Here is a 55,590-nt window from a genome sequence, read left to right as displayed (position 1 = left end):
GCGATGGGGGCGATCGCGGGACCGTTCGACTCCTGGCTGGTGATGCGGGGCATCAAGACGCTGGGGGTGCGCATGGACCGGCACGGGGAGAACGCGGCCCGCCTCGTGCAGCTGCTGACGGCGCACCCGGAGGTGACCGAGGTCTTCTACCCGGGGCTGCCCTCTCATCCGGGGCACGAGATCGCCGCGAAGCAGATGCGGGGCTTCGGCGGCATGGTGTCCTTCCGCGTGACGGGCGGCGAGGAGGCGGCCGTGCGGGTGTGCGACCGGACTCGGCTGTTCACCCTGGGTGAGTCCCTCGGCGGTGTCGAGTCCCTGATCGAGCACCCGGGCCGGATGACCCACGCCTCCGTCGCGGGCTCGGCCCTGGAGGTGCCCGCCGACCTGGTGCGGCTGTCGGTCGGCATCGAGTCCGCCGACGACCTGCTGGCCGATCTGACCCAGGCACTGGGCTGAGCGAACGGGTACCAGTACCTCGTTCCTTCCCGTCCCTCCGGGTGGGGGGACGGGCCTCGCTTTTTCCCGTCCCTCCGCGCGGGATTCTTGCCGTCCCTCCGCGTGGGAAGGGAGGGCCGGGCCTCGTTCCTTCCCCTCCCTCCCGCGCGGAGGGAGGGGAAGGTGTCACCACCCCGCGGTGGGAGACGTCGTCGTGGGGGGCGTTGCCGTCCAGGGGCCGAGGGCGAGGGCCCACACCAGCAGGGCGGCGAGACCGACCAGCGCCCCGGCCCACAGAGCCGTCCGCAGGGCCCGGCGCCGCCCCAGCAACCGCTCCCCTTCCGTGCGCGCCCGCTCGGCGAGGTCCGGGGGCACGGACTCCGCGGTGCGCTGTTCCAGCAGCCGCCGCACCTCCGCCTCCTTGCGGTCAGGCAGGCTCATGCGCCGCTCCCTGGTCCGGTGGCCGGCTGAGCACCGTCGCCAGGGCCCGCGTGTGCAGTGTCCGTATCCGCTCGACGGGCAGTCCGAGCCCGGCGGCGACCTGTTCCTCGGCGACGCCCTCGTACAGCCGCAGCACCAGGACGAGCCGTTCCGCGGGGGTGAGTGCCCCCAACAGGCCGCCGCGGGAGCGGCGGTGGCGCAGGCCGGTGCGGGCGAAGTGCGCGGCCAGCTCCTGGCGCGTGCGTTCGTAGGGGTCCTCGCCGCGCATCCGGTACCAGTCGGCGCGGGTGCGGGCCAGCGCCCGTACGAGGAGCCGCTCGGCCGCGGGCGCGCTGCCGGGGGGTTCGGCGGTCAGCAGGGTGGCGGCGTGCAGCAGCCTGCCGCCGGCCCCCGCGACGAACGCCTCGAACTCGCGCGCGCTCAGGCGCTCCGTCTGTGCCTGACGCTCTCGCACGCCGCCTCCCGCGCGCGTTCCGCGCGACGCTCCCCCGGCCTCCTGTGCCGCTATAGGACGGCAGGCGGCCAGATCAAATCAAGAGGCGCGTCGGGAGCTTCGCCGGAGCGCGTCGCGCGGGGCCGCTCCCCGGTGGTCGGGGCCACGGTTTCGACGGGCGCGCGGCCGGTGGTGTCCCCGTGGGGCGGCTCAGGAGCCTGACCTGGGCGGCTGGCCGAGGCCGCCGGGGTGCAGGTCGAGCATCGCCCCGTTGAAGCGGGTGAGCAGCTTGCAGAAGGTGCCGCGTTCCTCTTCCGTCCACTCCTGCGTGATGAGCTGCATCAGGTTGCGCCGCGAGGAGCGGACCTCTTCCAGCCTGGCCTCGCCGCGCGGGGAGAGCTGGAGCACGACCGCGCGGCCGTCCTCCGGGTGGGAGGTCCGCTTGACCAGCCCGGACTCGACGAGGGGCGCGACCTGCCGGGTCACGGTGGAGGAGTCGATCCCCATGCCGGCTGCGAGCGCCTTGACGCCCATGGGGCCCTCCTGGTCGAGCCGGTTGAGCAGGAGGTAGGCGGCACGGTCCATGGAGTTGCGGGCCTGTCCGAGCCCGCCGAGCCGGGTCTGTTCCGCGCGGCGCGCGTACACCGCCAGCTGGTGCTGCATGGCGTCCAGCACGGCTGTGGAGGAAGGGGCACCGCTGTCGGCAGGCACCGCGGGTTCGTCCTGGAGTCGTCCCGGGGTGTCTGAGGTGTCTGTCGTCATGTCCGGGTGCGTGGGCATGGCACGTGCGCTCACTTCGTCAGTCTGCGGGAGTTTTTGAGGAATTTTGACGGTTTAGGGATGGTTTGTTGGTCGGGATGACCTGAGCATGTGCCGACAGAGTACGCGGCAGTGGCCCAGGGTGTACCTCCGCTGCACGAACCAGTGACGCGGACCACCCCGGGCGACCGCGCTCAGGCCGTACCGGCGGACTGCCAGACTGGCGGCATGGCCTCCAGTGCACCGCCCCGCGCCACCCACGGGTTTGACCTGCCCGTCTGTCTCGACGACGTGCGCCGCGCGCACAAAACACTCTCCGGGATCGCCCGTACCACCGCCGTGGAGGGAAGCCGGCACCTCTCCTCGCTCGTCGGCGCACCGGTCCACCTCAAGTGCGAGAACCTCCAGCGCACCGGCTCCTTCAAGCTGCGCGGCGCCTACGTGCGCATCGCCGGACTCTCCGCGCGGGAGCGGCGGCGCGGCGTCGTGGCGGCGAGCGCCGGCAACCACGCGCAGGGCGTCGCCCTCGCGGCCTCGCTGCTGGGCGTGGCCTCCACCGTTTTCATGCCGGTCGGCGCCCCTCTGCCGAAGGTGGCGGCCACCCGCGAGTACGGGGCGCGGGTGCGCATGCACGGTTCTGTGGTGGACGAGACTCTGGAGGCGGCCAAGGAGTACGCGCACGCCACCGGCGCCGTCTTCATCCACCCTTTCGACCACCCGGACGTGGTGGCGGGCCAGGGCACGCTCGGCCTGGAACTGCTCGAACAGTGCCCCGAGGTGCGCACCGTGGTGGTCGGTGTCGGCGGAGGCGGGCTGCTCGCCGGCATGGCGGTGGCCATCAAGGCGCTCCGTCCCGACGTGCGGCTCGTGGGGGTGCAGGCCGAGGGTGCGGCCGCCTACCCCCCGTCGCTGGCGGCCGGGCGGCCGACGGCGCTGGAGTCGGCCTCGACCATGGCCGACGGCATCAAGGTCGGCAAACCGGGAGACGTCCCGTTCCGCATCATCGACACGCTGGTGGACGAAATCCGCACCGTCTCCGAAGACGCCCTCTCCAGCGCGCTGTTGCTCTGCCTCGAAAGGGCGAAACTGGTGGTCGAGCCCGCGGGAGCCAGCTCGGTCGCGGCGCTGCTGTCGGCCCCCGACGGCTTCGAGGGCCCCGTCGCCGCGGTGCTCTCTGGCGGCAACGTCGACCCCCTCGTCCTCCAGCGCACGCTGCGGCACGGCATGGCGGCGGCCGGCCGCTACCTGTCGCTGCGGCTGCGCCTGTCCGACAGGCCCGGCGCCCTGGCCGCGCTGATGAGCGAGCTGTCCACGGCCGACGCCAACGTGCTCGACGTCAGCCACGTCCGCACCGACCCGCGGCTCGGACTCGACGAGGTGGAGGTGGAGCTGCACCTGGAGACGAAGGGCCCCGAGCACTGCGTCGAGGTGGCGTCCGGGCTGCGCGCGGCGGGCTACACGGTCGTCAGCTGAGGGGCGGCTCGACTGGGCGCTGTCAGCGCTGAGCACGGAACGTGGGCGTGCGGGGCCGGGGACGCGGGGGCACGGCACACGGGCACGGCGGCACACGGATGCGGAACCAGGACACGGCGAACTCACGGACCATCAACTCCCGGACCATCAACTCACGGGCCATCAACTCACGGACTATCGCGAAATGCGGTTGACGCGATACATCGCGTCGGCTCATACTGCTGTCGCCGGGCCGGAACCCGCCGCACGTCCGTGTATGCACGCCGGAACTTTCGGACGGATCTAGCATTTTTCGTAGAGCCACGCGCTCCACACCCCGGGAGACCATCCATGCCAGGTGCCATTTACGCCGAGGGGCTGGTGAAAGCCTTCGGCGACGTGAAGGCGCTGGACGGCGTCGACCTCGACGTCCCCGAATCCACCGTGCTCGGCCTGCTCGGACCCAACGGCGCGGGCAAGACCACCGCGGTCCGGGTCCTGACCACCCTGCTGAGGCCCGACGCGGGCAAAGCCGTCGTCGCGGGCACCGACGTGCTCAAGAACCCCACGGCGGTGCGCCGTTCGATCGGCCTGTCAGGGCAGTTCGCCGCCGTCGACGAATACCTGACAGGCCGTGAGAACCTGCAGATGGTCGGCCAGCTCTACCAGATGTCCGGTCGCGACGCGAAGAAGCGTGCGAAGGAGCTGCTGGAGCGGTTCAACCTCGCCGACGCCGCAGACCGCACCGCCAAGACCTACTCGGGCGGCATGCGCCGCCGGCTCGACCTCGCCGCCGCGCTGGTGGTCAGCCCGCCCGTGATGTTCATGGACGAGCCCACCACCGGGCTCGACCCCCGCAACAGGCAGCAACTGTGGGAGGTCATCGAGGAGCTCGTCGCCGGCGGTACGACGGTGCTGCTGACCACGCAGTATCTCGACGAGGCCGACAGGCTCGCGCACGACATCGCCGTCGTCGACCACGGCAGAGTCATCGCGCGCGGCACCTCCGACCAGCTCAAGGCCCAGACCGGCGGCGAGCGCGTCGAAGTCGTCGTCCACGAGCGCGAGGAGATCCCCACCGCGCGGGAGATCCTCGAAGGCCACGCGCTGCGCGGCGCCGCCGGGCGGGAGAGCTGCACCGTCGAGGAACACACCCGCAAGCTGACGGTGCCCGTCACCGGAGGCGCCAAGCTCCTCGCCGAGGTCATCCGGGAGCTGGACACCCGCGGCGTCGAGATCGACGACATCGGCCTGCGCCGCCCCACCCTCGACGACGTCTTCATCTCCCTGACGGGCCACGCCGCCGAGGGCGAGCCGGAGCAGGGGAAGGACACCGACAACCAGCCGGACACCGACACCGACGCGTCCCCGAACGCGGCGCAGCGCAAGGAGGCCACCAAGTGAGTGCCACCGCCCAGGCGGCGCCCGCCGGAACCGCGCCGAAGGGGCGCGGCGGAATCGTCCAGTCCGTCACCGACTCCCTGGTGATGGCCAAGCGCAACCTCATCCGCATGGTGCGCATCCCCGAGGTCGTCATCTTCGGACTGATCCAGCCGATCATGTTCGTGGTGCTCTTCAGCTACGTCTTCGGCGGCTCTATCAAGGTCCCCGGGTCCGGCACGGACGCCGCTTCCTACCGCGAGTTCCTGATGGCGGGCATCTTCGCGCAGACCGTCACCTTCGCGACGGCGGGCGCGGGAGCCGGCATAGCGGAGGACATGCACAAGGGCCTCATCGACCGCTTCCGTTCGCTGCCCATGGCACGCGGCGCCGTACTGACCGGGCGCACCCTGGCCGACCTCGTCCAGACGGCGCTGACCCTCGTCGTCCTCGCCGTCGTCGCCGCCCTCGTGGGGTGGAGCGCCCACGACGGCATCCCCAAGGCACTGGCGGGATTCGGGCTGCTGTTGCTGCTGGGCTACGCGTTCACCTGGATCGGCGCACTGATCGGCCTCTCGGTGCGGACACCGGAGGCCGCCACCTCGGGCGGGCTGGTGTGGCTGTTCCCGCTGACGTTCATCTCCGTCGCGTTCGTGCCCTCCCAGAACATGCCGGGCTTCCTCCAGCACCTCGCCGAGTGGAACCCGTTCAGCGCCACCGTCGTCGCCGCACGGGAGCTGTTCGGCAACCTGCCGCCCGGCTATCCGGTACCGGACGCCTGGCCCATGCAGCACCCGGTCTGGGCCTCGCTGATCTGGTCGGCCGCCATCATCGTGGTCTTCCGCACCCTGGCGGTCCGCAAGTACCGCAACGCCACGGCCTGACGAGCCCGGCAGCCCGGAGCCCGGCAGCCCCAACGGGCGGAAAACGGCGGGCGGCCCGCGCACAACACGCGCGGGCCGCCCGCCGTCAGCACCCGTGGGCCGGTTCGCCGCCCCTCAGCCCTGGTAGGGCTTCGCCTCCAGGATCCGGACGGAGGCCATCTTGCCGTTCGGCAGCTCGTACTCGGCGTCCTCGCCCACCTTCTTGCCGTTCACACCGGTGCCCAGCGGCGACTGCGGGGAGTACGTCTCGATGTCCGTGCTGGCGTACTCGCGGGACGCCAGCAGGAAGGTGATGGTGTCGTCCTCGTCGCCGTCGAAGGCGATCTTCACCACCATGCCGGGCTCGACCACACCGTCGTCCGCCGGAGCCTCACCGACCTTCGCGTTCTCCAGGAGTTGCTGGAGCTGGCGGATCCGCAGCTCCTGCTTGCCCTGCTCCTCCTTGGCCGCGTGGTACCCGCCGTTCTCGCGGAGGTCGCCCTCCTCGCGAGCCGCCTCGATCTTCTTCGAGATCTCGGTACGTGCAGGACCCGACAGGTACTCCAGCTCGGCCTTGAGCTGGGAGTACGCCTCCTGGGTCAGCCAGGTGACGTTGTCGCTGGTCTGGGTCACAGGTGCTCCTCGTCGGTACTGGGATGTCAGCTGATGCAGCAATCGCCCTACCAGACAGGCTGCGCCTTCACTGGTGGGCGAAACCACGAGCTTAACAATTTCGGCGGAAAAGGGAAGAAGGCCGTGGCTCCGCCGCAGGTCACAGCCGCAAGAGCACACCACACGAGCAGGCCGCGCGCGTCACCGGGGCCAGGGACGCCCCGCGCCGCGTGGGGCGGTCACCTCGCGCGGGCCAGCGCGTCCAGCAGCGCGGGCACCCGCTTCCCGGCCGCCTCGGGCCCACCCGAGGTGAGCGCGGACCCCAGACCGCAGGCCACGGCTCCCGCCGCGATCCACTCCGGTGCGGTCTCGACGGTCACCCCGCCGGTGGGGATGAGCGGCGCCTGGGGCAGCGCCGCCCGCACGTCCCGGACCCACGAGGGCGCGACGGCGGAGGCGGGGAAGAGCTTGAGCGCGTCCGCGCCGTCCTCCAGGGCGCGGACGATCTCCGTGGGCGAGGCGACGCCCGGGAACACCGGCACCCCGTACCGGTGACCGGTGCGCAGCACCTCCCGGTGGAGGCTCGGCGAGACGAGGAAGCGCGCGCCCGCTTCGATCGCCGCGCGTGCCGCGGTCTCGTCGAGGACGGATCCCGCGCCGATGAGAGCTGTCGGACGCGCCGCGGTCAGCTCGTCGAGGGCGCGGAGCGCCTGCGGGGTGGTGAGGGCCACCTCCACCGCGTCGAGCCCCGCGTCGAGCACGGTGCCCGCCGCTGTGACGGCTTCGCCCGGTGTGGCCGTGCGGACGATGCCGAACGCGCGCTGGGCGGTGATGGCCTGGGTGGCTTCGTGGCGGTACATGCGGGTCGCTCTGCTCCTGGTCGCGCTGGTGCTGCCGCCACGACCCCTGCCCCTGATCCGCGAACCGACTCCCTTTTCCCCTCGGAAGGACGGCATTCTCTCCGGAGGACACTTCCCTCGCGGCATTCCCTCGCGAGGCCGGCATTCCCTCAAGGGCTCCACGGGTTTTCCTCGGGAGGACGACCCCGAAAGCGGCGGGCACGGCCGGGGAAGGGGCGAGAACCGCCGGAAGTGACCGGCGCGCGGCCGCCTACCTCTTCTCGCAGCCCAGCAGCTCCGCACTGGTGGCGCGGGAGGTGGTCCGCACGGTGACGACCTTGTCGACGCGCGCGGTACCCGCGTCGAACGCCGCGGACCTGCGTCCGACCTCGGAACCGTTCTCCGCGCGGGAGCGCAGCGTGCACACGCCTTCGGCGCTCTGGTCCTTGCGCACCTCCAGGTGCACTTCCACCGCGCTGTCGGAGACGACCTTGAACTTGATCACTTCGCCGCTGACGTCCTGCCCGGAGACGTAGGAGGCGCCGATCCAGCCGATGAGCGCCAGAAACAGGACTCCCAGCACACCACCGGTGATCTTCAGCCGGCGGTCCGTGCGCGCATCCGTGCGGCCCACACCCGCGCCGGAGCTCCCTGTGGTACGCCCGTAGCGCCCTTCCGGGGCCTTCTGGCGCAGATCGGCCATGGCGCGGGTTCCTCTCGGCGGCGCGGGGGATCGTACCGGGAATACATCACGGTCCTCGTTCGGTCACTATAGAAGCCGCCCGCGATACCGCTGAAGGCGGGCCGATGGCCGACTTACGAGGATTGAGTTGTGACTGAGCAACTGCGACTGATGGCCGTGCACGCGCACCCCGACGACGAGTCGAGCAAGGGCGCGGCCACCATGGCGAAGTACGTCGACGAGGGGGTGGACGTGCTGGTCGCGACGTGTACCGGGGGAGAGCGTGGCTCCATCCTCAACCCGAAGCTCCAGGGCGACACCTACGTCGAGGCGAACATCCACGAGGTGCGCAGGAAGGAGATGGACGAGGCCAGGGAGATCCTGGGGGTGAAGCAGGCGTGGCTCGGCTTCGTCGACTCGGGGCTGCCCGAGGGCGACCCGCTGCCGCCGCTGCCGGAGGGCTGCTTCGCTCTGGTCGAGGTGGACGAGGCGGCCGGCGCGCTGGTGCGGCTGATCCGCGAGTTCCGCCCGCAGGTGATCACCACCTACGACGAGAACGGCGGCTACCCGCACCCCGACCACATCATGACGCACAAGATCACCATGGTCGCGTTCGAGCACGCCGCGGACACGGAGAAGTATCCGGAGGCGGAGTTCGGGGCGCCCTGGCAGCCGCTGAAGGTCTACTACAACCAGGGCTTCAACCGGCAGCGCACCCTGGCGATGCACCACGCGATGATCGAGCGCGGGCTGGAGTCGCCGTACACGGAGTGGCTGGAGCGCTGGGAGAAGATGAAGGTAAAGGAGCGCGAGCTCACCACCTTCGTGCCCTGCGGCGACTTCTTCGAGATCCGTGACAAGGCGCTCATCGCGCACGCCACGCAGATCGACCCGGACGGGGGATGGTTCCGCGTCCCGATGGACATCCAGCGGGAGGTCTGGCCGACCGAGGAGTACGAGCTGGCGAAGTCCCTCGTGGAGACCTCCCTCCCCGAGGACGACCTCTTCGCGGGGATCCGCGAGAATTGATGGTATGAGCCCGACGCAGACAACGCTCGTCCAGGTCCTTCCGCTGGCCAAGGACCTGGACGAGAACAAGGTGACTCCCGGCGTGCTCGGCTTCGTCGTCTTCGCGGTCATCGGCCTGGCCGTGTGGCTGCTGATGAAGTCGATGAACAAGCACATGAACCGGGTGGACTTCGAGGAGCAGCCGGCGGCCGGGGGCGGCAGCGCCCCCGTCGGCGGACCGGACGGGGCCGGGGACGGCGGCACGCCCGGGGGGACGTCCAAGGACGTCGCCGAGCCGGACGAGTCCACCGAGGCAGACGCGGGGGCTGAGGCAGACGCGGCGGCTGAGGCCGCTGGGGCGGGCGAGAGCACGAAGACCACGGCGGGGGAGAAGAAGACCGAGGTCACGGCCGGAGCGGCCGCCACGTCCTCGGCGCCCTCGGCAGCCGCAGCGCCCTCGGCGGCCTCGTCGTCCTCCTCGCCCTCCTCGTCCGCGAAGTCGCAGGGCTGACGACCGCACCGGCCCCACACCGGCCACACGCCGCCTCCGCCACCCCGGACACGGCCCTCCGACTCCCCCCATCACTCCGACTTCCGTCTGGAGAAGCACATGCTGTTCGGCAGGTTCAAGAACCGCGTTCCCACCCCGGAGGAGGCCCTGCAAGGCCGCCCGGAGCCGGAGTTCGCCGTGCCCGAGCGTCACACCGTGCTCGGCACGGCGTTGCAGGGCCCGTATCCGGAGGGCCTGGAGGTGGCCGACTTCGGCATGGGCTGCTTCTGGGGCGCCGAGCGGGTCTTCTGGACGACGGACGGCGTCTGGACGACTCTCGTCGGCTACCAGGGCGGGTCCACCCCGCACCCCACGTACGAGGAGGTCTGCTCGGGCCTCACAGGACACGCCGAGGTCGTCCGCGTCGTCTTCGACCCGGCGAAGGTCTCCTACGGGACGCTCCTCAAGCGCTTCTGGGAGGCGCACGACCCGACCCAGGGCTTCCGCCAGGGCAACGACACGGGCACCCAGTACCGCTCGGCGGTCTACACCCACTCCGAGGCGCAGGCGAGCACGGCGGAGGCGTCCAGGGCCGCCTACCAGCAGGTCCTCACCGCCTCAGGCCACGGAGAGATCACCACGGAGATCGTCCCCGCCGAGGACCGCCCCTTCTACCCGGCCGAGGGCTACCACCAGCAGTATCTCGACAAGAACCCGGCGGGTTACTGCGGTATCGGCGGTACCGGCGTGAGCTGCCCTGTGGGGCCGGCCTCGTAAGGAGAGCTGAGCACGCCTGACGAGGCCGTCGGCCCCGTGGCGCACCCGCCGCCCCCGCTCGGTTGCGAGCGGGGGCGTTCGTCGTCGCCTCCGGAGGCCAGGAAGCAGGCGCACAACACTTCCGCATTGCGGAGGTGCAATTTCGGCCATCGAAACGTACTGCGCGGAGGACGCACGGCCGGAAGGCGCCGGTTCGCTGCCGTACACGGCGGCGAGGGGCTCGACCGGCGCGTACGGCCACGTGGTTCGCCACGCGGTAAGGGGTGGCGGGCAGTTCTGTCGCACCGCCCCGACCGGCGGGGAGCGGCGCCATGTAGGTGTATGACGGAAATCCACTTCCGCATGGCGGACCGGTTCACGTCTGCCCGAGAGGGGCTCGGCGGCGATAGAACACCGCAATGACTGATCGGAACACCGAACCTGACGCGAACGCCGACCGGAACGCGGGAAGCACCCAGCACGCGACCCACCGGGACGCGCCGCACCGGAACGCGACCAACCGGAACACGAACAGGCTGCGCCGTCGCAGCGTGCTCGTCGGCATGGGGAGTGTGCCACTGGCGGCCGGGGCGGCCTCCGCTTCCGCGCCCTCCGGCCGGCCTGCCGCCGCCTTCGCGAGAGCCGCGGAGAAGGAGGGAGGAGCGCGCCGCACCACGCTCCTGAAGAACGCCTCGCTCGTGCTGACCATGGACCGTCGGCAGGGCGCCGGGGAACTGGGCTCCGTCGAGCACGGTGACGTGCTGCTGCGGGACGGGAAGATCGCGGCGGTGGGGCGGCGGCTGCGGGCCCCCGACGGGGCTCGCGTACGGGACGTGACGGGCAAGCTGCTGATGCCGGGGTTCGTGGACATACACAACCACCTGTGGCAGTCCAGCATCCGCGGTGGCTGCTCCGACCAGGACCTGGTCGGCTGGCTCGCGTCCTGCAACCGCCCGGCGCTGCCGAAGATCGACGCCGCGGACATGTACCGCTTCGTCCATCTGGCGGCGCTCGACGCGCTGCGTACCGGCGTGACGACGGTCGTCGACTGGGTGCACGCGATCCCGTACGCGACGAGCGAGCATTACGTGCGGGCGCTCGACGACGCCGGGCTGCGGTTCGTGTACGCGATGGCCACGGCCTCCGGCGACGAGGGCGCGGTGCGGAAGGTGAAGAGGGAGCTGCTGGATCCGCTGCCGCTCGCCTCCGCGCAGGTGTCCGTGCACGCGGGCATGGAGGGCGTCGAGGAGCTGCGGGCCTCCTGGCGGGTGGCCCGCGACCTGGGGCTCATGGTCAACTCGCATGTGCTGGAGCACAGGAGCGACCGCGAGGCGGGGCAGATTCGGGCGCTGCGTGAGGTCGGCGCTTTCGGGCCTGCGTTGCTGATGAACCACGCGATCCACCTGACCCGCGAGGAGATCGCCCTCACCGGGGACCGCGGGGTGCGGGTGGCGCACTGCCCGCTCAGCAACATGCGGCTCGCCTCAGGTGTCATGCCCCTGCCAAAACTGCACCGCCACGGCGTCACCGCGGGGCTCGGCCACGACGGCGGCACCAACGACACCTCCGACATGTTCGCCGTGATGAAGACCGCCGTCGGGCTCCAGCGCGCCGTCCACGAGGACGCCGAGGTGTACCCCTCACTCCCCGCCGTCCTGCGCATGGCCACCCTCGGCGGCGCGGAGGCCATCGGCATGGCGGACCAGGTCGGCTCCCTCACCCCCGGCAAACGCGCCGACCTGCTGATCCTCGCCCCCGGCACCCTCAACTTCGCCCCCCGCATCGACTGGACCAGTCAACTCGTTCTCAACGGCCAACCGCCGAACGTCACCGACATCTACGTCGACGGCCGCCTGCGCAAGACCCGTGGCACGCTCGTGGGCGTGGACGAGGCCGAAGTCGTCCACCAGGCCGAACTCGCCGCCACCCACCTGAAGCACGCCGACTGAAGCACCCGGCCGAAGCGCACTGGCACAAGCACGCCGCCGTGCCTCGCCCCTACCGTTGCGGCCGCGGGCCCGTGCCGGCCGGGGGAGGGCCTCTCAGCTGTCTCCCACCCCGCCCGCCCGGGCCCTCGGCCGTGTAGGACTGGTCGGCCACGAAGGACCCGTCGGCCGTGTAAGGCCCATCGGCCCGTGGAGGGTGTCGGCGCGGGGTGGGAAGGCGACGCGCCAGCCGGGGTTGTAGGTGCGGGGCACCGGGTGGAGGTGCCAGTCGGCTGCCGCGGCCCAGGCGGGCAGCGGAGCCTCGCGGAGCACGAGGGCGTCGGGCGTGCCCGCACGGGCGGGGTGGCAGCCGGCCGTGTGGGCCACCGGAACGGTGGAGCTGTTGCCGCCGAGGACGCAGGGAGGGCGTACGCCGTGGGCGCGCAGCACTTCCTCGACGCGCTGCCAGTCGTGGCGGACCGCCGTCTGGATGCCGGAGTGGATGCCCAACTGCTGGAGCTGGAGTGCCAGGTGGAGGGCGGCGAGGGCGCCACCGCCCAGCGGGACGCATACGCGTGCGCGCCGTGTTCCGCGAGCGCGGGCCCACCGTGCGGCCCGCAGGGCTCCGAGCGCGGCGACGGGGGCGAGCAGCGCGTAGGCGGGCAGCAGGAAGCGGGGGGCGGCGTACTCCATGAACAACAGGTACGGGAGGGCGACGGCGGCTGCGGCCGTCAGCGGAAGCGCCGCCGAAGCGGTGCGCCCCTGCTGACGGGCCGCACGGAGGCCGAGCAGCAGCAGCGGGGGGATCAGCAGCCACCATCCGGCGTTCGACCACTCGAGGGTCGCCCCGTCGCACGGACGGCACAGCAGGGGCCCGTCCAGCGCGGCGGCGTGTGCCTTCAGGGCGTCGAGGGTGAGGCGTGGGCTCATCCCGCCCTGGACCTCGCTCGCGGCGCGCACCCGCCGCAGCACGCCGCCGAAGCGGAGCGAGGCCTCCACGGCCCAGGGCAGCAGCCCGGCCGCGAGACCGCAGGTGACGGCGAGCGCGGTCCGCGTCCGGGCGCGGAGAGGCAGCCGGCGTGCGCCCAGCGCGGCGGCGAGGAGTACCAGCGCGGGCCACACCGCGTCGTTGGGCCGCATCAGGGCGGCGAGGGCGAGCGCGGCAGCCGCGCCCGCGCGGGTCCGTCCCGTGGCGGGGCTGCGCAGGAAGCAGCCGACGGCGGCCACCAGGCCCGTGGCCACGTAGTGGTTGGGCATCGCCGCGCCCGCGTAGAAGAGCGCGATCCACACGCTGCCGTAGAGCGCGGCGGCGAGCGGCACGGTCCCGCGCCGGGAGAACCTGCCCACCCAGGGCAGGTAGCCGAGGAAGAGGGAGAGCGCAGCGGTCAGCGTCAGGTAGCAGCGCAGCAGGACCACCGAGTCGCTGAACGCCGCGACGGGTGCGATGAGCGCGGGTACGCCGCGGGTGCGGGGGGCGCTGAAGGGCGTTTCGGGCCCGTGGGGCGAAAAGCGGCTCGCGTAGACGAGCTCGTCCCAGCCGAGCGGCAGTCCGGGGTGGACGAGGGTGAGCGAGAGCAGCCCGAAGGCGCCGCAGACCCCGGCGAGCCACCAGCGTTCGTCCCGCCGCCACGGGTGCCGCTCGGCGGCTCGCTGCACGTGCCCGGCGGCCGTGGGGTGCTCGGCGACCGGTGTGGGGTGTGCGGCAACCGAGGCGGGGTGCCCGGTGGCCGGTGCGGGGTGCCCGGTGGCCGGTGCCGCGTATCCGGGCGCCCGTGCGGCCCGCCCCGCGCTCCGTGCAGAAGATGACATACGCGGCATCCTGGCGCCGTGCGGCGGAAACCCCGTGGAGGTCGGCGCCTGCCGCGCGCCGGGCCGCACAGCAGAGCCTTGTGGTCGCGGTCGCAAACGGGCCCGGCTGGACGAGCGTCTCAGGCGGTGGCCTTGACCCAGTCGCCGCAGTAGGTCAGCTTGTCGTGCCGGCCGTTCTGGTCGCACACCTTGAAGTAGACGGTGGAGCCTTCCCGCCGGCGCCGTGGCCGACACGCCGCAGGCCGTGGCCCGCGCGAACGCGGACTTCCTCGCACTCGGGCTGCCCCTCGGCGTGCGCCCCCGGCACACCTACGTCGCCGACGGGGCGGCGCTGCTGGTCGTCGACTGGGAGATCGACGGCACCGGGCCTGACGGCGCCCGCGTGCACCTGACGGGGACGGCCACCGACGTCGCCCGGCGCGGCGCCGACGGCCACGCCGCGGCCTGCCGGGACCGGAATCCCCGAGCCGCCCCGCCGGGCCGCCGGATAGCGTGACCGGTGTCGCCGCGCCGCCCGCCGCGGGCGCGCATCCGACGGGCGGGGCGGTGGCGACGTATCCGCCCGCGAGACGGAGGAGACCGTGTCACAAGAACAGCCCGTAGCCGATCCGTTCGCCGTCCCGGTGACGGTACGGGGCTACGAGACCGACACCCAGGGACATGTGAACCAAGCCGTGTACCTCCAGTACAGCGAGCACGCGCGCTGGTCGGCGCTGAGAGCGGCCGGTATCGAACAGGCCGCCATGGCGGCCCGGGGTGTCGGGCCCGTCGTGCTGGAGCAGACGGTGCGGTATCTGCGGGAGTTGCACGCGGGTGACGAGGTGACCGTCAGCTGTGCCTTCGAGTGGGGCGAGGGCAAGACCTTCCGCGTGCGCCAGCTCATCCGCACGGCCGGCGGCACACTCGCCGCGGAGCTGACCGGCGTCAGCGGGGTGATGGACCTGCGGGCCCGCCGCCTGGTGACCGACCCCGGCGCGGCGCTGCGCGAGCTGGCGACGGACCCGAAGGTACTGGGCCTGGCGTGACGACGCCTCCCTCGGCCTCCTGCGCCTCTTCGCTCTCCTGACCTTCCGGGTCCGCCCGCCTCTGCTGCCCGTGGGCGCCGGAGACAGGGGTCTCCATACGGCGACGAGGGTGGCCCCCTGCCGGGGGCCACCCTCGTGGGTGCCGAAGCTCAGCCGGCGCGGTCCGCACCGCCGGCCGGCAGCGTCACAGTGCGGAGCCGGCCTTCCACTCCGCCCAGTCCATGTTCCAGCCGTTGAGGCCGTTGTCGGGCTGGACGGTCTTGTCGGGCGAGCCCTTGACCTCGACGATGTCGCCGATCATCGAGTTCTCGTAGAACCAGGCGCCGTCGGTGCCGGACTTGTTCGCCCCCTGGGAGTCCTTCAGGCCGACGCAGCCGTGGCTGGTGTTGCCGGAGCCGAAGGGAGCGCCCCAGTAGTTGCCGTGGATGAAGGTGCCGGAGGTGGACAGGCGCATCGCGTGCGGCACGTCGGGGATGTCGTAGCCCTCGGCCCCCTTGCGGCCGAACCCGACGGTGTCCCCGTCCATGCGGGTCTCCTTGTGCTTCTCGGAGATCACCATCTTGCCGTTGTAGGTCGGGTTGCCGGCGCTGCCCGCGGAGATCGGGATGCTCTTGATCGTCTTGCCGTCCCTGACGACCTTCATCTGGTAGTTCTTCACGTCGACCGTGCTGACCTGCTCGCGGCCGATGTTGAAGGTGACCTTCTTGTCCTGGACGCCGACGTTGCCGTTGCCCGCGTTCACGCCGTCGAGGCCGAGGTCGAGGGTGACCTTGGAGTTGGGCTTCCAGTACTCCTCGGGGCGGAAGTCGAGCCGGCCGTTGCCGAACCAGTGGCCGACGACCTCCTGGCCGCTGGTCGAGTTGACCTTGATCGCGGACTCGACGGCCTTCTTGTTCTGGATCTGCTTGTCGAAGGTGATGGAGACCGGCATGCCGACACCGACGGTGGCGCCGTCCTCACCCGCGTAGGTGCCGATGAAGCTGTTCTCGGGCGAGACGGTGGTGAACGCGGAGTTCTCCACGGCCTTGCGGCCCTCGCTGTCCTTCGCCGTCGCGGTGACCTCGTACTTGGTGGCCCGCTCCAGCTGCTTCCCGGGCTTCCAGGACGTACCGTCGGCGGAGAGGGAGCCTTCGACCTCGGTGCCGCTCTGGGCGGCCTTCATGCTCACCTTGGTGAGCTTGCCGCTCTTGACCGAGACGTTGCCGCCGCTGTTGATGCTCGCGTTGGTGGCGCCGTCCTTGGAGGCGATCTTTATTCGGGCCTGCGAGGCGTCCTTCTCGGCGGATATGTCGTTCTTCGCCGCGGATTTCTCCGTGTCGCCCCCGTCGTCGCCACCGCATCCGCTCAGCGCGAGCACCCCACCGAGCAGCACAGCCGTGGCCGCGAGACCCCTGCGGTGCTTCCCACCCGTCATCACTGGCTTCTCCATCTGCCTTCGGAACCCCATGTCTCCCCGGTAAAGCTGCTCAGCCCCCACAGCGCCCGATATCGGACATGTGCGCTCCAGCTCCTTGCATAAGAACGCACGGGGGACTATGACCGGTTCCACTTTCGGTAAAACTGTGGTCTAGGACACGTATCCGACCCGTTCGCGAGCCGTCTCGTCTCTTGTCCTGTTTGATGCGTGCGGAGCCGTTCTGGTTCTGTCCGGTTCCCGTTCGATGAAGACCGGAACGTACGGGTTCCCAGGAAGAGCGGAAGCATGCCTTCCCCCTCGCCTCCACCACTCAGTAACATCAGCCCGCGTACGGTCAGTTCATCGCTGATCCCCCGAGCCGTACGCCGTACCGACGCACCCTGGAGGGCCTTTTCGTGTCCGAGGCCGGACCCTCGAAGCTGTCAGTCCACCGCCGCTCTCTGGCGACCGCCGCGGCGGCCGGCGGAGTGCTGTTCGCCCTCTGGTTCGTCCCCACAGCCAACGCTACCCCCGAAAAACCTGACCATCCCACCCGTCACAGCGACACTGTGACGCGGTTGGGACACGACGGGGACGCCGACCGGACCGGCTAGGCAGGCCCGGTCGGCGCCGGAGTCAGGCCAGCGGTCCCGTGACGGACTCGGCCGCGGCCACCAGGGCGCCGGACCGCACGAACGCCTCGGCGGCCCCCAGGTCGGGCGCCAGGAACCGGTCCTCCCCCGGGCCCTCGGCCCCCGCCTCGCGCAGCGCGGCGACCACAGCGCGCGCCGCCTCACCGGGCGCCGCGCCCGCCGTGCGGGAGCGCAGCTCGACAGCCCGCGCGGCCGCGTACAGCTCGACGCCGATCACCCGGGAGAGCCCGTCCACCGCCGTCCGCAGCTTCCGCGCCGCGGACCAGCCCATGGAGACGTGGTCCTCCTGCATCGCGGAGGAGGGGATCGAGTCCACCGAGGCCGGTACGGCCAGCCGCTTCAGCTCGCTCACCAGGGCCGCCTGCGTGTACTGGGCGATCATCAGCCCGGAGTCCACCCCGGCGTCGTGCGCGAGGAACGGCGGCAGGCCGTGCGAGCGGTTCTTGTCGAGCAGCCGGTCGGTGCGGCGCTCGGCGACGGAGGCGAGGTCGGCCGCGGCCACGGCCAGGAAGTCGAGGACGTAGGCGACGGGCGCCCCGTGGAAGTTCCCGTTCGACTCCACCCGCCCGTCAGGCAGCACGACCGGGTTGTCGACAGCGGCCGCCAGCTCCCGCTCGGCCACCGTGCGGGCGTGCGTCAGCGTGTCCCGGCCGGCGCCCGCGACCTGCGGGGCGCACCGCACCGAGTAGGCGTCCTGCACGCGGGGGGCGTCGTCTTGATGGTGCCCGGTCAGTCCGGAGCCCGCCAGCACCTTGAGCATGTTCGCGGCGCTGGCCGCCTGCCCCGGGTGCGGGCGGATGGCGTGCAGCTCGGGCGCCAGCACCCGGTCGGTGCCCAGCAGCGCCTCCAGGGAGAGCGCCGCGGCGATGTCGGCGCTGGTGAACAGGCGGGCGAGGTCGGCGCAGGCCATCAGCAGCATGCCGAGCATGCCGTCGGTGCCGTTGAGAAGGGCCAGCCCCTCCTTCTCGCGGAGCTCGACGGGGGCGATGCCCGCCTCGGCGAGCAGTTCGCCCGCCGGGCGGACCACGCCGTCGCGGTCCTCCGCCTCGCCTTCACCCATGAGGGTGAGCGCGCAGTGCGAGAGCGGCGCGAGGTCTCCGGAGCAGCCGAGGGAGCCGTACTCGTGCACGACGGGGGTGATGCCGGTGTTGAGGACGTCGGCCATCGCCTGGGCGACCTCGGGCCGCACGCCGGTGCGGCCCGAGGCGAGCGTCTTCAGCCGCAGGAACATCAGCGCGCGGACGACCTCGCGCTCGACCCGTGGGCCCATGCCCGCCGCGTGCGAGCGGACGATGTTGCGCTGCAACTGGGCGCGCAGCTCGGGGCCGATGTGGCGGACGGCCAGGGCGCCGAAGCCGGTGGAGACGCCGTAGACGGGGTCGGGCTTGGCGGCCAGGTCGTCGATGAAGCCGCGGGCGGTGCGCAGCGCCTCGACCGCCTCAGGGTGCAGCTCGATCCGGGCGCCGTCCCGGGCGACGGCGATGACCTCCTTGGGGGTGGTCCCCGAGCTCCCCACGACCACAGTGTGCATATTCATATTCAGAAACACTAATGAGTGAATTGCCATCTGTCACGGTCGCCCGCCTCCGACCGTCCCGGGGAAATCAGGTGCTCTCCCAGAGCCCCTGGCTCTAGGCTCGCGGCGGCACGAGCCGCGGCGGGCCGGCGAGGAGAGACGGGGGACGCACGGTGCGGGCGGGCCGAGTGGAGCGCATCGCCGGGGCGGCTGCCGCACCGGCCGGCGAGGCGGGCCTGGACGACCTGGCGCTGTCCGCGCCGGCCCGCGCGAGGAAGTCCCGGGCACGGACACCGGCACCGGCACCGGCACCGAGCAGCACCTGCACCAGCACCTCACGGAGAAGGAGATCACGGCCCATGAGTGACCTGCCCGCCGACGCCACCGCACCGCGCGTCGGCGTCCTGCCCGTCCCGGGCGCCACCCTGCGCTACGAAGTGCGCGGCACCGGGCCGCTCCTGCTGCTCATACCGGGCGGCGCCGGGAACGCGGACGTCTTCCACGGCGTCGCGCCGCTGCTCGCCGACCGCTTCACCGTCGCGAGCTACGCGCCGCGCGGCATCAGCGGCAGCCCACTGGACTCCCCGGACCAGGAACAGGCGGTCGAGGTGCACGCGGCCGACGCGCGGCGCCTGCTCGACCTGCTCTCCCCCGACGAGCCCGCCACCGTCCTCGGCACCAGTTCGGGCGCTGTGGCAGCCGTCGAACTGCTGACGCGGCACCCGGAGCGCCTGCGGCTCGTCATCGCCCACGAGCCGCCGCTGATCCGCGTGCTGCCGGACCCGCATCCCGTCCTGGCCGCCTTCACCGGAATCCAGGAGACCGCCGTGCGCGAGGGGGTCGGCGCCGCCTACGCCCGCATGGGTGCCGTCCTCGGCGCACCGGAACCCGTCGAGGACCCGGCCGTGGGCGAGCCCGCGCCCGTGCCCGACGGGTTGCGGGCCGCGATCGAGGCGAGCAGCGCGCACTTCCTCCGGAACGTGCTGCGGCCCTTCAGCCACCACGCCCCTGACCTGACGGAGCTGAAGGGTGTGGCGGACCGGCTGGTCGTCGCCGTCGGCCGGGCCTCGCGCGGCCAGCTCCAGCACACGATGGCCACCGCTCTGGCCGAGGCGGTGGGCGCCGTGTGCCGGCAGTTCCCGGGCGGGCACGTGGGCTGCGTCGAACACCCGGCCGCCTTCGCCCAGGCGCTGCGCGACACGCTGCCGCCGACAGACCGCTAGGGAGTGTCTTCAAAGTAGCGGCGTCCGCCCGGAGGGCGGGCCTGGCGGTGTCTGGTGCGTGCGCTCGCAAGGCGGAGGAGGGAGTCCCTGCGTGGGGGCACCTCCCGGGGCGAGCGAAGCCGAGCCCTGGGGGAAGCGGCGACCGACGACAACGCCGCGAGCGTGCGTGCCAGGCGCCGCCAGGCAGGCGGGACTTTGAAGACACGACCTAGGACTCGCGCCGCGCGCTCGGGGCCCCTCCACCGACCGGGACCCTGGAGCCGCCAGGCCCCGGAGTCGGCAGGCCCTCCAACCGCCAGGCCCCGGAGTCGGCAGGTCCTCGAACCGGCGGGCCCTGGAGAGCCGACAGGCCCTGGAGAGCCGCCGGAGCTCACCCCCGGCGGAAGCGGCGGCGTTCCGGGGTGGGTGGCGGCGGTGCGGGGTCGGCGGCCAGCCGCAGTGTGGGGTCGTCGGGTCCGCCCTCGCGGCCCGCCACCACCGGCTTGCCCGAGCGCAGCGCCTTGGCCCGGTACTGGGCCGCGTCCGCGAGCCGGAAGATCCGGTGGGCCGTGCGCACGTCACCGACCGGGTCGCCGGTGGAGGCGACGCCGCAGGCCACGCCCTCCCCCAGCTCCAGGGCCGCCGCGCCGTGGCAGAGGTCGTCGGCGGCACGCACCACCTCGTCGGCGGTCGGCCCGACGGTCAGCAGGCAGAACTCGTCGCCGCCGAGCCGCCCCGCCAGGGCGCCTGGCAGCGTCGCCGCGCAGTCGGCCAGTACCCCGGCGAACCGTTCCAGCAGCCGGTCGCCCGCCTCGTGGCCGTGCTGGTCGTTGACGGCCTTGAGCCCGTTGATGTCGCAGACCGCGAGGCTGACGACCGTGCCGAGATCCCGGTGCAGCTCGACCGCCTCGTCCAGCCGCGACTCGACGGCGCGGCGGTTGGCCAGGCCGGTCAGCGGATCGGTGTAGGCCAGGCGGCGGACCTCCTCCAGCCGTTCGTTCTGCGCGATGCCGGAGGCGATGAGCGCGGCCAGTACAGCGGCGAAGTCGGCGTCGTTCCTGGTGAAGGCGGGCGCGTCGGCGGCCCTGGCGACGTACAGCTCACCCCAGGCGCGCCCGTGCAGCACGATCGGGGCGATCACGCCCGAGCCCCGGCCCCGGCGGCGCCACACCGCCACCCGCCGGTAGCCGGGCGCCTCCTGGTCGCCGTCCCGGAGCGGTCCCTCCTCGTCCTCCACCCAGGCCGGGGCACGGGCGCCGCCCGCCCAGCGTTCGTGCAGCGACTCGGCGATCTGCGGGAAGTCGTGCGCGGGGTAGGACTCGTCGTCGGGGAACTCGGCCTCCCCCGGCGCCCGGTCCCCCACGTTGACCAGAACGCGCAGCCGCCCGCGCGCCCGCTCCCAGACGGAGATCGCCGCGAACGTGCCGCCCATGGCCTCGCACGCGCCCCGCGCGGCCGCGTGGGCGATGTCCCGGTGCGAGAGGGCGGCGACGGCCTCTGGGTCGTGTGCCGCACCGGGGGAGGTCGGGGCCGGCGCGGGGGCGGAGGTCTGCGCCGCCGCCATGGCCTGCGACAGCCCCACGACGGCGCTCAGGCGCGCGTCCGCGTCCCCGTTCTGACGTATTCGGCCCATACGGCCAAGATTAGGAGGCTTCGTGGCGTTCTGCCGCGCGACCCCCTACGGAGAGCCTCACTCTACGTACGACACGTGCGCGGCGGGGCCCTCTTGGCACATCTCGCGGCCCGGAGCCCGGGAGACCGGAGACCCGGAGACCCGGAGGAAGGGAGAAGGGGCGGCTCAGGCCCCCGGCCAGTCGGGCTTCCGCTTCTCGTTGAAGGCCGCGACCCCCTCGGCGCGGTCCCCGGAGAAGGCGACGGTTCGCCAGGCGGCCTCCTCCACCTCGAGACCGGCCCGCAGGTCCATGCCCCACCCGGTGCGCAGCGCACGCTTGGCGGCCCGCAGCCCCACGGGCGAGTGCGCCGCGATCCGCCCGGCGAGGGCCAGCGCCTCCGCGCGGTCCTCGCCCGCCTGTGCGAGCTGGTCGACGAGACCGAGCGTGTGCGCCTCGTCGGCCGCCACCCGGCGCGCGGAGAAGATCAGCTCGGCGGCGCGCGCCGCACCCACCCGGCGCGGCAGCAACTGGGTGCCGCCGCCGCCCGGCACCACGCCGACGGACACCTCGGGCAGCCCGACCACGGCCGAGGGGTCGGCGACGATCAGGTCGCAGGAGAGCGCCAGCTCGTACCCGCCGCCCAGCGCGTAGCCGTGCACGGCGGCGATGGTCGGCATCGGCAGCTCCAGCACGCCCCGGTAGGCCGCGCTGGTGTACGGACGCTGGGCGCCCAGTTCCGCGTCGCTCAGCGCGTTGCGCTCCTTGAGGTCGGCGCCGACGCAGAACGCGCGCTCGTGCGTGGAGGTCAGCACCGTCGCCCGCACGTCACCGTCCTCGGCGAGGGCGGCGCACGCGTCGGCGAGCGCGCCCGCGAACGCCGTCGAGACGGCGTTCATGGCCGCCTTCCGGTCCATCACCAACTCGGCGACGTGCCCGTCCTTGCGGACCCGTACCCACTCCCCGAACACCTGCTCGCCACGATCCATGGCCGTCACGATAGCGCTCGCGCCGCTTTCTCCCGGGGGACAACCCCGTACCCCGGCCCCACCCCCCGCGCACAGGGACACCCCGCGGAGCACGCCGTCAGGGACCCGGCGGGGTACGCCGCCTCAGCAGCCAGGGTTCCACCACGCCGAGGCCCCGCACGGGGCGCTGGTAGAGCGGCTGGAGCGCGAACCGGAACCCCGAAAGGTCCTCGCTCTCCTTCTCCGACTCGGGAGCGGCCCCCGAGGCCGTCAGTTCGGCACGGAAGGCGCCGTCGACCAGCACGGTGTCCTTGGGCGCTATCGACGTCAGCCGGCTGGCGAGGTTGACCGTGTTGCCGAAGACGTCGCCCATCCGGGTCGTCATCGTGCCGAAGGCGATGCCGACGCGCAGCTCCGGCATGGTCTCGTCGTTCGCCATCGTCTCGATCAGCCGCACCCCGATCTCGGCGGCCGTGCCCGCGTCCTCCGCGACGTAGAGGATCTCGTCCCCCAGCGCCTTGATGAGCCGCCCGCCGTGCGCGGCCACCAGGTCGGCAGCGGTCGTCTCGAACGCCTCGACCAGCTCGCCCAGTTCCTCGTCCTCCAGGCGCCGGGTCAGCCGGGTGAAGCCGACCAGGTCGGCGAAGCCGATGGCCTGGCGGCGGTTGACCATCTCGTCGTCGTCCTTGACCTGCACGACCCGCCCGGTCGCCGCGGCGAGCTGGCGGCGCCACACGTAGACCAGGAACTCCTCCAGCTCCGGCAGCAACAACTGCACCAGCGGGAACGTGACCTCGTTGCGCGTCATCCCCGGCTCGGGCGGCTCCGTCAGCCCCATCAGGAACGAGTCGATCTGCCAGTCCGCGAGCCGTGCCGTGGTCTGCCCCGTGGAGCGGGCCACCTGCACCGCCATCGGCTCGCTCAGCAGCCCCGCCTCGACCAGCCCGGACAGCCGCCGCAGCGCCAGCACGTCCGCCTCGGTCAGCGCGCGCGCCTGCCCGACGTCGGCGAAGCCCATCGCCCGCCAGAAGCGGGACGCCAACTCCATCGAGACGCCCGCCGCACGGGCCGCCTGGAAGGGGGTGTACTGACGCGCGGAGCCGAGGATCAGCTCCTCGATCCGCAGCGCGCTGGGATCGGTGTCGTCCTCGACGACCTCCGCCTCGCCCAGGTCCTCGGCGAACGCGTTGGCCTCGACCGGGTCCTGCGAGCCGGCGCGTGCCGGGCCGGTGCGCTCGGGGCCGGGGCGCTCGGAGTCGGCGCGCTCGGGGTCGGCCTCCCCGCCGCTCGCCGGGTCGTTCTCCCGGGAGCCGGCCGCCTGCCCCTGCTGGGGCACACCCGGATCGTCCGCGGTCACCGGGGGCTCCCCGCACCCTCCGCGGCGTGGCGTCGCGCCCTCGCGTCGTCCCTGCGCACAGCCCTTCCGTTCCTCTTGCCGCTCCTGCTCGCGGCGGCACACCGGCACCGTCCGTGAGCCGGACCCCGGCGCCCGATGGCACCCGATGTCACCGCCGATTGCCCACCATACGGCAGTTGTGCGCTACCTCACTTACCGGTCGCCGGACGCAGATGGACGATGTCACCGGCCGCTACCGGACGCTGCACACCCTGTTCCGAGGCGATGACCAGCCTGCCGTCCCCGTCCACGGCCACGGCCTCCCCCAGCAGCTCCTCCCCGCCCGGCAGCATCGCCCGTACCGAGCGGCCCAGCGTCACGCAGCCCGCCGCGTACGCCTCCAGGACGCCGCAGGCCGTGGGATCGCCGTCCGCCGCCGTCCAGCGCCCGTACCAGTCCTCGAACGCGCGCAGCACGGCACGCAGAATCGGGTCGCGGTCCGTGCCCTGGGCGCCCGCCAGGGCGAGCGAGCCCGCCGTGGGAACCGGCAGCTCCTCCTCGCGCAGCGTGACGTTCACCCCCATGCCGAGCACGACGTGCTCGTCGTCCACGCGCTCCGCGAGGATCCCGCCGATCTTCCGCTCCTCGTCCGCCCCCGTGGCCAGGATGTCGTTCGGCCACTTCAGCCCCGTGTCGACGCCCGCGGTACGGGCGAGCGCGCCCGCCGCGGCGACCCCCGCCAGAAGCGGGATCCAGCCCCAGCGCTCGGCTGCCGCGGCCGGGCGCAGCAGCACGGAGAAGAAGAGCCCCGATCTGGCCGGGGCGCTCCACGCGCGGTCCAGGCGGCCCCGGCCCGCGGTCTGCTCCTCCGCGACGAGGACGGTGCCGGGGCGGGCTTCGCCCGCGCGGGTGCGGGAGACCAGCTCCGTGTGGGTCGAGTTGACGGACTCGAGCACCTCCAGGTGCGTCCAGAGCACGTCCCCCTCGTGGAGAGGGGTCCCCTCGTGGAGGAGGGCGCGGCGGAGGGCCGTCTGGTTGAGCGGGGGGCGGGACAGGTCCGACCAGCGGTTGGGCGTCATACCGCCACACTATGTGCCGCCCTCGGCTGTCACCTCTGCCCATGAAACCGGCCCCTGACCCGTTTTGCCGGGGCTTCGCCCCTCGCCCCTTCCTTGTAGGGCGGGCCCCCATGGCCTCCGTCTTTCTGTGGGGCCGCCCAGCCCCGAGGTGTGCTCTCTGTTTGGGGCTCCGCCCCCCTAGGAGCCGCCCTGGGCAGGAAGGAGTTACCTCTGAGGTGAGAGGTGCTCGGAGACGGGGAGAAAGGGCGCGGCGACAGCGAAAAGGGTGCTGGCGGTGTGGCCAATGACGCACTCCGTAACGCCCACACCGCAGATAGCCTACGGATCGGTAGCCACCCCGTGACGGTTAGGAGCCCTCCGAGATGTCCTCGCCCAGCCCAGACATCGACGACATCGACATCCACACCACCGCGGGCAAACTCGCGGATTTCGAGCACCGCACGAAGGAAGCCGTGCACGCGGGCTCGGAGCGCGCGGTGGACAAGCAGCACGCGAAGGGCAAATTGACCGCGCGCGAGCGCGTGGAACTCCTGCTGGACGAGGGCTCGTTCACGGAGCTGGACGAGTTCGCCCGCCACCGTTCGACGAACTTCGGTCTGGAGGCGAACCGTCCCTACGGCGACGGTGTCGTCACGGGCTACGGCACCATCGACGGCCGCCCCGTCTGCGTCTTCTCGCAGGATTTCACGATCTTCGGCGGCGCCCTGGGCGAGGTCTACGGCGAGAAGATCGTCAAGGTGATGGACTTCGCGCTGAAGACGGGCTGTCCGATCATCGGCATCAACGACGGCGGCGGCGCCCGTATCCAGGAGGGCGTGGCGGCACTCGGCCTGTTCGCGGAGATCTTCCGCCGCAACACGCACGCCTCCGGCGTGATTCCGCAGATCTCCCTCATCCTCGGCCCGTGCGCGGGCGGTGCCGTCTATTCGCCCGCCATCACGGACTTCACGGTGATGGTGGACCAGACCTCGCACATGTTCATCACCGGGCCCGACGTGATCAAGACGGTCACGGGTGAGGACGTCGGGTTCGAGGAGCTGGGCGGTGCCCGTACGCACAACGCCACGTCCGGGGTGGCACATCACCTGGCGGGTGACGAGAAGGACGCGATCGAGTACGTGAAGGCGCTGCTCTCCTACCTTCCGTCCAACAACCTCTCGGAGCCGCCGGTCTTCCCCGAGGAGGCGGATCTGGAGACCTCGGACGAGGACCGTGAGCTGGACACGCTCATCCCGGACTCGGCGAACCAGCCGTACGACATGCACGGCGTCATCGAGCACGTGCTGGATGACGGGGAGTTCCTGGAGACGCAGGCGCTGTTCGCGCCGAACATCGTCACCGGTTTCGGCAGGATCGAGGGCCAGCCGGTCGGGGTGGTGGCCAACCAGCCGTTGCAGTTCGCGGGGTGTCTGAACATCGACGCGAGCGAGAAGGCGGCGCGGTTCGTGCGCACCTGCGACGCGTTCAACGTGCCGGTCCTCACGTTCGTGGACGTCCCGGGCTTCCTGCCGGGGACCGACCAGGAGTACGACGGGATCATCCGGCGCGGCGCCAAGCTGATCTACGCGTACGCGGAGGCGACGGTGCCGCTGGTCACGGTGATCACGCGGAAGGCGTTCGGCGGCGCGTACGACGTGATGGGCTCCAAGCACCTGGGCGCGGACCTCAACTTCGCCTGGCCGACGGCGCAGATCGCCGTCATGGGCGCGCAGGGCGCGGTCAACATCCTGCACCGCAAGAAGCTGGCCGCCGCCGGCACCCCGCAGGAGACCGAGGAGCTGCGCGCCCAGCTCACGCAGGAGTACGAGGACGCGCTGCTCAATCCGTACGTGGCGGCCGAGCGCGGCTATGTGGACGCGGTGATCCGTCCCGCCGAGACCCGCCGTCACATCACCCGCGGTCTGCGCACGCTGCGCACCAAGCGCGAGCAGCTTCCGCCGAAGAAGCACGGCAACATCCCGCTGTGAGGAGGCCGCGATGACGGATTCCCCTGAGACGTCCCCCCAGCCCCCCGAGCCGCCCATCCGGGTCGTGCGGGGCAATCCGACGCCTGAGGAGCTGGCCGCCGCGCTGGCGGTGGTGCGGGCCCGCGCGTCGGCCGTGGCGCCGGGCGAGCCGGGCCGCCGGACGCCGGGTGCGTGGTCTTCGCCGGCCCGTACGGTGCCGCGCGGGCTGCCGCGGCCCGGCCCCGGCGCCTGGCACCGTACGTTCTGGCCGGGGTGAAGGCCGGTCCCGTGCCCGCCGGGGTGCCCGGTGTCCGCGGGGCGTCCGCATCTGAGTACGCGTACTCAGGCGGGGGCGCCCGCGCGGTTTCACCATGGGGCGCATGCTGTGGTCGGACCCCCGCGACGAGCCGCCGCCGGAACTGCGCAGGGCCCAGGAGAAGGTGCACCGTCTCGGCTGGGTGCTGCTGGTGGTGGTGGCGGTCGTGATGCTGCTGCTGCTGTCGGTGGCGTACTCGTGAGCCGCCCGGGTCCGCCGGGCGCGTGCGCGGGGTGCGCGGCACGTCCGGCGGATCCTTACGATGGCTCGCATGAACTCACCGCGTCTCGTCCTCGCCTCCGCTTCCCCCGCCCGTCTCGCGCTGCTGCGGCAGGCCGGGATGGCGCCGGAGGTCGTCGTCAGCGGCGTGGACGAGGACGCGGTCGACGCGTCGACCCCCTCGGAGCTGGCCCGGGTGCTGGCGGAGGCGAAGGCGGCGGCGGTGGCGGCTCGCGCCGAGGCGGCGGGTGCGCTGGTCGTGGGCTGCGACTCGGTGCTGGAACTGGACGGGCGGGCGCTGGGCAAGCCGGGGGACGCGAAGGAGGCGGCGGCCCGCTGGAAGGACATGCGGGGCCGCTCGGGTGTGCTGCACACCGGGCACTGCCTGATCGACACCCGGACGGCGGAGGCCCGCTGTTCGGTGACCGCTTCGACGACGGTGCACTTCGGTGACCCGTCCGATGAGGAGATCGCCGCCTATGTCGCCAGCGGCGAACCGCTGCGCGTGGCGGGGGCTTTCACGCTGGACGGCCGTTCGGGCCCGTTCGTCGAGGGCATCGAGGGCGACCACGGCAACGTGCTGGGGCTCTCGCTGCCGACGTTGCGCAGGCTGCTGGCCGATCTGGGGGTCGCCGTCACCGACCTGTGGGTGGCGCGCTGACCTCGCCCTGCGCGGGGGCGGCCGCTTCTGGGCTTGCCTGCGCCCGCTCGACGGGCTCGTCGTCACCGGCTCCGTACCAGGTCAGCGACCACACAATGAGGCCGAGGACGGCCATCAGCACCACGAAGGCCGTCCACCCCACCAGGCCGACGCAGAAGGCTCCCAGGACACCGTGGACGACGGCGCAGCTGATCAGCACGATGCGCCAGAACCCGCGCGGCGGCAGGTCGCGGATCGCCGTGCGGGCGAGGATCAGCGCGCAGGTGAGCACGTAGCCGCCGACCAGCACGGCGCCGATCACCGCGGAGATCGTCATGGCGCGCGGCTCGATGCCCGCCAGCGACATCTGCTGGACGTCGGCGACCTTGCCGAGGAAGAGATTGAGTCCTACGAGTACGACGGCCTCCAGCGTCAGCACCAACGCCGTCACCGCGGCCACCGCTCGTCTGCGCACTGGCACCGCGCCCACCCCTTCTTCGGCTTGCATCTTCCCTCGGCAGAACGCCTGTTGCGGCCCGCCCGCTCGACGCGCCCGGGTTACTCCGGGTACGTGTACTCGCCAGGGCGAACGCTACTGGCGGGTACATGCCGGGGCAAGGGAAACGGCGCACAGCAAAATTTCCCTCCTCCTCTCGTAGGGAATCCACAAAGACCCCCGGTTCGACCGAGTCACCGGGACAGAGAGTTAGCCCACACCCCTGAGTCGGGCAACCAGTGTCCGAAAGCGGCGTACCGTGGGATGACGAGGGGGGATCCGGTTCCGCGCGAGACGCGCATGACACTCCGTGTGGGCAAGCTCACCCCCCTGGGCGGCTCGGCGTCAGGTGTCGCCAGTACCTAAACTCAGCTTGTTTCAAGGAGGGAGCCATCGTGCGCAAGGTGCTCATCGCCAACCGCGGCGAAATCGCCGTCCGCGTCGCCCGCGCGTGCCGGGATGCGGGAATCGCGAGTGTCGCCGTCTATGCCGAGCCGGACCGGGACGCACTCCACGTCCGGGTGGCCGACGAGGCGTACGCGTTGGGCGGTGACACCCCCGCAGCCAGCTATCTGGACATGACCAAGGTCCTCAAGGCCGCCGCCGACTCGGGCGCTGACGCCGTCCACCCCGGTTACGGATTCCTGTCCGAGAACGCCGAGTTCGCGCAGGCGGTACTGGACGCGGGGCTCAACTGGATCGGCCCGCCCCCGCACGCCATCCGCGACCTGGGCGACAAGGTCGCGGCGCGGCACATCGCGCAGCGCGCCGGAGCCCCGCTGGTCGCCGGCACCAAGGACCCGGTCTCCGGCGCGGACGAGGTCGTCGCCTTCGCCGAGGAACACGGCCTGCCCATCGCCATCAAGGCGGCCTTCGGCGGCGGCGGCCGCGGCCTCAAGGTCGCCCGCACGCTGGAGGAAGTACCCGAGCTGTACGACTCGGCCGTGCGCGAGGCGGTGGCCGCGTTCGGCCGCGGCGAGTGCTTCGTCGAGCGCTACCTCGACCGCCCCCGGCACGTGGAGACCCAGTGCCTGGCCGACAAGCACGGCAACGTCGTGGTCGTCTCCACCCGCGACTGCTCCCTCCAGCGCCGCCACCAGAAGCTGGTCGAGGAGGCCCCGGCCCCCTACCTGAGCGACGAGCAGAACGCCGAGCTGTACCGGGCCTCCAAGGCGATCCTGAGTGAGGCCGGCTACGAGGGCGCCGGCACCTGCGAGTTCCTCGTCGGGCAGGACGGCACCATCTCCTTCCTGGAGGTCAACACCCGTCTCCAGGTCGAGCACCCGGTCACCGAAGAGGTCACGGGCCTCGACCTGGTCCGCGAGATGTTCCGCATCGCCGACGGCGAGGAACTGGGCTACGAGGACCCGCCGCTGCGCGGTCACTCCTTCGAGTTCCGCATCAACGGCGAGGACCCGGGCCGCAACTTCCTCCCGGCACCGGGCACGGTCACCACGTTCGCGCCGCCCTCGGGCCCCGGTGTGCGACTGGACGCGGGGGTGGAGTCGGGGTCGGTCATCGGCCCCGCGTGGGACTCGCTGCTGGCCAAGCTGATCGTCACCGGCGCGAGCCGCGGCCAGGCCCTGGAGCGCGCCGCGCGGGCACTGGACGAGTTCGAGGTGACGGGGATGGCCACCGCACTGACCTTCCACCGCACCGTGGTACGCGACGCCGCGTTCGCCCCCGAGGTGACCGGCCGCGCCGGCGAGCCCTTCGACGTCCACACCCGGTGGATCGAGACGGAGTTCGTCAACGAGATCAAGCCGTTCGCACCGTCGGCGGGCGAGGACGAGGACTCCGAGGAAGCGACCCGCGAGACGGTCGTCGTCGAGGTCGGCGGCAAGCGCCTGGAGGTCTCCCTCCCCTCGTCGCTGGGCATGCCGCTGGCGCGTGCCGCCGTCGAGGGCGGCGCACGCAAACCCCGCAGGAAGGCCGCCAAGAAGTCCGGCTCCGCGGCCTCCGGCGACGCGCTCGCCTCCCCCATGCAGGGCACCATCGTGAAGGTCGCCGTGGAGGAGGGGCAGGTCGTCGAGGAGGGGGAACTGGTCATCGTCCTGGAGGCGATGAAGATGGAGCAGCCGCTGAACGCCCACCGTGCCGGCACCGTGAAGGACCTCAAGGCGGAGATCGGCGCCTCGGTCTCCTCCGGCGCCGTCATCTGCGAGATCAAGGACTGAACCCCCGGCGGCCCCGCTACAGGGCTGCCGCCCGGTTCTCCCCGCTGCCCGTCGGCGGTGTCAGGCCCCGCACAGGGGCTCGGACACCGCCGACGGCGCGTTCCCGGCCGGCGGCGACCCGCCTCGGGCTAGCGGCGGCGCGGTGCCAGATCGGCCACCCGGGGCCCCGGTGCTGTCGTGGGCCGCAGATGGGTGGGCGGCTGGCTCCCGCCCTGCGCGGCGGCCCGCCGCGGGGTGGGCATCGGCACGTCCTGGCGGCCGCGCCCGGCGGAGGCGGAGCCCGCGACGGCGACCTGTACCCCGCGGTCGGCGAGCGCCTGCAACTCCGTCTCGGCACGGTCGTCGTGCGGCGGAGGCTCGTCCGTCACCAGTCGGGTGATCACATCGGTGGGCACCGTCTGGAACATGGTGTCGGTCCCCAGCTTGGTGTGGTCGGCCAGCACGACGACCTCCCCGGCCGCCTGCACCAGCGCCCGGTCCACGCTCGCGGAGAGCATGTTGGACGTGGACAGACCCCGCTCGGCGGTCAGCCCGCTCCCCGACAGGAAGGCCCGGGAGACGCGCAGCCCGTGCAGGGACTGTTCGGCGCCGCTGCCGACGAGCGCGTAGTTGCTCCCGCGCAGGGTGCCGCCGGTCATCACCACCTCCACCCGGTTGGCATGGGCCAGCGCCTGCGCCACCAGCAGCGAGTTGGTGACCACGGTCAGCCCGGGCACCCGCGCGAGCCGCCGCGCGAGCTCCTGTGTCGTCGTACCGGCCCCGACGACGACGGCCTCGCCCTCCGAGACCAGGCCGGCGGCGAGGTCGGCGATGGCCGTCTTCTCGGCGGTGGCCAGATGGGATTTCTGGGGGAAGCCGGACTCACGGGTGAAACCGCCCGGTAGCACGGCACCGCCGTGCCGGCGGTCGAGCAGTCCTTCTGCCTCCAGCGCCCGTACGTCCCTGCGCACGGTCACTTCGGAGGTCTGGACGACGCGGGCGAGCTCCCGGAGCGAGACCGCCCCGTTGGCGCGCACCATTTCAAGGATCAATTGACGACGTTCCGCAGCGAACACGAAACTGACAGTAACGCCAACGACCGTCTACTTTCAGCGGTATGCGCCGATTAACAGAAGTTGTTCGTAGGAGGGCACCCAACGTGGTATAGAGGCCCTTTCGGACAGCCCCCCGGCCCCTCAGTGCAGTTCGGCCAGCTTGCGCGTGTGCAACTGCCGCGCCACCTCGGCGATCGACCCGGTCAGCGACGGGTACACCGTGAACGTGTTCGCGATCTGTTCCACGGTCAGATTGTTGTCAACCGCGATCGCGATCGGATGAATCAGCTCACTCGCCCGGGGCGCCACGACCACACCGCCGACGATGATCCCCGTCCCCGGACGGCAGAACAGCTTCACGAAGCCGTCCCTGATGCCCTGCATCTTGGCGCGCGGATTGCGCAGCAGCGGCAGCTTGACGACACGCGCCTCGATGGCGCCCTTGTCCACGTCCGCCTGCGAGTAGCCGACCGTCGCGATCTCCGGATCAGTGAAGATGTTCGCGGCGACCGTCTTGAGATCCAGCGGGTTCACCGTGTCACCGAGGAAGTGGTACATCGCGATCCGGCCCTGCATCGCCGCCACCGAGGCCAGCGCCAGGACGCCGGTGCAGTCGCCCGCGGCGTAGACGCCCGGGGCCGAGGTGCGCGACACCTTGTCCGTCCAGATGTGGCCCGACTCCCTGAGCCGCACCCCCGCCTCCTCCAGACCCATGTCCGCGGTGTTCGGGATCGCGCCCACCGCCACCAGACAGTGCGTCCCCGAGATCGTGCGGCCGTCCTGCAGCGTGACCTCCACCCGGTCGTCGTCCGTCCGCTTCGCGGACGCCGCACGGGAACGGCTCATCACGTTCATGCCCCGGCGGCGGAAGACGTCCTCCAAAACCGCGGCGGCGTCCGGGTCCTCGCCCGGCAGCACCCGGTCACGGGAGGAGACGAGCGTGACCTGGGAGCCCAGCGCCTGGTAGGCACCCGCGAACTCGGCACCGGTGACACCCGAGCCGATCACGATCAGCTCCTCCGGCTGCTCCTCCAGGTCGTAGAGCTGCGTCCAGTTCAGAATGCGCTCGCCGTCCGGACGGGCATCCGGGATCTCACGAGGGTGACCACCCGTGGCGACCAGCACCGCGTCAGCCGTCAGCTCCTCCTGGCTGCCGTCCGCCACCGTGACCGTGACCGTACGGGAACCGTCCACCGCCTGCCCCGGCTCCAGCCTGCCCCGGCCCCGCATGACGCGGCCCCCCGCACGGGTGACCGAAGCGGTGATGTCGTGCGACTGGGCGAGGGCCAGCCGCTTCACACGGCGGTTCACCTTGCCCAGATCGACGCCCACGACCCTCGCCGGGTCGTCCGGGTCGTGGGTCTTGTCCTCCACCCGGATACCGAGCTCCTCGTAGGAGGAGTCGAAATTCGTCATCACCTCGGCCGTGGCGATCAGCGTCTTCGACGGCACGCAGTCGGTGAGGACCGAGGCGCCGCCGAGGCCGTCGCAGTCGACGACGGTCACCTCCGCGCCGAGTTGGGCGGCTACCAGGGCCGCTTCGTATCCGCCGGGGCCGCCGCCAATGATCACGATCCGAGTCACCCCCCCATTGTCCCGCACCCACCCCGAGCCCGCGTCGCTGGGGGCTCCAGCCCCCATGTGCCCCCTCGCCTCGGGGCTGCGCCCCTGGCCCCCATGGTCTTCCCCTTCTTTCTCTGAGGTGCCCTCGGCCGTGGTGGGGGCTCCGCCCCCAGACCCCCTTGGCCTCGCCGGCCGGGCGTTGGGGCGGCGCTGCCCCCCAACTGCCCCCCGCTACGGGGGGCTCCGCCCCCCCTAGGAGCCCCCTGGGGGAGAGCCGGCTCCCTCTTGTGTGAGAGATGGCCCAGCGCATGCGTACTGCGGTTCTCTCTGGTGTGGGGGTCCAGGGGGCGGAGCCCCTTGGCGGGGGTTTCTAGGGGGGCGGAGCCCCCGTAGCGGGGGGCCTTTGGGGGGCAGCGCCGCCCCAAAGCCTCCCCGGCGAGGGGCCGGGGGTCTGGGGGGAGGAGCCCCCCAGAGAGAGATCGGCACCCTCGGGGGTGGGTGGCCCCACTGGAAAGGGGGGCGATCGGGGGCCCGCCCCGCAGGAGGACAGGGACCAAGGGTGCTGCCCATGGCTGGGGCGGGCCCCACTGAACCGCCGCGATCACCGATCCGTGGTGAAAAGACCGACCCGCGCACAAGGACCCGCGCGGCACAAAACGAGGAGACGGCAATGTCAGACCAAAAGGGCGGCGGCCCGTCGGGCAACGACGACCGCTTCCGGCTCGCCGGCGACTCCGGCAACGGCCCGAGCCACGACTACAGCGGGTTCAGCCAGACCGGGGACGTGAACCCCCAGCAGGAGTCGCTTGACTCACTCGAAAATCCGCCTGCCTATGGGCAGGCAGGGGCGGCAGTGCCCAGCTACGCGGCCAGCCGGTTCGACCGACGGCCGGGAGACCCCCTGCCCAGCAGGCAGGCCAGCGCGCCGGGGAACCTCCAGAGGAACTCGTTCGCCACGGCCGCCAACAACTCGCTCTCCGGTAGTGGCGGCCCTGGCAACTCGGCCTCGTCACACCGGTCCGCCGCCGCGCAGACACATACCTCGCACACGCATACCTCTTCGCAGCAGCAGCCACGCAGGCGCAGTAGCGGCCGCTGAGGCGGCGTAAGCCAGTAAGCGACTGGCGGCAGTGGGCCGAGGTGGGGTCGCGTTCCCACACTCGGCCCACCGCGGCCCCGGGGGCGGCGGCCCGAGCCGCCGGCCCCCCGGCGGCACGCCGAGCATCGCGCCGCGCTCCGCCGCGATCCTGAAGAGGATCCAAGAGCACAGGGCCCGCCCCGAAGGGACGGGCCCTCGGCGGAGGGGCCCGTTACCCTCGTGGGATGTCGCTCTACGCCGCCTACGCCGGCAACCTCGACGCCCGCCTGATGTCCCGCCGCGCCCCCCACTCCCCCCTCCGCAGCACCGGATGGATGACCGACTGGCGGCTGACCTTCGGCGGGGAGCACATGGGGTGGGAGGGGGCGCTGGCCACCCTCGTGGAGGCGCCGCGGTCGCAGTTGTTCGTCGCGCTGTACGACATCGCTCCGATGGACGAGGACTCGATGGACCGCTGGGAGGGCGTCGGGCTCGACATATACCGGCGGATGCGGGTGCGGGTGCACACGCTGGACGGCGAGGAGCCCGCGTGGTGCTACGTGCTCAACGGGTACGAGGGGGGTCTGCCCTCGGCCCGCTATCTGGGCGACATCGCGGACGCGGCGGAGTCCGCGGGCGCGCCGCACGACTATGTGATGGAGCTGCGTAAACGCCCCTGCTAGGGGCGGGGCGCGTGGGGGGCTGGGCGCTCGGGGCACGGAACGTACACAGCGGAGGCGGCTCGGCGCGGGCTCGTCCGTGTGTTCGTCCGGAGTTGCGTCCCACGTCTACGCGCGTAGGCGAGAAGGGGCTACCCTCGTCGCGTGAACGCTTCAGCCACTACGCACATCCCCGACGACCCCTACCGCACCGCCGGCGAGGCCGCTGCCAAGCTGCGGGCCCTGACCGGCGAGGAGAGCCACGACGTGGCCCTCGTCATGGGCTCGGGCTGGGTGCCCGCGGCCGACGCGCTCGGGGTCCCCGACCACGAACTGGCCGTCACTGAGCTGCCCGGCTTCCCGCCGCCGACCGCCGCGGGGCACGCGGGCAAGATCCGCTCCCACACGGTGGGCGGCAAGCGCGCGCTCGTCTTCCTCGGCCGTACGCACGCGTACGAGGGCCGCGGTGTCGCGGCCGTCGCGCACGGGGTGCGCACGGCCGTGGCGGCGGGCTGCAAGACCATCGTCCTGACCAACGGGTGCGGCGGCCTGCGCGAGGGGATGCGCCCCGGACAGCCGGTGCTCATCAGTGACCACATCAACCTGACCGCCTCCTCCCCCATAGTCGGCGCCAACTTCGTCGACCTCACCGACCTGTACTCGCCGCGGCTGCGCGCGCTGTGCCAGGAGATCGACCCGACGCTGGAAGAGGGCGTCTACGTCCAGTTCCCCGGGCCGCACTACGAGACGCCGGCGGAGATCGGTTTCGTCCGCACCATCGGCGGTGACCTGGTGGGCATGTCCACCGTCCTGGAGGCCATCGCGGCGCGGGAGGCGGGCGCCGAGGTGCTCGGTGTCTCCCTCGTCACCAACCTCGCGGCGGGCATGACCGGCGAGCCCCTCAACCACGAGGAGGTCTTGCAGGCGGGCCGCGACTCGGCCTCCCGTATGGGCACGCTGCTGGCCCAGGTGCTCCAACGGCTCTGAGGCCACGCCCGCAGCCCCTCTCCAGCTCTCCACCGCGAGGGCTCCCCACCATGGGGCCCCACCATGGGGGCCCCGCCACGGGGGCTCCCTCGCGAGAGCTCTCCACCGCGAAAGGCAGGACAGACACGATGAGCGACGCCCGGCGGGACGACGCACGGGCCGACGAGGCCACGGGGGTACGGGAGGCCGACGAGGCGTCCGGGGCCGGGACACGGGCCCGGGAGGCCCGGGACTCCGACGAGGCGCTGCTCGCCCGGGCCCGTGAGTGGCTGGCCGAGGACCCCGACCCGCAGACCCGCCAGGAGCTGGCCGGGCTCGTCGACACCCGGGCGGTGGAGGAGCTGCGGGACCGGTTCTCCGGCACTCTCCAGTTCGGCACGGCGGGCCTGCGCGGTGAGCTGGGCGCGGGCCCGATGCGGATGAACCGCTCCGTCGTCATCCGGGCGGCGGCCGGAATCGCCGCCCATCTGCGGGCGCACCGGGCCGGCGGGACGGCCCGGGGCGAGGCGCCGCTGGTCGTGGTCGGCTACGACGCGCGGTACAAGAGTGCCGACTTCGCCCGCGACACGGCTGCTGTGATGGTCGGCGCGGGGCTGCGCGCGGCGGTGCTGCCGTCGCCGCTGCCCACTCCGGTGCTCGCCTTCGCGGTGCGGCACCTGGGCGCGGCCGCCGGGATCATGGTCACGGCCAGCCACAATCCGCCCCGCGACAACGGCTACAAGGTCTACCTGGGCGACGGCTTGCAGATCGTGCCGCCCGCCGACGGGCAGATCGCGGACGAGATCGCCGCGGTCGGCCCGCTGGCCGGTGTGCCACGGGCGGAGTCCGGCTGGCAGGTGCTGGGCGCCGAGGTGCTCGACGCCTACCTGGCGCGTTCGGGTGCCGTTTTGACCGAGGGGTCGCCGCGCGAGGTGCGGGTGGTGCACACGGCGATGCACGGCGTGGGCCACGAGACGGCGCGGCTGGCGTTCGAGCGGGCGGGTTTCCCCTCGCCGGTGCCTGTCGCCGAGCAGGCCGAGCCCGACCCGGACTTCTCCACGGTGGCGTTTCCCAACCCGGAGGAACCGGGCGCGATGGCGCGCGCGTACGCGACCGCGCGTGCCTGGGAGGCCGAGCACGGCGAGCGCCCCGACGTGATCATCGCCAACGACCCGGACGCCGACCGCTGCGGCGTCGCCGTACCGGACGCGGCGGCCGAGGACGGCTGGCGGATGCTGCGCGGCGACCAGGTGGGCGCGCTGCTGGCCACCCATCTGATCCACAAGCACGCCAAGGGCACCTTCGCGACGACGATCGTCTCCTCCTCCCTGCTGGAGCGCATCGCCGGGTCCGCCGGGCTGCCGTACGCGGAGACGCTGACCGGGTTCAAGTGGCTGGCCCGCGTCGAGGGGCTGCGCTACGGCTACGAGGAGGCACTGGGCTACTGCGTCGACCCGGAGGGCGTCCGCGACAAGGACGGGATCACGGCGGCGCTGCTGGTCGCCGAGCTGGCCGCCGAGCTGAGGCAGGCGGGGCGCACCCTGGGCGACCTGCTGGACGACCTCGACGTCGAGTACGGCGTCCACGCCACCGACCAGCTCTCCGTGCGGGTGTCCGACCTGTCGCTGATCGGCGCGGCGATGGAGCGGCTGCGGGCCGAGCCGCCGACGGCGCTGGGCGGGCTGGCGGTCGCCCGTACGGACGACCTCACCCAGGGCACCGGGTCACTGCCCCCGACGGACGGGCTGCGCTATGCGCTGGCCGGGTCCGAGGGGGTCGGCGGGGGCCGCGTGGTGGTGCGCCCGAGCGGCACCGAGCCGAAGCTCAAGTGCTATCTGGAGGTCGTCGTTCCGGTGGGCGAGGCCGCCGGTCTGGGACCCGCGCGTGAGCGTGGCGCGGCGGTGCTGGCCCGTTTCAAGGACGATCTGAGGCGGGCGACGGGGCTGTAGTCGCGTAGCCGGGCAGGGCTGTCGGGCGGCTGTTCCGGTGCGCGGACCTCCGCACGCCGGAATAGTCGCCCGCTTGTTCGAGTTCGAGTGGGAGGGACGGAAGGTCCCCACGGCCACCACGACCCTGAGGAGCCCGCCCGATGTGGCACGGCGATCAGCTGGACCTCGACGCCTACCTGGCGCGGCTGGGGTACGAGGGGCAGCGCACCCCCGCCCTGGAGACGTTGCGCGCGCTGCACCGGGCCCACGTACTGACGGTGCGCTGGGGCAATCTGGACTGCCTCGTGCACGGGTCCGTCCCGCTGGACCTGGCCCAGGTCCAGGACAAGCTGGTGCGCCGCGGCCAGGGCGGCTACTGCTTCGAGCACGTCGTGCTCTACGCGGCGGCGCTGGAGCGGCTCGGGTTCACCTTCACCGCCGCCTCGGGCCGTCCCCGCATGGGCGCGGACAGGATCCGGCCCGCGACGCACGCGATGGTGCTGGTCACCGTGGAGGGACGCCGCTGGCTGAGCGACATCGGCTTCGGCACCAGCCCGCTGGACATCATCGAACTGGTGGACGGCAGTGAGCCGACCATCGAGGGGCGCAGGTTCTGGCTGCGGCATACCGAGGTCACTCCGGGGGCCGAGGGATGGATGCTGCACCAGCAGGACGCCGACGGCGGCTGGATGGCGCGGCACACCTTCACCGAGGACCCGCAGTACCCGGCCGACTACGTGCTCGGCAACCACTTCATCGCCACCAGCTCCCACTCCCCCTTCAACCGCCGCCCCTTCCTCCAGCGGGTCCGCCCCGACCGCACCGACCAGCTCGACGGCCTCACCTGGACGACCACCGCCGCCACAGGACTGGCCCCCGAAGAGGAACGCACCGTCGAACCGTCCGAGCTGCCCAAGCTGTTCGCCGACCCCTTCGGCATCGACCTGTCCGAGGAAGACGCCCGGCTGCTGGTCGACCACGTCGAACGCGGCGGACGGTCCACCGCCCCGGACAAGGGCGCGCCCGCTAACCGGCCCGGGGACGGTACTGGCCGAGAGCCAGGGCGTAGTCGGTCAGGGTGCGCTGGGCCTCCCAGCCCTGGCGGCGGGCCTTGGTGACGTCCAGGACGACGCCGCGCGCCAGCTGTTCGACCGCGTAGCGGGTCAGCGGCGGCTCGGCGAACGGACGCCGCCGCGCCAGCCGCTCGACGGCCGTCGCCGCCGCGCGTGCGAACGCCGCAGGAAGGTGCCCCACACGGGCGTGCACCCCGTGGGCGGCCAGGACCGTGCGGACCGCCTCGTCCCTGCTGTAGGGGACCGGGTCCGCGATGTTGTAGGCGCCCGGTGGCCAGCCGGCGGCGGCCAGGCAGGCGTCGGCCAGGTTCTCCACAGCCGTCAGACTCAGCCGCACGTCACGGCCCGGCAGCAGCAACATGCCGCGCCGCACCCGCCCCAGGAGCCGCGGCACCAGATGCGGGTCCCCCACGCCGTACACGGCCCGGGGCCGCAGCACCACCGCGCCGGCGGACAGCGCCAGCGCCTCGCCTTCCGCCTTCGTACGCCCGTAGGCGTTCAGCTGGGCGCCCACCGGGTGCTCTTCCCGCAGCCGCGCCCGCTCCGGTCCCGGGGCGTAGACGCCGGCGCTGCTCACCCACACCAGGGGCCGCCCCGCCGCGGCGCGCAGCAGGGTCTCCGTGCCCGCCACGTTGACGGCGCGCATCGCCGCCTCGCGGGGTGAGCCCGGCACCGGGTCGCCCACGGCGGCGGCGCAGTGCACCACCGTGTCCGCCCCGCCCAGGTCCGGTGGCCGGCCCAGCGCCGCGTCCCAGTGGATGTGACGGCCGACGGGTCCGGGGCGCCGGCCCACGCACACCACCTCGGCGCCCTGTGCGGCCGCGGCCCTCGCGACGTGACTGCCGCAGAAGCCGCTCGCTCCGGTGACGGCGATCGTGGTCACGGTTCCTCCCCGAGATCTCCAGCGGGTCGAGCCCCGCCAGGCCGAGCGCCGTGTGGGCGGCCCGGGTGGCGAGGGTCGAGGCGTACTCGTCCTCGGCCGCGACGCGCCGGGACACGACCCCCTGGCCCGCCCGAACATCCGCTCGGCGAGCGCGAGTCCGCTGTGCGCGGCGACGGTACGCCGCGGCTGCTCGGGGCCCACGCCCCGCTCCGGCAGCGCCGATGCGACCCCGGTGGTCCCACCCGCGGCAGGCCGGGCGCCGCTTCCCCGCCGGTGCTGTGTACGCCCATGACACGGAGGCTATGGAGCACTCACGGGCGCGGACATGAGTGCGCGTACTCAAACCTCCTACGGGGAATGCCTGGCGCGGTGACCGCACTTCGGCCCACGACGGCCGGCAAAGGGCGTACCCCGGCGCACGCGGGCGCTCGGGTGACGACCTCACCGGTGAGCGGCGCCTGGGCCGCTTTGGCGCCTCGGCCGTTCCGGTGCCCTGGCGGCTCCGGCGCCTGTGCCGTTCCGGCGCTCGCGCCAAAGCGGTGGCGTCCAGCCCGGGCAAGAGCATCCTGGCCACCGGCAGCGACGACAAGACGGTGCGGCTGTGGAGCGTGAGCTGACGTCGCCCTCTCGTGAGCCCACGATCCCGGTCGGGGCACCGGGCATCCGGCCGGGGCGCCCTGCGGTCACTGCGTCGCGAGCAGTACCGCCAGGAGCACGGCGCCCGCCAGCGCGGGGGCGAGGACCTCGAAGGACCAGCGGACGGTGACCTCGCCTTGGGACTTCTCCTTGGCGCCGTGGTCGTCCACCAGCGCACGCAGCTCGTCGACCGCCTGGTCGGAGGGGGCGCGCTTCTCACTCGCGTCGGCCTCGGCGGGGAGGTCGGGCGCCCCGCGTCCGCCGAAGAGCCCGGCACGAGAGAGGGGCGGCCTTCCGGTGGCGACGCGCTCGTTGTGCCGGGTCGCCTTCTTACGGGCCCGCAGCGAGACGGGGATCGACCACAGTTGGTACTTGGTGCCGTCGGCGACGACCTCGCTGGAGTAGCCGGCGCGGATCGTCTCGACCGTGCCCCAGGGGACCTCGACGGTGCGGAAGGGGTTGCGCACCTTCATCCGCCGCTCGCCCGCGAAGACGGCGGGCCGCAGCGTGAAGGCGACGACGAGGGGGACGGCGAGCAGCAGCCCTGCGAGCGCGAGCCACGGGGTGCGGCCCTCGCCGCCGAAGACGGCGTCACCGGCCAGCCAGAGGCCGATGGCGAGCAGCACGATGCCGCCCGCCATTCCGGCGGGCGACCGGTAGACCCGGTCGGGGAACTCCTCCCCCGCGGCTCGGCCCCCGTCGCCCTGGCCCTCGGGGCCGTCGTCCTGGCGCTTGTCCTCGCTCGTCATGCGATCGATTGTGCCCGACCGTCCGCATGGCGGGCATTGCGGTACGGCATCGAAACACTCCCCGAGCCGCCCCCGGCGGCTCCGCCGCGCGGCCGCCCCTCGGGACGGCTCCGGCACGAGCGCTTTCCGTCGGTGTACGGCACCGCTCTCCCGTCGACGCAACGCCCTCCCGTCGACGGCACCGCTCCCCCGACGACGCAGCGCCCTCGCGCGGTGCAGCGCCCTCTCCTTAGTGCAGGCCCCCCTCGGTACAGGTCCCCTCCCCTCGGTGCAGGCCCCTCCCCTCGCGGTCGGCCCCTTTCCGATTCCGAGGGGTGACACGCGACTACGCGCGTAGATATGGTGCTCTGGTGAGCATGCCTACCGATGCGGCCCCTCGCGACGCCGGGAGGGGCACCCTCCCCGACGTGACGAGCTCCGACGCCGCTCTCCGCCGCTTCCTGCACGGACTCCCCGGTGTCGACGCGGTCGGGCTGGAAGCCCGGGCAGCGGCGCTGGGAACCCGATCCATCAAGACCTCAGCGAAGGCGTACGCGCTCGACCTGGCGATCTCCATGATCGACCTGACGACCCTCGAGGGCGCCGACACCCCTGGCAAGGTCCGCTCCCTGTGTGCCAAGGGCGCGAGCCCCGATCCGGGCGACCGCACCGCGCCGCGCGTCGCGGCCATCTGCGTCTACCCGGACATGGCGGCCACCGCCAAGCGGGCGCTGGCCGACGCCGGGGCGGACGAGGTCAAGGTGGCGTCCGTCGCCACGGCCTTCCCCGCCGGTCGCGCCGCGCTCTCCGTCAAGCTCGCCGACACCCGCGAGGCGGTGGCGGCCGGAGCGGACGAGATCGACATGGTGATCGACCGCGGCGCCTTCCTCTCGGGCCGCTACCTACAGGTCTTCGAGGAGATCCGCGAGGTGAAGCAGTCCTGTGGCGACGCGCACCTGAAGGTGATCTTCGAGAACGGCGAGCTGGCCACCTACGACAACATCCGCCGCGCCTCCTGGCTGGCCATGCTCGCGGGCGCCGACTTCATCAAGACCTCCACGGGCAAGGTCGCCGTCAACGCGACGCCACCGAACACGCTGCTCATGCTGGAGGCGGTCCGCGACTTCCGCACGTCCACCGGGCGGCAGGTGGGTGTGAAGCCGGCGGGCGGCATCAGGACGGCCAAGGACGCGATCAAGTACCTGGTGCTGGTCAACGAGACGGCGGGCGGCGACTGGCTGAGCCCCGACTGGTTCCGCTTCGGCGCCTCCAGCCTGCTCAACGACCTGCTGATGCAGCGCCAGAAACTGACCACGGGACGCTACTCCGGTCCCGACTACGTGACGGTGGACTGAGCATGACCGACAACGACACCACCCCGCAGGACCCGTCGGCGACCGCCGCGGCGTCGCAGCTGTTCGCGTACGCGCCCGCGCCCGAGTCCCGCGCCGTCGTCGACCTCGCGCCCTCCTACGGGCTGTTCGTCGACGGCGAGTTCCGCGAGGCCGCGGCGGGCAAGGTCTTCAAGACGCTCTCCCCGGCCACCGAGGAGGTGCTGGCCGAGGTCGCGCACGCCGGTGAGGAGGACGTCGAGGCGGCGGTGCGGGCGGCCCGCGCCGCGTTCGGCCCCTGGTCGGCGCTGCCGGGCACCGAGCGCGCGAAGTACCTGTTCCGGATCGCCCGCGTCATCCAGGAGCGCTCCCGCGAGCTGGCGGTGCTGGAGACACTGGACAACGGCAAGCCGATCCGCGAGTCGCGCGACGCCGACCTTCCCCTCGTCGCCGCGCACTTCTTCTACTACGCGGGCTGGGCCGACAAGCTCTCCTGGGCGGGGCTGGGCCCCGACCCGCGCCCGCTGGGCGTCGCCGCGCAGGTCATCCCCTGGAACTTCCCGCTGCTGATGCTGGCCTGGAAGATCGCTCCGGCGCTGGCCGCAGGCAACACGGTCGTCCTCAAGCCGGCCGAGACGACGCCGCTGTCCGCGCTGTTCTTCGCCGACATCTGCCGCCAGGCCGGGCTGCCCAAGGGCGTCGTCAACATCGTCACGGGGGACGGGGCGACGGGCGCGGCGCTGGTGGCCCACCCCGACGTGAACAAGGTGGCCTTCACAGGATCGACCGCCGTCGGCAGGCAGATCGCCCGCACCGTCGCGGGCACGGACAAGCGGCTCACGCTCGAACTCGGCGGCAAGGGCGCCAACATCGTCTTCGAGGACGCCCCGCTCGACCAGGCCGTCGAGGGCATCGTGGGCGGCATCTTCTTCAACCAGGGCCAGGTCTGCTGCGCGGGCTCCCGCCTGCTGGTCCAGGAGTCGGTGCACGACGAGGTGCTCGACGCGCTCAAACGACGGCTGGCCACCCTCCGCGTCGGCGATCCGCTCGACAAGAACACCGACGTCGGCGCGATCAACTCCGCCGAGCAGCTGGCCCGCATCACCGAGCTGGCCGACGCGGGCGAGGCGGAGGGCGCCGCGCGCTGGTCGGCGCCGTGCGCGCTGCCGTCCGAGGGCTACTGGTTCGCTCCGACCGTCTTCACCGACGTCAGCCAGGCGCACCGGATCGCACGCGAGGAGATCTTCGGCCCCGTGCTGTCCGTGCTGACCTTCCGCACGCCGGACGAGGCGGTCGCCAAGGCGAACAACACCCCCTACGGCCTCTCCGCCGGCATCTGGACCGAGAAGGGCTCGCGCATCCTGAAGATGGCCAACCGGTTGCGGGCCGGGGTGGTGTGGGCCAACACCTTCAACAAGTTCGATCCGACCTCGCCGTTCGGCGGCTACAAGGAGTCGGGTTACGGCCGCGAGGGCGGCAGGCACGGTCTGGAGGCCTACCTTGAGCACGCCTGAGACGTCACGGGGGCGGCTGGCCGTCCTGAAGACCTACAAGCTGTACGTCGGGGGGAAGTTCCCCCGCTCCGAGAGCGGCAGGGTGTACGAGGTGACCGACGGAAAGGGCCAGTGGCTGGCCAACGCGCCGCTCGCCTCGCGCAAGGACGCTCGGGACGCCGTCGTGGCGGCCCGCAAGGCGTTCGGCGGCTGGTCGGGTGCCACGGCCTACAACCGTGGGCAGATCCTCTACCGCATCGCGGAGATGCTCGAGGGCCGCCGGGAGCAGTTCGCCGCAGAGGTGGCCGCGGCCGAGGGGCTCTCGAAGGCGAAGGCCCAGGCGGCGACGGACGCGGCGATCGACCGCTGGGTCTGGTACGCGGGCTGGTCGGACAAGCTCGCCCAGGTGGTCGGCGGCGCCAATCCGGTCGCCGGCCCCTTCTTCAACCTCTCCACCCCGGAGCCGACGGGCGTGGTGGCCGTGCTGGCGCCGCAGCGCTCCTCGCTGCTGGGGCTCGTCTCCGTCCTCGCGCCCGTGCTGGTCGGCGGCAACACGGCGGTGGTCGTCACCTCGCGGGACGCCCCGCTGCCCGCGCTGTCCCTGGCCGAGGTGCTGGCCACCTCCGACCTGCCGGGCGGCGTCGTGGGCGTCCTGTCCGGCGACACGGCCGAGATCGCCCGCCCGCTGGCCGCGCACCAGGACGTGAACGCGATCGACCTGGCGGGCGCGGAGGGCGGGTTGGCGGCCGAGTTGGAGGCCGCCGCCGCGGAGAACCTCAAGCGGGTGCTCCGGCCGACGGCGGGCCCGGCCGACTGGACGGCCGACCCCGGCCTGGAGCGGATGACGGCGTTCCTGGAGACGAAGACCGTCTGGCACCCGGTCGGCGCCTGACGCTCACCTGAGGAGGGGCCGGAGGGGCCGTGGCGGCCTCCTCCGGCCCCTTTTTCCCTCGCCACGGCGGCCAGGCCGGTAGGTGAGCCCACGCCCGCGTTCCCCTACCGGGGCGGTGCCGTCACTCTCCCCGCAGCTTCCGGGCCCGGCGGCCGCTCCCCGCCACCCGCACCGTCCCCGTCCGCACCGCGTCCACCAGCGTCAGGGAGCCGTCGGCGAGGGCGGCGCACGCGTCGGCGTCCAACTCCAGCCGCACCGCGGCTCCTCCGGGCGCGGGGCCCTCCGCGTAGACGGACCCCGCGTCCGTCGCATCAGGCTCCCCGAGCCACAGGTGGAAGGCCCCTTCGGGCAGCAGGACGTCGACGTGTCCCGAGCCCTCGCCCGCCAGCGCCCGCCGCACGGCGTCCCGCAGCGGGAGGGCCCACCAGTGGGCGCGTACCGCGTCGGTGGGGCGTGGCTTGCCCAGCGCGGGGGCTCCCCAGGCGGCGAGCGCGGTCAGGGCGGGCAGCAGGGTGCGGCCGCGTGCGGTGAGTTCGTAGACGTGACCTGTGGCCGGGCGCGGCTGGCGGCGCCGTTCGGCCAGCCCCTCGGCCTCCATGTGCTTGAGCCGGGCGGCCAGCATGTCGGTGCTGACGCCCGGCAGGTCGGCGTGGAGGTCGGTGTAGCGGCGAGGTCCGGCCAGCAGTTCGCGGACGATGAGCAGCGTCCAGCGGTCACCGACCGAGTCGAGGGCGCGGGCGAGGGCGCAGAACTGGTCGTAACTGCGGCGTGATCGGCCGGGGCCGGCGTGGCTCTGCATGCCCGTCAGTCTAGACATGTGGTTGGACTTTCCAAGTTCGGGCTTGGTAGAACCAAGTAACCAAGTGAGGCGCAGGAGGGTGGGCGAGCATGGAGTTCCGGCAGTCGAACAAGCTCAGCGAGGTCTGTTACGAGATCCGCGGTCCGGTCATCGAACAGGCGGACGCGCTGGAGGAGGCCGGGCACAGCGTGCTGCGGCTCAACACCGGCAACCCGGCGCTCTTCGGGTTCGAGGCGCCCGAGGAGATCATCCAGGACATGGTGCGGATGCTCCCCCAGGCGCACGGCTACACCGAGTCGCGCGGCATCCTGCCCGCGCGCCGCGCCGTCGCCCAGCACTACCAGCAGCGCGGCTTCCCCGAGGCCGACGTGGACGACGTCCACCTCGGCAACGGCGTCTCCGAGCTGGTGTCGATGGCCGTGCAGGCGCTGGTCGAGGACGGCGACGAGATCCTCATCCCCTCACCCGACTTCCCGCTGTGGACGGCCGTGACGACGATGGCGGGCGGCAAGGCGGTGCACTACGTGTGCGACGAGCAGTCCGAGTGGCTGCCCGACCTCGACGACATGGCCGCCAAGATCACCCCGCGCACCAAGGCCGTCGTCATCATCAGCCCCAACAACCCCACGGGTGCCGTCTACCCGCGCGAGGTGCTGGAGGGCATCCTCGACCTGGCGCGGCGCAACGGCCTGATGGTCTTCTCCGACGAGATCTACGACAAGATCCTCTACGACGGCACCGCCCACCACCACGTCGGCACCCTCGCCCCCGACCTGGTCTGCCTCACCTTCAGCGGGCTGTCCAAGGCCTACCGGGTGGCCGGCTTCCGCTCCGGCTGGCTCCTGGTCTCAGGCCCCAAGCAGCACGCCCGCGACTACCTGGAGGGCCTGTCCATGCTGGCCTCGATGCGGCTGTGCCCCAACGCCCCGGCCCAGCACGCCATCCAGGCGGCGCTCGGCGGACGCCAGTCCATCGAGGAACTCGTCCTGCCCGGCGGCCGGCTCCACGAACAGCGCGACGTGGCCTGGCGCAAGCTCAACGAGATCCCCGGCGTCAGCTGCGTCAAACCCAAGGGCGCGCTGTACGCGTTCCCACGGCTCGACCCCGAGGTCCACAAGATCCACGACGACGAGCGCTTCGTCCTCGACCTGCTGCTCCGCGAGAAGATCCAGGTCGTCCAGGGAACGGGCTTCAACTGGGCCCACCCCGACCACTTCCGCGTCCTCACGCTGCCGCGCGCCGACGACCTCGACGCCGCGATCTCGCGCATCGGCCGCTTCCTGGAGGGCTACCGGCAGTAGCCCTCCAGGCCGTCACCTCGTCACACGTTCGCGGCCTCCTCCCCGACCGTCGTGCTGTCCCCGTGCCCGGTGCGCACCACCGTCTCCAGCGGCAGCGTCAGCAGGCGCTCCCTGATCGAGCGGACGATCGTCGGGTGGTCGGAGAAGGAGCGTCCCGTCGCGCCCGGACCGCCCTGGAAGAGGGTGTCGCCGGTGAAGACGGTGCCCAGGCTCGGCGCGAACAGGCAGACGGCTCCCGGCGCGTGTCCCGGGGTGTGCAGGACGGTCAGGTCGGCGCCAGCGACCGAGACCACGTCGCCGTCGGCGAGTTCACCGTCGGGGTCGCGGTCCGGGTGGGTCATCTTCCACAGCGGCATGTCGTGCGGGTGCAGCCAGATCGGCGCACCGGTGCGGTCGGCCAGCTCGGGGGCGGCGTCGACGTGGTCGTTGTGCGCGTGCGTGCACACGATCGCCCGCAACGTGCGCCCGCCCAGCGCCTCAGCGATGGCGTCGGCGTCGTGCGCGGCGTCGATGACCACGGCCTCGGTGTCGTCGCCGACGATCCACACGTTGTTGTCGACCTGGTGCGTCTCCCCGTCGAGGCGGAACTCGCCGCTGGTGACGAGGTGATCGATGCGGGCCGCCATCACAGCATCACCACCGAACGCAGCACGTCGCCCGCGTGCATCCGCTCGAACGCCTTCTCCACCTCGTCCAGGTTGATCGTCTCGGTGACGAACGCGCCCAGGTCCAGGCGGCCCTGCGTGTGCAGGTCGATCAGCATGGGGAAGTCCCGCGAGGGCAGGCAGTCCCCGTACCAGGAGGACTTGAGGGAGCCGCCCCGGCCGAAGACGTCCAGCAGCGGCAGCTCCAGCGTCATCTCAGGCGTGGGCACGCCGACGAGGACGACGGTGCCCGCCAGGTCGCGGGCGTAGAACGCCTGCTTGTACGTCTCCGGGCGGCCGACCGCCTCGATGACCACGTCGGCGCCGAACCCGCCGGTCAGCTCGCGGATCGCCTCGACGGGGTCGGCGGTGGAGGAGTTGACCGTGTGGGTGGCGCCGATCTTCTCCGCCGTGGCGAGCTTCCTCTCGTCGATGTCGACGGCGATGATCCGCGCGGCGCCCGCGAGCCGCGCGCCCGCGATCGCGGCGTCGCCCACACCGCCGCACCCGATGACGGCCACCGAGTCGCCGCGGGTCACCTGCCCTGTGTTGATCGCGGCGCCGATCCCGGCCATCACCCCGCAGCCGAGCAGCCCGGCGACGGCGGGCGAGACCGACGGGTCCACCTTCGTGCACTGCCCGGCAGCGACCAGCGTCTTCTCGGCGAAGGCGCCGATGCCCAGCGCCGGCTCCAGCTGGCGCCCGTCGCTCTTCAGCGTCATCTTCTGCTCGGCGTTGTGGGTGTCGAAGCAGTACCAGGGCCTGCCCCGCTTGCAGGCCCGGCACTGGCCGCACACCGCGCGCCAGTTGAGAACCACGAAGTCGCCGGGCGCCACATCCGTGACACCCGAACCGACGGCCTCCACGACACCCGCCGCCTCGTGCCCGAGGAGGAAGGGATAGTCGTCGCTGATCCCACCCTGCTTGTAGTGCAGGTCGGTGTGGCAGACACCGCACGCCTGCACCTGGACGACGGCCTCGCCGGGGCCAGGTTCTGGCACGACGATCGTCTCGACCCGCACGGGCTCGTTCCTGCCGGGTGCGACGACCCCGCGTACTTCCTGTGCCATACGGAAGGGCCTCCCTTCTCCATCGGATGTCCGGGACGCCATTCTCCCTGTCCAGGGACGGTTTCCGGGAGGGGCGGTACGCGGGTCGCGGCGGCCGGTTCCACCGCGAGGCGGCAGGGGGCCGCGCGCCCCTCGAAGAGCGCGCGCACCCGAGCCGGTGTAGGCCGCGCGCAGGCCGCGCAGCGCCGCACCGGTCCGCCCACCCGCCTGGCGGTAACAGGAGCCGGGTATCCCACTTGCGTACGGGCCTTCGAACGTGCCGGGTGCATGACGGACAATCGTTGCCCGTGACCGACTCCAGCGACACCTGCGGCGCCCCCACACGGACCGCGTCCGCAGCGGACGTACCCGCGCAGGACGAGAGCCTTGCACCGACCACCGCCTTCGCACCGGACGCCCTTCCCACGACGCCCCACACCGCCGCCCCCGACCAGGTCCCCGCCCCGGCGCACGAGGCCGCGCCCACCCTCGCCCGGGTCGTGCTCGTCACCGGACCCTCCGGCTCCGGCAAGACCCGGCTTGCCGCCCGCAGCGGACTGCCCGTCCTGCGCCTCGACGACTTCTACAAGGAGGGGGACGACCCCACCCTCCCCCTCCTCGGAGCCGCCGTCGACTGGGACTCGCCCCTCTCCTGGGACGCCGACGCCGCCGTACGCGCCATCGCCCAGCTGTGCCGCGAGGGCGCCACCACCGCGCCCCGCTACGACCTGTCCCGCAGCGCCCGCACCGGCACCGACCACCTCGCCCTCGCCGGCTCGCCCCTCTTCATCGCGGAGGGCATCTTCGCCGCCGACATCGCCGCCCGCTGCGCGGCCCTCGGACTGCTGGCCGACGCCATCTGCCTGCGGGGCCGCCCCTCCACCACGTTCCGCCGCCGCCTCCTGCGCGACATCCGCGAGGCCCGTAAGCCGCTGCCCGTCCTGCTGCGCAGGGGCTGGCGCCTCATGCGCGCCGAACCCGCCCTCGTCGCCCGCCACCGCGCCCTGGGCGCCACCCCCTGCGCCCACACCGAGGCCCATGCCCGCATCACCCGCCTGCGCACGGCCACGGACCTGACCCCGGCGACCGCACGGAGGTGAGAGGGAACACGGTGCGGTACCGGCCCTGTCCGGCGGGCGGAGACACGAGAAAGCGGTTCCGTCTGGACCCCCTGTCCAGGCGGAACCGCTCTCTCCCTTTCCCCGTTGTCCCCCGTACCCCCGTTGTTTCCCCCGTATCCCCCTGTGCCCCATGTCCCCGCGGGGTCAGGTGGACGTGTGTGCGGTCGCTTCGGTCAGGCGACCAGTTCGTCGAAGCTCTCTTCCTGGTCACGGCCGAAGCTGAGGACCTCGTCGTCGCGCAGGCGGCGGAGGGAGCGCCAGATGCTGCTCTTCACCGTGCCGACGCTGATGTCGAGTATGTCCGCGATCTCCGGATCGGTGCGGCCCTCGTAGTAGCGCAGGACCAGCATGGTGCGCTGGAGTTCGGGCAGCCGGGCGAGGGCCTGCCACAGGACGGTGCGCAGTTCGGTGCCGCGCATCGCGTCCTGCTCGCCCACGGTCTCGGGCAGCTCCTCCGTCGGGTACTCGTTGAGCTTCCGGCGGCGCCAGGCGCTGATGTGCAGGTTCGTCATGGTGCGGCGCAGGTAGCCGCCGACCGCCGCCTTGTCGGTGATCCGCCCCCAGGCGCGGTAGGTGGAGAAGAGCGCGCTCTGCAACAGGTCTTCCGCCTCGAACCGGTCGCCGGTCAGGTGGTAGGCGGTGGCGTACAGGGAGGCGCGGCGCTCGCGCACGTACGCGGTGAACGCCGCTTCGGCGTCCGCGTCCGCCTCCGAGGTCCCCCCGGACCCTCCGACGGCGCCGAGAGCCGCCGACTCCCTGTACTCGCCACTGCCCCGGGAGCCCCCCGCGCTCCCGTTCTCCCCCGTGTCGCCGGTGTGACCCGGCTCCCCCCGGTCCCCCGTCTTCCCCCCCGGGGTGTCTCCCCGCAGCCCCTCGACCGCGGGCCCGAAGACCGTTCGCGTACGCATCCGTCCGGTGCCACGGCACCCCCGCGCTCCCCCGGGCTCCCGGCCGTGCTCCAGCAGGGCCGTGCCCGCCTCGGCTCCGGACTTCTCCGACCGGTTCTGCGTGGCGGGAACCGAAGGGACGTGCAGACGCGTGTGAAGGACTGCGCTGGTGTTGGAGCTGTGCAGTGTGTTCATCTCGCGCCCCCTTGGAGCCAACCGGTCGCTTGCTTGTGGGATAAACCTTGCCGCCCCGATTTCATGGCGAGGTCCCCCGTCTGTCACAGCGGTGTCACAAGGGCAGGCGGGTCACACAGTGCCCAGGTCGCGGGGCGTGTCGCTGCCGGCTGCCGACCGCCGGTCGAAGTATGGGGCCGCCATGGGCCAGAATGGCGCGCGTGTCTTTCCTGTTGCTGATCGAGGACGATGACGCTGTCCGTACCGCCCTGGAGATGGGTCTGACCCGCCAGGGGCACCGCGTGGTGACCGCCGCGTCCGGTGAGGACGGCCTCAAGCTGCTGCGCGAACAGCGCCCGGATCTGATCGTGCTGGACGTGATGCTGCCCGGCATCGACGGTTTCGAGGTGTGCCGCCGCATCCGCCGTACCGACCAGCTGCCGATCATCCTGCTGACGGCGCGCAGCGACGACATCGACGTCGTCGTGGGCCTGGAGTCCGGTGCGGACGACTACGTCGTCAAACCGGTGCAGGGCCGGGTGCTGGACGCGCGGATCCGCGCGGTCATGCGGCGCGGCGAGAGGGAGTCCAACGATGCGGCGACCTTCGGTTCGCTGGTGATCGACCGCGCGGCGATGACGGTCACCAAGAACGGTGAGGACCTGCAACTGACGCCGACCGAGCTGCGGTTGCTGCTGGAGCTGAGCAGACGCCCCGGGCAGGCCCTCTCCCGGCAGCAGTTGCTGCGTCTGGTGTGGGAGCACGACTACCTGGGCGACTCGCGTCTCGTGGACGCCTGCGTGCAGCGGCTGCGCGCCAAGGTCGAGGACGTGCCGTCCTCCCCCACCCTGATCCGCACGGTGCGAGGCGTCGGCTACCGGCTGGACCCGCCGCAGTGACCGACCGTACGAGCACGGGGAACCGTACGCGCGCTCAGGACCTCACGAGCGCGGAGAACCGCACGAGTACGCAGGACCTTACGAGCTCGGGGAACCGCACGAGTACGCAGGACCTCACGAGCATGGAGAACGGAACCGCGCAGTGACCGACGCTCCCTCCTTCGGCGTGCGGCTGCGCTCCCGGCTCGCCGGTCTGCTGCCGTCGCTGCGGCTCCGCCTCGTCGTCGTCTTCGCGCTGGTGGCACTGACGGCGGCGGTCTCCGCCTCGGGCATCGCCTACTGGCTCAACCGCGACGCCGTTCTCACCCGCGCCCAGAACGCGGCGCTCAACGACTTCCGCAAGGCGATGGAGGACAACGCGGGCAACCTGCCCCGCAAGGTCGACTGCCGGCAGCTGCGCGAGGCGGCCGCGAAGATGGCACGCAGCTCGCAGAACTACCAGGTGCTGCTCGTCGACGAGACGGAGAGCGGCAAGCGGTGCGCCGCGGCCTCCAACCAGGACGACTTCGCCCTGGTGGACGTGCCGGACCGGCTGCGCCACGCCGTCGAGGAGAAACGCCCCGTCACCAAGCAGAACAAGCACCCCTACCACCTGTACTGGCAGCGCATCACGCTGGACGGCGACCCGTATCTGGTCGGCGGCGCGAAGGTGATCGGCGAAGAGCCCACACCGACGGGGTACCTGCTCAAGTCGCTGGCCCCGGAGCGGGACGACTTGAGCTCGCTGGGCTGGTCGCTGGGGATCGCCACAGGGCTCGCGCTGATCGGCGCGATGCTGCTGGCGCAGGCCGCGGCCACGACGGTACTGCGCCCGGTGCGGCGGCTCGGCGAGGCGGCGCGCAGGCTCGGCGAGGGGAAGCTGGAGACGCGGCTGCGGGTCTCGGGCACGGACGAGCTGGCCGAGCTGTCGCGGACGTTCAACGACGCGGCCGCCTCGCTGGAGCAGCGGGTGGCCGAGCTGAGCGCGCGGGAGGCGTCCAGCAGGCGGTTCGTCGCCGACATGTCGCACGAGCTGCGGACCCCGATGACGGCGATCTCCGCGGTCACCGAGGTGCTGGAGGAGGAGCAGGACAACCTCGACCCGATGATCGCGCCCGCCGTACAGCTGGTGGTCAGCGAGACGCGGCGGCTCAACGACCTGGTCGAGAACCTGATGGAGGTCACCCGCTTCGACGCGGGCACGGCCAGGCTGGTGCTGGACGACGTGGACGTGGCCGACCAGGTGACCGCCTGCATCGACGCCAGGGCCTGGCTGGACGCGGTGGAGCTGGACGCCGACCGGGGCATCATGGCCCGGCTCGACCCGCGCCGGCTGGACGTCATCCTCGCCAACCTGATCGGCAACGCCCTCAAGCACGGCGGTTCCCCGGTGCGGGTGTCGGTGCACACCCGCGAGCGGCCCGGGGGCGGGGGCGGCGACGAACTGGCCATCGAGGTCGCCGACCAGGGCCCCGGCATCCCCGAGGACGTACTGCCGCACGTCTTCGACCGCTTCTACAAGGCGAGCGCCTCCCGCCCCCGCTCCGACGGCAGCGGACTCGGCCTCTCCATCGCGCTGGAGAACGCCCACATCCACGGCGGGGAGATCACCGCGCACAACGCCCCCCGCGGCGAGGGCGGCGCGGTCTTCACCCTCCACCTGCCCAGGGACGCCCGCCGGGTCGCCGAGGAGTGGGAGCGCGAGAACGGCGAAGGCACCGACGAGCGCCCTTGCCACGGCAGCGACCGCGCTCAGGACGAGGGAGAAGACCGATGAGCCGCTCCGCACGGCGGAAGCAGTCACCGCCGGGGCAGCTCACCCGGACACCTGCCGGGACCCGGCGCGGGCGCCCGGCACCGCTCATACTCCTGTGCGTCCTCGCCGCGCTGGCGACCGGGTGCGGCATCCGCGCCACCTCCGTACCCGTGGACGCGGGAGCGGCTCCCTCACGGGTGGGCTGCGTGCTGCCCGACGAGCACGAGAGCCCGCGAGCCGGCGACGCCCGGTCGCTCGTCCGCGTCTACCTGGTGTGCGGCACCCGCGTCTCGCCCGTCGAGCGGGAGGTACGGATGCCGCAGGGCCGCTCGTCCGCGCAGCGGCTGCCGGTGGCGCGGAAGCTGCTTCAGGAGCTCGAACGGCAGCCGCGCACCCTGGAAGGCGCGGCGGGATTCACCACGGACGTGCCCGACGGCCTGACGGTCGAGTCGGGCGCCGAAGGCGACCCTGACGAGGCGCTGCGGCTGAACAGGCCGCCGGACGAGCTGCCGTCGTTCGCGCTGGCACAGCTGGTGTGCACGTACGCGGACACCGCGGCGGCCGACGCCGACGACGGCGTGGTCCTCGGCGGCCCGGCCGGCTCCCCCTCGGACGACGGCGACGAGGACGCGGCCGGGGAGACGAAGGCACCGCTGAAGCGCTACGAGTGCGACGCGGCGCTGCGGGCTCGGCCTGAGGCGGCCGAGACGGCGGGTACGCAGGTGTGAGCGCCCCCCGCCACTGAGGCACCCGCTGCCTGCCACGGGGCCCTGGCGCGGCCGGCCCGCGCGGGCCTTGCGACCTCGGGGCCCGGAGCCCGGGGCCCGGGGCCTTGCGGCCACGGGGCCGGAGAGGGCGCGGGGCGCTCGTGCGGCGTCAGCAGGGCGTACGGCGGCGGCCCGGGGCCCGTACAGCGACGGGATCCGGCACCCGAAGGGCGGCGCGAAGCCGCGACCCGCACAGCGGCCCCGGCCAGCATCCACACAGCGGCGCGAGCCGACATCCGCACGGCGGCGCGAAGCCGCGACCCGGACGGCCGCGTGAAGTCGGGACACGTGTGTGACACAGTCCTGACCCGCCCAGGACACCGCGCAGGAACCGCGACGGAACGCGGCGGCGTCCTTGATGACGTGCAGCGCCTTGGCTCCGGCGGCCTGACCTCCGCCTCCCGTATCCGCGCCGCGGGACTCCTCCTGCTGGCGGCACACCTGTGTCTCGTCGGCTGGCTGATGCTGCGCCCCCTCTCGGTGCCCTGGATGGCGCCCGCCAACCTGCACCCCCTGGCCACCATCCGCGCCGAACTCGCCGACGGGCCGCGGGCCGCGCTGCTGGAGCTGGGCCCCGCTCTGCTGCTGCCGGCGCCGTTCGGAGTGCTGCTGCCGCTGGCCACCGGACGCCTGCACCGCAGGCTCCCCGGCACTCTCGCCCGCACCACCTTCGCCGGGGCGATGCTGTCGGTGGGGCTCACGCTGGTGCGGACAGGGGTGTCGGGGCAGCTCGTCGACGTCGACACGGTGCTGCTGAACACCGCGGGAGTGGCGCTGGCGGCCGGGCTCGTCTTCCCGCTGGTGCGGCGCGGACTGCGCCCCAGGGACGGACGCCGCGGAGGAGACCGCCTGCCGGACGGCGGGCAGCGGTCCCGGTCGGCCATACGTCAGACCGACACCGGTGTACGCCTGCGGGAGGAGACCTCTCAGGGGTCTCCCCCGAGAGCCACCAGGGTCGGGATGGCACCGTAGTGCGATGTTCATCCCGTTGGTCCGTTCTATCGTCGGAAGAACAGACGGAACGACCGACGAAGGAGCAGCCCTCATGCCCGCACTGGCCCGCCCCGAAGAAGGGCGCATGATCGGCGGCGTCTGCGCCGCCCTCGCGCGGCGCTTCGGCACCACGCCCTCCACGATGCGCGTCCTCTTCCTCGTCTCGTGCCTCCTGCCCGGACCGCAGTGCCTGCTCTACCTGGCGCTGTGGGTGCTGCTCCCCAACGAGCGGCAGCACCACAGGTCCGCGTGGTGACCCCGCCGGCTCCCCGCACGCCCACCTGACCACGGTCGGGGCCACCGGCACGAGCGCCTGCGGCCGCGGCAGGTGGGACCCGCACCGACACACGACGGCGGGCGCCCCGGGAGGGGGCGCCCGCCGTCGTCCGTCCGCCGCCTGTCTCAGCGGCGGCCGCCGCCGCGCTGCGTCAGTGGGAGCCGCCCACCGGGAGGGCCTTGCCGAGGGGCAGGCCGCCGAGCATGCCGCCGCCGGG

The 55,590-nt window shown here is 72.5% G+C and carries 54 protein-coding genes (2 of these 54 only partly in view); 31 read left to right on the top strand and 23 right to left on the bottom strand.

The annotated features are described in order from the left end of the window. Nucleotides 1–456: the final stretch of a cystathionine gamma-synthase gene (locus DQ392_RS12080; RefSeq protein WP_245981377.1), read on the top strand. Its footprint begins 741 nt before the window's first position; the window shows 456 of its 1,197 coding nt (coding positions 742–1,197); its start codon lies off the left edge, out of view; it ends in the stop codon at nt 454–456. A 165-nt stretch (nt 457–621) separates the two neighbouring features. Here DQ392_RS12080 and DQ392_RS12075 read toward each other — a convergent pair whose 3' ends face one another. The 3 genes from DQ392_RS12075 to DQ392_RS12065 form a co-directional block, all read right to left on the bottom strand. After that, a complete protein-coding gene (locus DQ392_RS12075) occupies nt 622–876 on the bottom strand; it encodes a hypothetical protein (protein ID WP_114015543.1) in 255 nt (84 codons plus the stop codon). Further along, nucleotides 863–1,330 (bottom strand): sigma factor-like helix-turn-helix DNA-binding protein, encoded by a 468-nt coding sequence (locus tag DQ392_RS12070; RefSeq protein WP_114015542.1) that lies wholly within the window; start codon nt 1,328–1,330, stop codon nt 863–865. Before DQ392_RS12070 ends, DQ392_RS12075 begins: the two co-directional genes overlap by 14 nt. Before the next feature lie 189 nt (nt 1,331–1,519). Beyond that, the gene (locus DQ392_RS12065; protein ID WP_114015541.1) at nt 1,520–2,089 is read right to left on the bottom strand and encodes a MarR family winged helix-turn-helix transcriptional regulator; all 570 of its coding nucleotides are present in this window, start codon (nt 2,087–2,089) and stop codon (nt 1,520–1,522) included. Nucleotides 2,090–2,296: 207 nt separating this feature from the next. On the opposite strand from DQ392_RS12065, the gene ilvA reads away from it, so the two are divergent. The 3 genes from ilvA to DQ392_RS12050 all read left to right on the top strand — a co-directional run bounded on the left by ilvA (nt 2,297) and on the right by DQ392_RS12050 (nt 5,784). Further along, the gene (gene ilvA / locus DQ392_RS12060; protein ID WP_114015594.1) at nt 2,297–3,541 is read left to right on the top strand and encodes a threonine ammonia-lyase; all 1,245 of its coding nucleotides are present in this window, start codon (nt 2,297–2,299) and stop codon (nt 3,539–3,541) included. A 330-nt stretch (nt 3,542–3,871) separates the two neighbouring features. Continuing rightward, a complete protein-coding gene (locus DQ392_RS12055; RefSeq protein WP_114015540.1) occupies nt 3,872–4,924 on the top strand; it encodes an ATP-binding cassette domain-containing protein in 1,053 nt (350 codons plus the stop codon). Then, on the top strand, nt 4,921–5,784 hold the full coding sequence (locus DQ392_RS12050; protein ID WP_114015539.1) for an ABC transporter permease: 864 nt from the start codon (nt 4,921–4,923) through the stop codon (nt 5,782–5,784). The genes DQ392_RS12055 and DQ392_RS12050 overlap by 4 nt, the downstream gene beginning before the upstream one ends. A gap of 114 nt (nt 5,785–5,898) precedes the next feature. On the opposite strand, the gene greA is transcribed toward DQ392_RS12050, so the two are convergent. The 3 genes from greA to DQ392_RS12035 all read right to left on the bottom strand — a co-directional run bounded on the left by greA (nt 5,899) and on the right by DQ392_RS12035 (nt 7,917). Continuing rightward, entirely contained in the window at nt 5,899–6,396 is a 498-nt protein-coding gene (gene greA / locus DQ392_RS12045) for a transcription elongation factor GreA (protein WP_114015538.1), read from the bottom strand. Between the two features lie 218 nt (nt 6,397–6,614). Next, nucleotides 6,615–7,235, bottom strand: a complete 621-nt coding sequence (locus tag DQ392_RS12040) for a bifunctional 4-hydroxy-2-oxoglutarate aldolase/2-dehydro-3-deoxy-phosphogluconate aldolase (protein ID WP_114015537.1) — start codon at nt 7,233–7,235, stop codon at nt 6,615–6,617. A 250-nt stretch (nt 7,236–7,485) separates the two neighbouring features. Further along, nucleotides 7,486–7,917, bottom strand: coding sequence for a DUF4307 domain-containing protein (locus DQ392_RS12035; protein WP_114015536.1), 432 nt, complete (start codon nt 7,915–7,917; stop codon nt 7,486–7,488). Nucleotides 7,918–8,046: 129 nt separating this feature from the next. On the opposite strand from DQ392_RS12035, the gene mca reads away from it, so the two are divergent. The 4 genes from mca to DQ392_RS12010 all read left to right on the top strand — a co-directional run bounded on the left by mca (nt 8,047) and on the right by DQ392_RS12010 (nt 12,099). Beyond that, complete coding sequence (gene mca / locus DQ392_RS12030; protein ID WP_114015535.1) at nt 8,047–8,925, top strand: mycothiol conjugate amidase Mca; 879 nt, start codon at nt 8,047–8,049, stop codon at nt 8,923–8,925. A 4-nt stretch (nt 8,926–8,929) separates the two neighbouring features. Further along, complete coding sequence (locus tag DQ392_RS36180) at nt 8,930–9,415, top strand: hypothetical protein (protein WP_425470516.1); 486 nt, start codon at nt 8,930–8,932, stop codon at nt 9,413–9,415. 99 nt (nt 9,416–9,514) lie between these two features. Further along, a complete protein-coding gene (gene msrA, locus DQ392_RS12015; RefSeq protein ID WP_114015534.1) occupies nt 9,515–10,171 on the top strand; it encodes a peptide-methionine (S)-S-oxide reductase MsrA in 657 nt (218 codons plus the stop codon). A 398-nt stretch (nt 10,172–10,569) separates the two neighbouring features. After that, a complete protein-coding gene (locus tag DQ392_RS12010; RefSeq protein ID WP_245981375.1) occupies nt 10,570–12,099 on the top strand; it encodes an amidohydrolase family protein in 1,530 nt (509 codons plus the stop codon). Nucleotides 12,100–12,192: 93 nt separating this feature from the next. Here the strand turns inward: DQ392_RS12010 and DQ392_RS12005 are convergent, their stop codons facing one another. Next, on the bottom strand, nt 12,193–13,884 hold the full coding sequence (locus DQ392_RS12005) for a hypothetical protein (protein WP_181856387.1): 1,692 nt from the start codon (nt 13,882–13,884) through the stop codon (nt 12,193–12,195). Between the two features lie 223 nt (nt 13,885–14,107). On the opposite strand from DQ392_RS12005, the gene DQ392_RS12000 reads away from it, so the two are divergent. Together DQ392_RS12000 and DQ392_RS11995 are read left to right on the top strand one after the other, a co-directional pair. Further along, entirely contained in the window at nt 14,108–14,380 is a 273-nt protein-coding gene (locus tag DQ392_RS12000; protein ID WP_220182621.1) for a Cif family virulence factor, read from the top strand. Between the two features lie 85 nt (nt 14,381–14,465). Then, nucleotides 14,466–14,909: an acyl-CoA thioesterase gene (locus DQ392_RS11995; RefSeq protein WP_114015533.1), complete on the top strand. Its 444-nt coding sequence runs from the start codon at nt 14,466–14,468 to the stop codon at nt 14,907–14,909. Between the two features lie 184 nt (nt 14,910–15,093). On the opposite strand, the gene DQ392_RS11990 is transcribed toward DQ392_RS11995, so the two are convergent. Both DQ392_RS11990 and hutH read right to left on the bottom strand, forming a co-directional pair. Then, the gene (locus DQ392_RS11990; RefSeq protein WP_181856386.1) at nt 15,094–16,338 is read right to left on the bottom strand and encodes a L,D-transpeptidase; all 1,245 of its coding nucleotides are present in this window, start codon (nt 16,336–16,338) and stop codon (nt 15,094–15,096) included. Between the two features lie 603 nt (nt 16,339–16,941). Further along, nucleotides 16,942–18,489, bottom strand: a complete 1,548-nt coding sequence (hutH, locus tag DQ392_RS11980; RefSeq protein ID WP_181856394.1) for a histidine ammonia-lyase — start codon at nt 18,487–18,489, stop codon at nt 16,942–16,944. Nucleotides 18,490–18,833: 344 nt separating this feature from the next. On the opposite strand from hutH, the gene DQ392_RS11970 reads away from it, so the two are divergent. Next, nucleotides 18,834–19,697: an alpha/beta fold hydrolase gene (locus DQ392_RS11970; RefSeq protein ID WP_114015528.1), complete on the top strand. Its 864-nt coding sequence runs from the start codon at nt 18,834–18,836 to the stop codon at nt 19,695–19,697. Between the two features lie 370 nt (nt 19,698–20,067). Here DQ392_RS11970 and DQ392_RS11965 read toward each other — a convergent pair whose 3' ends face one another. The 4 genes from DQ392_RS11965 to DQ392_RS11950 all read right to left on the bottom strand — a co-directional run bounded on the left by DQ392_RS11965 (nt 20,068) and on the right by DQ392_RS11950 (nt 24,669). After that, the gene (locus tag DQ392_RS11965; RefSeq protein ID WP_114015527.1) at nt 20,068–21,309 is read right to left on the bottom strand and encodes a GGDEF domain-containing protein; all 1,242 of its coding nucleotides are present in this window, start codon (nt 21,307–21,309) and stop codon (nt 20,068–20,070) included. Nucleotides 21,310–21,474: 165 nt separating this feature from the next. Then, nucleotides 21,475–22,275: an enoyl-CoA hydratase/isomerase family protein gene (locus DQ392_RS11960; RefSeq protein ID WP_114015526.1), complete on the bottom strand. Its 801-nt coding sequence runs from the start codon at nt 22,273–22,275 to the stop codon at nt 21,475–21,477. Nucleotides 22,276–22,372: 97 nt separating this feature from the next. Next, nucleotides 22,373–23,611 carry an adenylate/guanylate cyclase domain-containing protein gene (locus tag DQ392_RS11955; RefSeq protein WP_245981373.1) on the bottom strand — a complete coding sequence of 413 codons (1,239 nt, stop codon included), beginning with the start codon at nt 23,609–23,611 and terminating at the stop codon, nt 22,373–22,375. Nucleotides 23,612–23,799: 188 nt separating this feature from the next. Next, on the bottom strand, nt 23,800–24,669 hold the full coding sequence (locus tag DQ392_RS11950; protein WP_114015525.1) for a biotin--[acetyl-CoA-carboxylase] ligase: 870 nt from the start codon (nt 24,667–24,669) through the stop codon (nt 23,800–23,802). Nucleotides 24,670–25,031: 362 nt separating this feature from the next. Between DQ392_RS11950 and DQ392_RS11945 the strand changes: the two genes are divergently transcribed. The 4 genes from DQ392_RS11945 (at nt 25,032) to DQ392_RS11935 (ending at nt 27,811) form a co-directional block, all read left to right on the top strand. Beyond that, nucleotides 25,032–26,636, top strand: a complete 1,605-nt coding sequence (locus DQ392_RS11945; RefSeq protein WP_114015524.1) for an acyl-CoA carboxylase subunit beta — start codon at nt 25,032–25,034, stop codon at nt 26,634–26,636. A gap of 10 nt (nt 26,637–26,646) precedes the next feature. Next, nucleotides 26,647–26,892, top strand: coding sequence for an acyl-CoA carboxylase subunit epsilon (locus DQ392_RS11940; RefSeq protein ID WP_114015523.1), 246 nt, complete (start codon nt 26,647–26,649; stop codon nt 26,890–26,892). A gap of 103 nt (nt 26,893–26,995) precedes the next feature. Continuing rightward, complete coding sequence (gene mmpB, locus DQ392_RS34435; protein WP_181856385.1) at nt 26,996–27,133, top strand: morphogenic membrane protein MmpB; 138 nt, start codon at nt 26,996–26,998, stop codon at nt 27,131–27,133. A 60-nt stretch (nt 27,134–27,193) separates the two neighbouring features. Further along, nucleotides 27,194–27,811: a Maf family protein gene (locus DQ392_RS11935; protein WP_114015522.1), complete on the top strand. Its 618-nt coding sequence runs from the start codon at nt 27,194–27,196 to the stop codon at nt 27,809–27,811. Here DQ392_RS11935 and DQ392_RS11930 read toward each other — a convergent pair. Further along, nucleotides 27,786–28,271: a hypothetical protein gene (locus DQ392_RS11930; protein WP_245981372.1), complete on the bottom strand. Its 486-nt coding sequence runs from the start codon at nt 28,269–28,271 to the stop codon at nt 27,786–27,788. The two genes, DQ392_RS11935 and DQ392_RS11930, sit on opposite strands and share 26 nt — an antisense overlap. Nucleotides 28,272–28,681: 410 nt before the next feature. On the opposite strand from DQ392_RS11930, the gene DQ392_RS11925 reads away from it, so the two are divergent. Further along, nucleotides 28,682–30,463 carry an ATP-binding protein gene (locus tag DQ392_RS11925; protein WP_114015521.1) on the top strand — a complete coding sequence of 594 codons (1,782 nt, stop codon included), beginning with the start codon at nt 28,682–28,684 and terminating at the stop codon, nt 30,461–30,463. Between the two features lie 128 nt (nt 30,464–30,591). Here the strand turns inward: DQ392_RS11925 and DQ392_RS11920 are convergent, their stop codons facing one another. Further along, nucleotides 30,592–31,518, bottom strand: coding sequence for a DeoR/GlpR family DNA-binding transcription regulator (locus DQ392_RS11920; RefSeq protein WP_114015520.1), 927 nt, complete (start codon nt 31,516–31,518; stop codon nt 30,592–30,594). A 120-nt stretch (nt 31,519–31,638) separates the two neighbouring features. Further along, nucleotides 31,639–33,138, bottom strand: a complete 1,500-nt coding sequence (locus DQ392_RS11915) for an NAD(P)H-quinone dehydrogenase (protein WP_114015519.1) — start codon at nt 33,136–33,138, stop codon at nt 31,639–31,641. A 592-nt stretch (nt 33,139–33,730) separates the two neighbouring features. Between DQ392_RS11915 and DQ392_RS34065 the strand changes: the two genes are divergently transcribed. The 5 genes from DQ392_RS34065 (at nt 33,731) to DQ392_RS11895 (ending at nt 38,809) form a co-directional block, all read left to right on the top strand. After that, a complete protein-coding gene (locus DQ392_RS34065; protein ID WP_147266522.1) occupies nt 33,731–34,159 on the top strand; it encodes a hypothetical protein in 429 nt (142 codons plus the stop codon). Nucleotides 34,160–34,383: 224 nt separating this feature from the next. Beyond that, on the top strand, nt 34,384–34,821 hold the full coding sequence (locus DQ392_RS11910; RefSeq protein ID WP_114015518.1) for a gamma-glutamylcyclotransferase family protein: 438 nt from the start codon (nt 34,384–34,386) through the stop codon (nt 34,819–34,821). A gap of 141 nt (nt 34,822–34,962) precedes the next feature. Then, entirely contained in the window at nt 34,963–35,784 is an 822-nt protein-coding gene (locus DQ392_RS11905; protein ID WP_114015517.1) for a purine-nucleoside phosphorylase, read from the top strand. Nucleotides 35,785–35,912: 128 nt separating this feature from the next. Further along, nucleotides 35,913–37,712 (top strand): phospho-sugar mutase, encoded by a 1,800-nt coding sequence (locus DQ392_RS11900; protein WP_114015516.1) that lies wholly within the window; start codon nt 35,913–35,915, stop codon nt 37,710–37,712. 140 nt (nt 37,713–37,852) lie between these two features. Further along, nucleotides 37,853–38,809, top strand: a complete 957-nt coding sequence (locus DQ392_RS11895) for an arylamine N-acetyltransferase family protein (protein ID WP_114015515.1) — start codon at nt 37,853–37,855, stop codon at nt 38,807–38,809. Here DQ392_RS11895 and DQ392_RS11890 read toward each other — a convergent pair. Both DQ392_RS11890 and DQ392_RS11885 read right to left on the bottom strand, forming a co-directional pair. Beyond that, nucleotides 38,718–39,647, bottom strand: a complete 930-nt coding sequence (locus DQ392_RS11890) for an NAD-dependent epimerase/dehydratase family protein (RefSeq protein WP_114015514.1) — start codon at nt 39,645–39,647, stop codon at nt 38,718–38,720. The genes DQ392_RS11895 and DQ392_RS11890 overlap by 92 nt on opposite strands. A gap of 683 nt (nt 39,648–40,330) precedes the next feature. Then, nucleotides 40,331–41,032, bottom strand: a complete 702-nt coding sequence (locus DQ392_RS11885) for a PH domain-containing protein (RefSeq protein ID WP_114015513.1) — start codon at nt 41,030–41,032, stop codon at nt 40,331–40,333. A 356-nt stretch (nt 41,033–41,388) separates the two neighbouring features. Between DQ392_RS11885 and deoC the strand changes: the two genes are divergently transcribed. From deoC to DQ392_RS11870, 3 genes are read left to right on the top strand one after another with little or no spacing between them, the layout of a single operon-like run. Then, nucleotides 41,389–42,366, top strand: a complete 978-nt coding sequence (deoC, locus tag DQ392_RS11880) for a deoxyribose-phosphate aldolase (RefSeq protein ID WP_114015512.1) — start codon at nt 41,389–41,391, stop codon at nt 42,364–42,366. 2 nt (nt 42,367–42,368) lie between these two features. Continuing rightward, nucleotides 42,369–43,856, top strand: coding sequence for an aldehyde dehydrogenase family protein (locus DQ392_RS11875; protein WP_114015511.1), 1,488 nt, complete (start codon nt 42,369–42,371; stop codon nt 43,854–43,856). Next, a complete protein-coding gene (locus DQ392_RS11870; RefSeq protein WP_114015510.1) occupies nt 43,843–44,727 on the top strand; it encodes an aldehyde dehydrogenase family protein in 885 nt (294 codons plus the stop codon). Before DQ392_RS11875 ends, DQ392_RS11870 begins: the two co-directional genes overlap by 14 nt. Before the next feature lie 121 nt (nt 44,728–44,848). Here the strand turns inward: DQ392_RS11870 and DQ392_RS11865 are convergent, their stop codons facing one another. Continuing rightward, entirely contained in the window at nt 44,849–45,526 is a 678-nt protein-coding gene (locus tag DQ392_RS11865; RefSeq protein ID WP_114015509.1) for a winged helix-turn-helix transcriptional regulator, read from the bottom strand. A gap of 89 nt (nt 45,527–45,615) precedes the next feature. Between DQ392_RS11865 and DQ392_RS11860 the strand changes: the two genes are divergently transcribed. Then, nucleotides 45,616–46,827, top strand: a complete 1,212-nt coding sequence (locus DQ392_RS11860) for a pyridoxal phosphate-dependent aminotransferase (RefSeq protein WP_114015508.1) — start codon at nt 45,616–45,618, stop codon at nt 46,825–46,827. Nucleotides 46,828–46,847: 20 nt separating this feature from the next. Here DQ392_RS11860 and DQ392_RS11855 read toward each other — a convergent pair whose 3' ends face one another. Both DQ392_RS11855 and DQ392_RS11850 read right to left on the bottom strand, forming a co-directional pair. After that, a complete protein-coding gene (locus tag DQ392_RS11855; RefSeq protein ID WP_114015507.1) occupies nt 46,848–47,453 on the bottom strand; it encodes an MBL fold metallo-hydrolase in 606 nt (201 codons plus the stop codon). Then, entirely contained in the window at nt 47,453–48,541 is a 1,089-nt protein-coding gene (locus tag DQ392_RS11850) for an S-(hydroxymethyl)mycothiol dehydrogenase (RefSeq protein WP_114015506.1), read from the bottom strand. The genes DQ392_RS11855 and DQ392_RS11850 overlap by 1 nt, the downstream gene beginning before the upstream one ends. A gap of 479 nt (nt 48,542–49,020) precedes the next feature. Here DQ392_RS11850 and DQ392_RS11845 point away from each other — a divergent pair, with 479 nt between their 5' ends. Beyond that, complete coding sequence (locus DQ392_RS11845) at nt 49,021–49,620, top strand: uridine kinase family protein (RefSeq protein WP_114015591.1); 600 nt, start codon at nt 49,021–49,023, stop codon at nt 49,618–49,620. Nucleotides 49,621–49,814: 194 nt separating this feature from the next. On the opposite strand, the gene DQ392_RS11840 is transcribed toward DQ392_RS11845, so the two are convergent. After that, complete coding sequence (locus tag DQ392_RS11840; protein ID WP_114015505.1) at nt 49,815–50,723, bottom strand: SigE family RNA polymerase sigma factor; 909 nt, start codon at nt 50,721–50,723, stop codon at nt 49,815–49,817. 200 nt (nt 50,724–50,923) lie between these two features. On the opposite strand from DQ392_RS11840, the gene afsQ1 reads away from it, so the two are divergent. The 5 genes from afsQ1 to DQ392_RS11815 all read left to right on the top strand — a co-directional run bounded on the left by afsQ1 (nt 50,924) and on the right by DQ392_RS11815 (nt 55,352). After that, nucleotides 50,924–51,601, top strand: a complete 678-nt coding sequence (gene afsQ1, locus DQ392_RS11835) for a two-component system response regulator AfsQ1 (RefSeq protein ID WP_181856384.1) — start codon at nt 50,924–50,926, stop codon at nt 51,599–51,601. Nucleotides 51,602–51,743: 142 nt separating this feature from the next. Then, the gene (locus DQ392_RS11830; protein ID WP_114015503.1) at nt 51,744–53,357 is read left to right on the top strand and encodes a sensor histidine kinase; all 1,614 of its coding nucleotides are present in this window, start codon (nt 51,744–51,746) and stop codon (nt 53,355–53,357) included. Next, on the top strand, nt 53,354–54,064 hold the full coding sequence (locus DQ392_RS11825; protein ID WP_245981370.1) for a hypothetical protein: 711 nt from the start codon (nt 53,354–53,356) through the stop codon (nt 54,062–54,064). The genes DQ392_RS11830 and DQ392_RS11825 overlap by 4 nt, the downstream gene beginning before the upstream one ends. A gap of 402 nt (nt 54,065–54,466) precedes the next feature. After that, nucleotides 54,467–55,075, top strand: coding sequence for a VanZ family protein (locus DQ392_RS11820; protein WP_114015502.1), 609 nt, complete (start codon nt 54,467–54,469; stop codon nt 55,073–55,075). Between the two features lie 73 nt (nt 55,076–55,148). Beyond that, nucleotides 55,149–55,352: a PspC domain-containing protein gene (locus DQ392_RS11815; protein WP_114015501.1), complete on the top strand. Its 204-nt coding sequence runs from the start codon at nt 55,149–55,151 to the stop codon at nt 55,350–55,352. Nucleotides 55,353–55,524: 172 nt separating this feature from the next. On the opposite strand, the gene DQ392_RS11810 is transcribed toward DQ392_RS11815, so the two are convergent. Then, nucleotides 55,525–55,590, bottom strand: partial view of a hypothetical protein gene (locus DQ392_RS11810; protein ID WP_114015500.1) — the 3' end only. 330 nt of this gene lie beyond the right edge of the window; 66 of the gene's 396 nt are visible here — the last part of the coding sequence; the start codon falls outside the window, past its right edge — the gene reads right to left on this strand; the stop codon is at nt 55,525–55,527.

The sequence above is a fragment of the Streptomyces reniochalinae genome (genome assembly GCF_003323735.1).
GTDB classification, from domain to species: domain Bacteria; phylum Actinomycetota; class Actinomycetes; order Streptomycetales; family Streptomycetaceae; genus Streptomyces; species Streptomyces reniochalinae.
The sequence above is the reverse complement of the archived record's forward strand: the minus strand, read 5'-3'. Positions and strand labels throughout refer to the sequence as shown.

Coding starts and splice junctions, on each gene's coding strand:
- DQ392_RS11945 (WP_114015524.1), top strand. CDS start 25,032: ATGTCCTCGCCCAGCCCAGACATCGACGACATCGACATCCACACCACC.
- DQ392_RS34065 (WP_147266522.1), top strand. CDS start 33,731: ATGTCAGACCAAAAGGGCGGCGGCCCGTCGGGCAACGACGACCGCTTC.
- DQ392_RS12065 (WP_114015541.1), bottom strand. CDS start 2,089: ATGCCCACGCACCCGGACATGACGACAGACACCTCAGACACCCCGGGA.
- DQ392_RS11840 (WP_114015505.1), bottom strand. CDS start 50,723: ATGAACACACTGCACAGCTCCAACACCAGCGCAGTCCTTCACACGCGT.
- DQ392_RS11850 (WP_114015506.1), bottom strand. CDS start 48,541: ATGGCACAGGAAGTACGCGGGGTCGTCGCACCCGGCAGGAACGAGCCC.
- DQ392_RS11875 (WP_114015511.1), top strand. CDS start 42,369: ATGACCGACAACGACACCACCCCGCAGGACCCGTCGGCGACCGCCGCG.
- DQ392_RS12040 (WP_114015537.1), bottom strand. CDS start 7,235: ATGTACCGCCACGAAGCCACCCAGGCCATCACCGCCCAGCGCGCGTTC.
- DQ392_RS11895 (WP_114015515.1), top strand. CDS start 37,853: ATGTGGCACGGCGATCAGCTGGACCTCGACGCCTACCTGGCGCGGCTG.
- DQ392_RS12035 (WP_114015536.1), bottom strand. CDS start 7,917: ATGGCCGATCTGCGCCAGAAGGCCCCGGAAGGGCGCTACGGGCGTACC.
- DQ392_RS11910 (WP_114015518.1), top strand. CDS start 34,384: ATGTCGCTCTACGCCGCCTACGCCGGCAACCTCGACGCCCGCCTGATG.
- DQ392_RS11935 (WP_114015522.1), top strand. CDS start 27,194: ATGGCTCGCATGAACTCACCGCGTCTCGTCCTCGCCTCCGCTTCCCCC.
- DQ392_RS11950 (WP_114015525.1), bottom strand. CDS start 24,669: ATGACGCCCAACCGCTGGTCGGACCTGTCCCGCCCCCCGCTCAACCAG.
- DQ392_RS11860 (WP_114015508.1), top strand. CDS start 45,616: ATGGAGTTCCGGCAGTCGAACAAGCTCAGCGAGGTCTGTTACGAGATC.
- DQ392_RS11960 (WP_114015526.1), bottom strand. CDS start 22,275: ATGGATCGTGGCGAGCAGGTGTTCGGGGAGTGGGTACGGGTCCGCAAG.
- hutH (WP_181856394.1), bottom strand. CDS start 18,489: ATGCACACTGTGGTCGTGGGGAGCTCGGGGACCACCCCCAAGGAGGTC.
- DQ392_RS12005 (WP_181856387.1), bottom strand. CDS start 13,884: ATGTCATCTTCTGCACGGAGCGCGGGGCGGGCCGCACGGGCGCCCGGA.
- DQ392_RS11965 (WP_114015527.1), bottom strand. CDS start 21,309: ATGGGCCGAATACGTCAGAACGGGGACGCGGACGCGCGCCTGAGCGCC.
- DQ392_RS11885 (WP_114015513.1), bottom strand. CDS start 41,032: ATGACGAGCGAGGACAAGCGCCAGGACGACGGCCCCGAGGGCCAGGGC.
- DQ392_RS11815 (WP_114015501.1), top strand. CDS start 55,149: ATGCCCGCACTGGCCCGCCCCGAAGAAGGGCGCATGATCGGCGGCGTC.
- ilvA (WP_114015594.1), top strand. CDS start 2,297: ATGGCCTCCAGTGCACCGCCCCGCGCCACCCACGGGTTTGACCTGCCC.
- DQ392_RS12010 (WP_245981375.1), top strand. CDS start 10,570: ATGACTGATCGGAACACCGAACCTGACGCGAACGCCGACCGGAACGCG.
- DQ392_RS12055 (WP_114015540.1), top strand. CDS start 3,872: ATGCCAGGTGCCATTTACGCCGAGGGGCTGGTGAAAGCCTTCGGCGAC.
- DQ392_RS11900 (WP_114015516.1), top strand. CDS start 35,913: ATGAGCGACGCCCGGCGGGACGACGCACGGGCCGACGAGGCCACGGGG.
- DQ392_RS36180 (WP_425470516.1), top strand. CDS start 8,930: ATGAGCCCGACGCAGACAACGCTCGTCCAGGTCCTTCCGCTGGCCAAG.
- mmpB (WP_181856385.1), top strand. CDS start 26,996: ATGCTGTGGTCGGACCCCCGCGACGAGCCGCCGCCGGAACTGCGCAGG.
- msrA (WP_114015534.1), top strand. CDS start 9,515: ATGCTGTTCGGCAGGTTCAAGAACCGCGTTCCCACCCCGGAGGAGGCC.
- DQ392_RS11990 (WP_181856386.1), bottom strand. CDS start 16,338: ATGGAGAAGCCAGTGATGACGGGTGGGAAGCACCGCAGGGGTCTCGCG.
- DQ392_RS12075 (WP_114015543.1), bottom strand. CDS start 876: ATGAGCCTGCCTGACCGCAAGGAGGCGGAGGTGCGGCGGCTGCTGGAA.
- DQ392_RS11855 (WP_114015507.1), bottom strand. CDS start 47,453: ATGGCGGCCCGCATCGATCACCTCGTCACCAGCGGCGAGTTCCGCCTC.
- DQ392_RS11865 (WP_114015509.1), bottom strand. CDS start 45,526: ATGCAGAGCCACGCCGGCCCCGGCCGATCACGCCGCAGTTACGACCAG.
- DQ392_RS11825 (WP_245981370.1), top strand. CDS start 53,354: ATGAGCCGCTCCGCACGGCGGAAGCAGTCACCGCCGGGGCAGCTCACC.
- DQ392_RS11915 (WP_114015519.1), bottom strand. CDS start 33,138: ATGGGGGCTGGAGCCCCCAGCGACGCGGGCTCGGGGTGGGTGCGGGAC.
- DQ392_RS11940 (WP_114015523.1), top strand. CDS start 26,647: ATGACGGATTCCCCTGAGACGTCCCCCCAGCCCCCCGAGCCGCCCATC.
- DQ392_RS11970 (WP_114015528.1), top strand. CDS start 18,834: ATGAGTGACCTGCCCGCCGACGCCACCGCACCGCGCGTCGGCGTCCTG.
- deoC (WP_114015512.1), top strand. CDS start 41,389: ATGCCTACCGATGCGGCCCCTCGCGACGCCGGGAGGGGCACCCTCCCC.